Here is a 56,409-nt window from a genome sequence, read left to right as displayed (position 1 = left end):
CGCCGCTGCCGCTGTGAGCGCCCGGGAAAGGGTGACGGCGAGCCGCCAGGGCCGGTTCGCGAGGATCAGCCCAAGAAGTACCCGGGCGTTTCCGGCTACCACCCTTCCGGTGAACTGGATGGCGTTCTCGTCGGTGTGGTCGGGCAGGTCATCGGCCATTTCCCGGGCGCGGCGGGCGCGGTCCTCGGCGTCGTCGTCGTCATTCCACCCGACCAGGGGCCCGATCAACCGCACTATCGCGTCCGATAGTGTCTCGCGGCGGCCCACAGCCCGAAGCGCCGGGAGCGCCACCAGTCCCACCTTGTGGACCGGGCTGATCTGGGTGAGCACAGGCTTCCGCCCGCTGCGGAGCGCCAGCTCACTGACGACGATGGCGAGATCCCAATCCTCATCCAGCAGGCGGTCTCGGGCTGTCTCCAGCAGGTCCGACGGCGCCCGGCCGTCCAGCGTCTCGACCACGACGACCACGCGCCACGCGACGCCCGGGTGCGACTCGGCAAGCAGTCCCGGCAGGGCGTCGCCCAGCTCCTGCGAGGAGGCCGGCTCAAATGACGGAGGAACGACGACGCCGAGGGTCAGGAGGGGCGGGGAAGTATCGGACACGGCTCAATGATCGCTGTCCGCGGGGTCCATATGAAAATTCACACGGCCAACAGCATGGCGCGCTCCGCAGACGTAATCGGCAGGAGCGATCCGTGCCGTGCGCCTTCCGGGAGTCGGGCGTCGGCCACCGGCTCCCACGCACCGGTGCCCGGGGCTTCGGACTGGAACGCGACATACCCGCGCCCGCCGAACTCGTCGATGATGAGGTAGCTCTTTTGTCCATCCGGAGAGTTGACGGCGATCGGCCCCTCACCCTGGGCCAGATGCGTCGAGCCGACCCCTTCCGCGACCAACGTGAAATTCTCGGCCAGCATCCCGTCCCGGCTTGCCTCCTCGAAGATGTGCTTCCCCATCAAGGCGCCAGCCGATTGCGGCCGCTCGTCCTTGGTGAAGCGGTAAGTGACGCCGTCGCGTTCCAGGAACGTCGTGTCGATGACCGAGTGGCCAGGGTCGAGGTAGACCTCCGGATCGGAGAAGGAACGAAAGTCCTTCGTGAAGCAGCGCAGTACCCGGAGGTGGGCTGAGGCTCCCGTCCGCTCCTCGCCGTAGAGCGGTGATGACCAGAACACCACATAGGCACCCCGGTCCCGGTCGAGAAAGGCTTCCGGCGCCCAGGCGCATCCCGCGTTCGACGGCGCGATCTCAACCAGACGCGGCTCGCTCCAGGACACCAGATCAGGCGAGTCCCAAATGACCACAGATCGGCTGCCGTAGCGCGTGGCGCGCTCCCAGTCGCCGTCGTTATGGATGCTCAGGTCCGTTCCGATGAGGTGGAAGCCCGCAGCCAGCTCATTGCGCACCAGGAACGGGTCCCGCACTCCGCCGGTACCCAGCGTCGACTGAAGCACCGGTTTCCCGCCGGCCAGTGGCGTAAACGACAACGGGGCGTCTTCGCTGCTCACCGCGAAGTGAACTTGTTCGGCATCCGGAGAATCCTCGCCGGCAAAGTATGCGAACAGGTAGGCAGGGTACTTGGGCATTGTTGGTCCTAAGCGAAACTTTTCGTCCGGCGATATCGGTGGTGATGCGGCAGCAGTGCTGTCAGGCTCCCGAGAAAACCTCGCGCTGGAACCGGATGTGCTCCGCGGCCTGGGCGGCTCCGCCGTTCTCGTGACCGTTGTAGGGAAAGACGTTCATGGACTTTGGTCCCGCGTAGTGGTTGTAGGCGGCATAGACGCACGACGGCGGGCAGACGTCGTCGAGCAGGCCCACCGAGAACAGCGCCGGCATGGTGACCCGGGCGGCGAAGTTAACGCCGTCGAAATAGCCCAGCGTGTGGAAGATTTCATCCTCGCGGCCCCGCTGGATGCCGAGGTAACGCACCAGCTCGCCGTAAGGTGCGGTGTTCACAATTTCGGTTGCGCGGCGGACGTGCGAAAGGAACGGCACATCGACGATGGCGGCCAACGGCGCATGCTCAAGGACGGTGGGGGAGAGCGCCGCGGACGCCAGCGCAATGGCTCCGCCTTGACTGCCGCCGGAAAGAAGCACGCGAGAAGCATCCACGAATGGGTGAGCCTGCGCCGCCTCCACCGCGCGCACAGCATCGGTGAACAACCGCCGGTAATAGTAGGTCTCCGGCGAATCGATCCCCAGCGTCAGGTGACCGCCGAAGTGAGGCCCGCCCACGCCCGGGTCAGGAGTATCACCGCTGCGATGTCCTGCACCCTGCCCGCGCAGGTCCATCACAAAATGCGCGACGCCGGTACTTGGGATGGCGGTCCACTCGCCCAGGAGGCTGCGTCCTCCGCCGTAGCCGATGTAGGTGACGACGACGGGAAGCGGGCCCTTGGCAGAACGCGGACGAAGCATCCATCCCTTGATCGGGTGGCCACCATAGCCGGCGAACGTCACGTCTTCGGTAACGAGTTCGGTGTAACCGGCGTCGACCTCCTCGAAGCGGGCGTCCAGGCTGAAGGAAGCTGCCTCGGCCAGGGTCTTCTCCCAGAACGCATCGAAGTCCAGGGGCTCGGTGCGTTCCGGAACGTATTGCTGAAGCTGCTCAAGCGGGAGGTCGAACTGCGGCATCGGGGCAAAATCCTTTGCTCAAGTAGGTCTCGGAAGTATCACGGATCACAGTATTCTAGAACTAGGCCTTGCGTATTGAGACGATTCAATTTACAGTCTAGGGAGAGCGCTTTCCGTGAGGTACACCACAGTACCAGCGGAACCAAAGAGCTTCACCTCATATCTGAGCCGTTCCCAGGAGGACAAAGATGTTCAAGAAACTCTCACGACGCGCCGGCTCCGGCGTAGCGGTCACCGTCGCGGCAGCCCTGATGCTGACGGCGTGTGGCGGCAATGGTGGTGGCGATGCCGGAGGCACTCCGGATCCGAACGAGGAAGTAACCCTCAACTTCACCTGGTGGGGTAACGAGGACCGCGCGGAGCGCTACAACGAAGCGATCGCGCTGTTCGAAGACGCGAACCCCAACATTGACGTCAACGGCACCTTCATGGACTTCCCCGCCTACTGGGAGAAGCGCCAGACAGAGGCAGCAGGCGGCGGTCTTCCCGATGTCATGCAGTTCGACTACAGCTACCTGCGCCAGTATGGCCAGAACGGGCTGCTGCTGGATCTCACGGAGTACGTCGGCAACGGCCTGACCACCGACACCATTGACGAGACACTGCTGGCTACCGGCAAGCTCGAGGACCAGACCCTCGCCGTTCCCACCGGCTACAACGCGTGGTCGCTGTTCGAGAACCCTGCGGTTATCGAACAGGCTGGTGTTGAAGGCTATGAGGGCGGCACGTCGTGGGATGACTACGACGCCTACATGACCAGCGTCACCGAAGCTTCGGGCGGCGAAGTCTGGGGCGGGACCGATTACACCGGGCGTATCCAGAATTTCGAATTGCAGCTCCGCCAGCAGGGCCGTGAACTGTTCACTGAAGAGGGTGAGCTGAACTTCACGCAGGAAGAGCTCGCTGAATTCTGGAGCAGTGCACAGGACCTCCGCGAGAATGCGACCATCCCGGCGCGCAAGCTTGAAGAAGTCAATCCGAAGTCAGGCTTTGGCGCCAATCTCACCGCAAGCGAGATGACCTGGTCCAACTTCATGGGCGGTTACCTGGCTGACACGGGCGCTGAGGACCTGACCATTCTGGCTCCGCCCACCAGCGACCCCTCGGTCAAGGACCTGTATCAGAAGCCTTCAATGCTGCACGCGGTTGGCGCTCAAACCGAGCACCCTGAAGCAGCGGTAGCATTCATCGAATTCCTGATCAACAGCCCCGAGGTTGGCGAGATCTTCGGCGCGACGTTGGGTGTCCCTGCATCGGAGACCGCTCTTGAAGGTGCTGCGCTCGAAGGCCCGGAACTGGAAGTCAAGGAATACCTCGATTCCGTTGCTGACCGCATCGGCGATCCGCCGGCAGCACCGGTTGTTGGCTACGGCGCCTTGGAAAATACGTTCCTGACCCTGGGAACCTCGATTGGCCTGGATGCCATCTCTCCTGAGGATGCAGCACAGCAGTTCTTCGATGAGGCTGCCGTTACGCTCGGCCGCTGACCTGATCCAACCGCAGTTTAGGAGCAGTTCATGACAACGGGATCGGCGCACGCGCCAACAAAAACCCGCACTAACGCCGAACCCGGCACCCGTCCGGCGGGCAACCGCCGGACGGTTGGGCAGCCCAAACGCAAGCGCAACAGGGACAATCTCGCCGGCTACGTTTTCCTGTCTCCCTGGCTGCTGGGGCTCTTCGCCCTCACGCTCGGCCCGATGCTCTTCTCGCTGTATCTGGCCTTCACCGACTACAACCTCTTTACCGCACCGGAGTGGTCGGGCCTGGCGAACTTCGAACGCATGGCCACCGACGACGTTTTCTGGGGATCCGTTCAGATCACCCTGATCTATGTGCTCGTCGGCACGCCCATCAAACTGGCGGCCGCGCTCGGCGTAGCCATGCTGTTGAACTTCAAGTCGCGGGGCACCGGGTTTTTCCGGTCCGCGTTTTACGCGCCGAGCCTCATCGGTGCCTCGGTTTCCATCGCGATCGTGTGGCGGGCAATGTTCTCCGCTGACGGCCCTGTGGACAGCGGGCTGAGTCTCTTCGGGATCAACCTCGGCGGCTGGGTTGGTGTACCGGCGCTCATCATGCCGATGATGATTTTGCTGGCCGTCTGGCAGTTCGGCGCACCGATGGTCATCTTCCTCGCCGGCCTGAAGCAGGTCCCCACCGAGCTTTATGAGGCGGCCTCCGTTGACGGCGCAAAGGCCTGGCGGAAGTTCATCAGCGTCACACTGCCGATGCTCTCCCCGGTGATCTTCTTCAACCTGCTGCTTGAGATGATCGGCGCGTTCCAGATCTTCGCCTCGGCCTACATCATCGGTTCCGGTACGGGCGGCCCAGCCGGCGCCACCAACTTTTACACCGTCTACCTGTACACACGTGCCTTCACCAACAACCAGATGGGCTACGCATCCGCCATGGCCTGGGTGCTCCTGATAGCGGTGGGCATCCTCGCTTTCATCCTTTTCCGCACCTCCAAGAGCTGGGTGCACTACGGAGGTGACACGAAGTGACCACTATCGAAACAAATCCCACCGCGGTCCCGCCCGTTCAGCCCACGCACAAACGACGACGCAACCCACGCAGGACCGCCTCGACCGTCGCCTGGATTGTCGCGATCGTGGTGCTCACCGCCGTCGTACTCTATCCGCTGGTCTGGATGATCTCGGCGTCCTTCAAGCCGAGTGCGGAGTTCGGATCGAATCAGAGCCTCCTGCCCGAGAACCCGACGATCGACAACTTCATCAAAGTCCTTGAGGGCGTCGCGGGAATCCCCACCTGGAAGTTCTTCTGGAACTCGACCATCCTCGGAATCGGCGCGGTGATCGGTACGGTCATCTCGTCCTCGATGGCCGCCTACGCATTTGCCCGCCTGGACTTCAAGGGCCGGCCGCTGTTCTTCACCATGATGATCGGCACCCTGCTCCTGCCGTTCCACGTGCTGATCATCCCGCAGTACATGATCTTCCGTAACCTCGGCATGGTGGATACGTTCTTCCCTCTGCTGATCGGCAAGTTCCTGGCCACGGAGGCGTTCTTCGTCTTCCTGATGGTCCAGTTCATCCGCAACCTCCCCAAGGAACTGGACGAAGCAGCGCGCATCGACGGCTGCGGGCACTGGCGGATCTACTGGTCCATCACCGTCCCGCTGATCCGGCCCGCGCTGATCACCTCCTCGATCTTCGCGTTCATCTGGAGCTGGAACGACTTCCTCGGCCCCCTGCTCTACCTGAACTCGCCCGAGAACTACCCGCTGCCGCTCGCTCTGCGGGTTTTCAACGACCAGTCGAGTGCCTCTGACTACGGCGCCACCGTCGCGATCTCGGTCCTCGCACTGCTACCTGTCATGCTGTTCTTCGTGATCTTCCAGCGCTTCCTCGTGGCCGGCGTGGCCACCCAGGGCCTGAAGGGATGACAGCCCGCGGCGCCCGCAAGCGGCGCGAACAGCCCCAACCAGACGGCACCCAGCTCAAGTGGCCGGGTGCCCAGGGGAAGTTCGCGCTGTTCGCGGAGGTGCTGTGGATGGGAGTCCTCACCTTCGCCGGCGGGCTGCTGATCATTACGCTGCCCGCCGCGCTCGCCGCCTCCACCAGGCACCTCCACCGCTACCTCCTCGCCGAGCGCTCCACGCTCGGACAGTGGTGGGAAGACTTCATCTCCGCCCTCCGCACGGGCTGGGTGGTCGGATTGACGACGACGGCGCTTGCCGTCGTCCTGCTCTTCAACCTCCTGCTGGCAGGCACCCAGGTGTTGCCGGGCTGGCTGCTGGTGTTCGTCGTCTGCTTCCTGGCACTCACCGCACTGGTATTCGTGCTGCTGCAGTCTGCGGTGCGGTGGACCCCCTCCAAGGGTTGGAAGCGGGCCGTGCGGGAGGGCGTGAACAGTTTCGCCACGGACCCTGGGGCTATTGCGCCGCTGCTCGCCGCCGTCGTTCTTGCGGTTGTGGTGACCTGGCAGTTGCCGCCGCTGGTGGTTCCCGGGCTCGGCTGCCTTGTTTTTGCCGTGCTCGTGGTGAAGGAACGCGAGCGGCGTTAGGTCTCCAACACTTTTAGAAAGGAGCCACCGTGCACTACGGCGGCGATTACAACCCTGAGCAGTGGCCGGAGTCCGTCTGGCCGGAGGATGTCGAGCGGATGCGCGAGGCCGGGGTCACCATGGTGAGCCTCGGTATTTTCGCGTGGTCGCGTATCCAGCCGGCCGAGGACGTTTATGACTTCGACTGGCTTGACCGTGTGATCGAGCTGCTGCACGAGGCGGGCATCGCCGTCGATCTGGCGACGGCCACGGCGTCACCTCCGCCGTGGATGACCGTCGCCTACCCGGACATCCTCGCCGCGGACGAGAACGGTGCGCCGTACTGGCACGGGAGCCGGCAGCACTACGCGCCGTCGTCGCCGTCGTACCGCCGGCTGGCTGCCGCACTGGTGAAGCGCCTCGCGGAACGGTACGCCGACCACCCGGCCGTGGTGCTGTGGCGCGTGAACAACGAGTACGGGTGCCACTTGAACCTGGACTACTCGGACTCGGCGCGGGACGCGTTCCGCGGCTGGCTGCGCTCAAAATACGGAACACTGGACGCGCTGAACTCCGCGTGGGGGACGTGGTTCTGGGCGCAGCATTACGAGTCCTTCGACCATGTTTTCCCGCCACGCAAGGCTCCGTACAGCCACAACCCCGGTCAGCTGCTCGACTTCCGGCGGTTCACGTCCGACATGCTGCTGGAGTGCTACCGGATGGAGCGGGACATCATCCGGGCGGCCGGGGCTACACAGCCTGTGACCACCAACTTCATGGGCGCGTTCAAGCCCGCGAACTATTGGGAGTGGGCGGCGGAGATGGACGTCATTTCCGACGACTGCTACCCGGACCCGAATGACCCGGAGAGCTTCCGCGCCGGGGCGTTCCAGCGTGACCTGATGCGTTCGCTGAAGCCCGAGGTCCCGTGGCTGCTGATGGAGCAGTCCACCAATGCGCTGAACTGGCGGCCCTCGAATGCGCCCAAGGCTCCGGGCCAGATGCAGGCCCTTTCGATGCAGTCGGTTGGCCGGGGCGCCGACGGCATTCTGTTCTTCCAGTGGCGGCAGTCCCGCGCGGGGGCGGAGAAGTTCCACTCGGCGATGCTGCCGCACGCGGGCACGTCCACGCGGACGTGGCGGGAAGTTGTGCAGTTGGGCGAGGAGCTTTCTGCTCTGCCTTCGCTGCCGGCCGGGTCCCGTGATGCCCGCGTGGCGATTGTGTTCGACTGGGAGAACTGGTGGGCTATCGAGGCGCCCGATCACCCGGTGGTGCTGGACTACGTGGCGTGCGTGCAGCGCTGGTACTTCGCGATCCACCGCCAGCACGTGCAGGTGGACTTCGTGCGCCCCACCTCCGATCTTGGATCCTATTCCGTCGTGATTGCGCCGCAGCTGTATCTGCTGACTTCGTCGGGGGCTTCGAACCTCACGCGTTTCGTTGAGGGCGGCGGGTATCTCCTGGTGACGGCGTTCAGCGATGTTGTCGACGAACACGACCGCTTCCGCGACGGCGGCTACCTCACCCAGCTGGGGTCGGTGCTGGGCGTTACGGTTGAGGAGTTCGGGGCGCTGGCTGTCGATGGTCCGGGGCAGTCTTCGGCGCCGGTTTCGTTCGGGTCAACCTCCTTTGACGGCTTCTTCCTGGCCGAAGAAATCGCTGCAACCGACGCGCAGGTGCTCGCTTCCTTCAGCGGTGGGCGCACCTCGGGTTTGCCCGCGTTCACGGCGCGTTCCTTCGGTGCGGGCCGTGCCTACTATCTCGCGACAGTGCCCGACGACGACGGCGCCCGCCTGGTGAGTGCCCACGTGTTCGCGGGTGCCGGCGTCGTGCCGGTGGTCGAGGGATTGCCTGAGTTCGTGGAGGCTGCGCAGCGTGGCGACGTGCTGACGCTGATCAACCACGGGACCGATTCCGTTGCGCTGGAGGTTGCCGGGACGGACTTGCTAACGGGCGAGGACGTCGACAAGGTGCATCTGGAGCCGTACGGCTACGTGCTGCTGCGGAGGTAGGTTCCTCGGTGCGTTCGAACGTTACCCAATCTGCACCGGGGCAGCGGGTTCGCTGGGCGGACGCGGGACTACGCTTCTTGCATGCCGAGAAAGTCTCTCCGGGTCGGGTGCGTTGCACTCGTCTTGCTGACGGCGGGTTGCGGGTGGATACCGCAGCCGAAGCCCGGCACTGAGCCGGGGCCGAACGGGGAGTTGCTGGTGGTCTCGCGCACAGAACCGAGTGATGCTGTGATGCAGGCGCTCTTCGAGGGCGAACTGTTCCTCAATGACGCCTCCTGCGTCGCGGGACGCTCGGCGGAAGGGTACGAGGTGGGCCTGCTCTTCCCCCGTGGCAGTTCCTTCGCGGGCGGCGATGCGCTCGTGGTCCGATCCGGTGATTACGAATTTTCGTTCGGCGTGCAGGTGGCGTTCGGCGGGGGATTCGCTTCCGGTGAGCACAACGTCGAACTGCTCGAGGAGGTACCCAGCGGCTGCAGGTACGAGGAGACGTTCATCGTCCAGACGCTGGGGGAGCCAGGGCAGGCGCCGTCGTCGTCGCTCGACTGATCGGCGCTGTGGTCAAAGCGCAGTTGCTCGGCCCCGCCGTAGATAAGCTGCTGAACCGCTTTCATACTGCCGCTCCTTCAACAACGGGCGCGTCCGCGGGCTGCGCCTTTAGAACGCGGGGTGCAACTGCTACGGCAACCGCCGCGATGACCACGGTCAAGGCGAAGACGCCCGCGAAGGAGGCTCCCGCCGTCGTAAGCGCCGTGAACACAATCCCGGTGGTGGCGAGCGCGAGTGCTCCGCCGAGGGAATCGGAGATGGACAGCGCCGAGCTGTTGAATCCTTCGGTTTGCGGCGTGGACAGTGCGAGCATCATGACGCTGAGGCGTGGGTACATCAGGCCCATGCCGGCGCCGGCGAAGATCCACCCTGCGATTGCGACGGCGGCCGGCCAGTCCAGCACCACGGTCACCAGTGCGAGCAGCGTGGCCGCGAGCACCAGGGCAGAACCCGTTCGCACGGCGAATGCATTGTGCTGTCTGTCTCCCATGCGTCCCTGGATGGCGGACGCGGCGGCCCAGGCGAGTGCGCCGAGCGTCAGGGTGAGTCCGGCGAGTGCCGGTGGGAACTCGTACCGTTCGATGAACAGGTACGGCAGGTAGACCTCCGCACCGAAGAACGCGGCGGACGCGAGACCCCGGGCGAGGATGACGCTCGGCAGGCCCCGCCGCGCGCTGAGCGTGCCGCGCGGTACCAGCGGCCGGACGGCGAAGAGGGCAACCGCGAGTGCGACGACGGCGAGTACCCCGGTGGCGGCGGGAACCTCGGCCGAGAGGTTCAGACCGAGGACTGCGATGGCGGCCAGCGCGGCCCACGCCAGCCTGCCGAGGTTCCACGGGACGGGTGATTCGGGTGCGGAGCGTAGACCGCGCATGGCCGGGAGGAGCATCGCCAACGCCGGGACCACCAGGAAGACGACGCCGAGGAATACCCAGTGCCAGCTGACGAGTTCGGCCACCAGCCCGGCGATGAACGGGCCGACCAGTGACGGCAGCACCCACGCAGCGGCGAAGCCGGCGAAGATTTTCGCGTGCAGGGCGCCCGGGTAGACGCGGGCCACAACAACGTAGAGCGCTACGGTCATTGCGCCGCCGCCGAGGCCCTGGATCAGCCTGCCCGCGACGAGGGCGGGCATGCTGTCGGCGGTTCCCGCGATCAGGAGCCCGGCCACGAATGCGGCGACGGACGCGTAGAGCGGCGCATTGGGTCCTCGCCTGTCGGACCAGTTGCCTGCCGCGACCATGCCGATCACGCCGGTTGCGAGTGGGCCGGCGAACGCCAGGGCGTAGAGGGCCGCGCCGTCGAGTTCGCGGCTCACCAGCGGCATGACGGTTGTGACGGCGAGGGATTCGAACGCACCGAGGACGACGAGCGCGAAGGTCCCGATGGTGACCCACCGGTAGGTCGGGTGGAGGATGCCGGCGGTTCCGGGCGGGCCGGCGGCGGGGCTTGTTGTCATGGACGTAACCGTAGAACCTCAACTATGGTTGAGGTCAATCAGTTCCAACCGAAGGTGATCGATGCCTCATTCTGTGTTGAGTATCGGCGAGTTGTCGGCGCGGAGCGGGGTGTCGCCGTCGGCCCTTCATTTCTACGAGCGCAGCGGATTGATCTCTTCGGAGCGGACGTCGGGGAACCAGCGGCGGTACCGCAGGGATGTGCTGCGGCGGGTGGCTTTCATCCGGGTGTCGCAGCGGGTTGGAATTCCGTTGCGGGACATTCGTGGGGCGCTGGACTCGCTGCCGGAGGGGCGGACACCAACCAAGCGGGATTGGTCGCGGCTGTCGAGTCTGTGGCGTTCTGAGCTCGACGCGCGGATTACCGCGCTGGAGCATCTGCGTCGGGATCTGGACGGCTGCATCGGGTGCGGTTGTCTGAGCCTGAAGTCGTGCACGTTGCAGAACCCTGCTGACGAGCTGGGGTGCGAAGGGGCGGGTGCGCGCCGCTGGGAGTGACCGTTCTGTTGGCTCCGGCTTCGCTCGCCCAAGGGACCGGGGTGCTTCCCAGGAAATGCCTGCACTGCACTCATCGCCTGCAAAATGCTCTCTGCATGCGCTTTCGAGAAGGGTTCATACCCACTGAAGCCACGGCAGGAACCTATTTGCCCCAGCGGTATCCGAACCGCGCCACACAGTGCCAGACGCGTTTGAGCGTCTGCCCGTCATAGCGCTGCTGCTTCGCTGCCTCTCCCACGATGCGAGGGTCCAGCCAGCCGTCGACGGCGATGCTCAGCCCGGCCGCAACCACTTCGGCCCCGCGGTACTCGACGTGCTGCTGCAGTTCATCCACGTGCAACCGGAATCCCTCGTGCCAGGCCAGCTGAATGGGTAAAGTACGGGCCGCGTCTTCCACAAGCGTGCCCCGATATGACGGATCGAGCACGAGCGATTCGAGGTGCTCACCCAATCTGAGCGGGCCGTGAACGTGAGCCTCGATGTGATCATCCAGCACGTCGAACGTTCCCTTTTCCGCCATTTGAATAAGTGGTATGTGCTCGGCCGTTCCGAAATGGGAGGGGAGCGTGCTGCTGTCCGGGTAACAGAACGTTGTTCGTCCCAGCTCACTCTGCGCCAGCCGGAAGTGCGACGATCCGAACCGCGCTGAACCGCCAATCGAACGATGCCGATAGTTCAGCGACCCGTACTTCGGCCGTTCCGCAGCGGGAGCCGAGTTATACGCGCCGCCGAACATCCGGTCCTCCCAGTGCCACCTGTCACCGCCGGGATAGCCGGTCAGGCCGCCGTTGCTGGTACCCGTTTCGAACTGCGAGCGGTACACCGGATCCGATGCCAGCCGGCCAAGGAGGGGCGTGTCACCGACCATACGGTCCGGGTGGAAGTGCAGCGTCACCGCGAGTGAAGGATCGAGGGGAGGACCCGAGACCGTGCCGCGCACAAAGTCGAGCGCATCCTCCCACGCGCTACTCATTGATCGCGGCGTGCAGGTGCATGTCGTGCCAGCCGTCGTCGTGCCTCATCGCACTCCGTTTGGTCCCTTCCAGTGCGAATCCCGTCTTCTCAGCAACACGGCAGGACGCGGAATTCCGCGTCGAGTGGGTCAGCTGAAGACGCTTCAAACCAATGACGTCGAACGCCCACCTCTTCAGCGCCGCAACCGCAAGCGGCGCCACACCCTGCCCCCGTGCGGCGGGCAGGACCCAATAACCCACCTCACCGTCGCCTTCGAAGAGGTTGAGCAGGCTCAGGGCAACCCGCCCGACAACGATGCCTTCGCCGTCGCACACTGCCCAACTGGCGCCGTTCTCCCGCTGCCATCGTCGCGGCCAGCCCCTTATCCACTCAAGCGCCTCCGCTTCCGTGGTGATGCTCCGCCGGTTGAAGAGAGCGATGTCGGGGTCGGTATAGGCACTTACGACGACGCCGGCGTCGTCCTCTGCCCATGGCCGCAACGTCAGGCCGCCGACGGTGAGAACCGGCTGCCGCCCGCGATTCAAGGATCCGGGCGGCAGGAAGGGGTCAATGAGCGGCACGCGGAATCACGTCTCGTACTGCCACGTCGCGTCGGATGGAAGCTCGGGGATGGGCCAGGACGGGTCGGGTTCGAAATGTTCGAACCCTGCGTTGAACGGATAGTCCCAGCGTTCGACGGCGGCAACAGCGTCGTCGCCCGCGCGCCGGATGCGGGCGTGGGCGGCGTCGTCGAACACTCCCGCTTCCTGGGCGAAGGCGAGTTCGTCCTCGTCCTTGAACTTCCACTGCCGGTCCGGGGAAACGACGACGTCGAGGACCAGGTCCGTGCTCACAATTCCCTCCGGGGTTCGGACGAAGGGCTCCTCGATGTTGACGTAGTAGATGTCCCGCACGCCGGGCTGCGATTCGAAGCACCAGACCGAGTACATGGTGTCCGGCTGGAAGATGATTAGGATTCCGCCTCCGCCCCACGTACGCACGGCCTGGGCTCGCGGGAGCGTGAACCGGTCGGAACCCTCAGCGGACCTGGTGTCCGAGCCGTTGGCCAGCACCTGGTGCAGCATTTGCGTGCCCGGGGCGAGCCAAAGGACCAGCCCCTTGTCGCCGTCGTCGACCACCGTGACCGGACGGCAATCAATCAGGTCCGGGAAACCAGGATTGCGGTAGGACCAGGTCACGGTGTCGCCGTGCGCCCACCGCGGCGCACTTGCTTCGTTGAGGAGCTGGCTGAGGCGGTCCAGGTGCATCCTTCCAACCTAGTCCAGCCGCTAGGGCCGGTTCTGCTTCCCATCGAGCCACAGCTCAGCGGACTCGTCACGGTGGACACCATCGGAGCCGACATGCTTTTCGCTGATCGTAGGGCCCTTTTTGATGACATGGACGAGTGCCATCGCATGCCCGCGCCCCAACCCGTAGTCCTCCTTGAGCCATTCCACGATCACGCCGGCCTTCACCGCTGGATCATCGAAACCGCGTTCCTTCGCCTGCACAACGAGCTCCCGAGGTGTCCGGCCCGTCTTGTCCTCGATTGCGTCGAGATACGCCTGAAATGACATGGTGTTCTCCTTACTGGTTGAACCATTCCTGAATCATCGTCGGGGATGCGTGGATGCATATGATCTTCAGCCGGGACGCGCCGCTGTTCTTGAACCCGTGCCAGACGTCAGCGGGCACCACCGCGGTGTCACCCGCGACCGCGGTGAACGTGGTTCTGCCGACGTCGAAGGTTGCCTGACCCTCCAGTACAACCCAGGTTTCGCTGTAGGGGTGGCGATGCAGATCCGGCCCCTTCCCGGGCTCGGCGTCCACCAGGAAGAAGGAGATGCCCGAGCCGTAGTCGGATCCCTCGAACCGAAGCGTTGCACTCCCTGGGATTCGGAGCGCTTCTGCCGGAATGGTCTGTGTTGTTTCCATAACCTGACTACCCTTCGTCGGTGGCGCCGTCGTCGTTGTGATGAATAGTCTCGGACGCTCTAAACGGGACCCGCTACTCTTTCGATGTGGATCGAAACATCGTGACCTTCAGCCTCGGGGCGGACGACATTGGACTGCTGCGCTTCGGACTCTCGCCGGGCCATGAACTCGCGCACGCCGTCCGTACGTTGCAGTCGGCGGGCAGCCGACCACTCCAGTGGGGATGGCTGAGAACAGTCAGGGACGCCGTGCCCGCGGGCGCGTTCAACCTGATGAGGCTGCTCGTCGCGCCCTCTGGCTACTTCCCCGACTTCCTGACCGGCCCAATCTCCGGCGACACCACGCCCGAAGAAGAAATCGCGCACATGCGCTCCACGCCGCCGGATACCGTGCAGACCCACCTGACGAAGGTGCTGCGACTCGCCACGGGCGAACGGCACCAACGCGTGACCGCCCTGATCCGGGAACCGGTCCGGTCACTGAGCCGCATCTGTGACGCCTGGGAAGAACTGTGGGCCGCGCTCATCGCTCCGCACTGGGAACAACTTCGACGCATCCTCCTCGCGGACATCGCCCAGCGCTCGCGGAGCATTGCCCAACAGGGCACGACGGCGATGATCGCTTCCCTGCACGAACGCGTGAGCTGGCACGGCGACAGCGTCCGAGTGCGCATGCACAGTTGGACGGAGTTCGTGCCCTGTGAAGGCAGCGGGCTCCTCCTTGTTCCCAGCGTGTTCGCCAGCCCCTGGTGCTCGGTCCTCACCGAAAAACCGGTACAGCCAACACTCTTCTATCCGGTGCATGCGTTGGCCAACACCTGGCATCAAACGAATACGTCGGCCGAGGGAGCGTTGTCTGCGCTCATGGGAGAGGGCAGAGCGCGCGTTCTGTTGTGTCTGACCGGTCCGCGCTCGACATCGGAGACCGCCAGCCTCTGCTTCCTCGCCGTTTCAACCGCTTCACATCATCTCGCGGCGCTCCGGGAAGCCGGGCTGATCAGCAGCACGCGCGACGGCGCACGCATCCTTCACGCGCGAACCCTCCTGGGCGACTCCCTGGCGGGCTAGCTTTCTTCGGGCGCCGTTCCCTTTTCTTCAGTACGACGGCGGAGGTAGCGCCGGGCAGGCCCAATCCAGGACAGGACCAGCAGGATGGTGAAGAAATTGTTCGCCAGTCCGCCGAGCAGCTGGAACGGCACAATCTGAATCACTGCGGTGATCACGAGCCCGCCGAGGAGTAGGACCTTGATGGCTTTGAGGGCCTGGGCGCTCAGAGGCCGCGGCCACTCAATCGTGGCGGTTAGTCTGTCGTTCCTGTTGCTCGCCTGCTGCATCGTTCCCCTCTCGCGTTAAGGCTATCGCGCCGATGAGTCTTCCGTCCTCCAGTGCAGTTCGGCAACGGAACCGTTGACTGCCCACATAAGCCGTTGTCTAGAAGCTGCGGCTTCGGCGGCAAGGAAACGGAACAGTTGATTCAGCGCGAGGCGACTCACGTAAGGCGGTTGACGTAACTCCCGAGAAACCCCTACCATTTCATTAGACAGAATTTTACTTCCACAATACGAAATCAAAGGGACCTAGCGATGACGTACACCGTGAACTGCTCCATCCTCCTGACCGAGTTGCCGTTGCTCGAGCGTCCGGCCGCTGCGAAGAAGGCCGGCTTCGACGCCGTCGAGTTCTGGTGGCCGTTCAGCACCTCCACCCCCAGCGAGCAGGAACTCAACGAATTCGAGAACGCCATCAACGACGCCGGCGTCCAGCTCACCGGCCTCAACTTCAACGCCGGCGACATGCCCGGCGGCGATCGCGGCCTGGTCTCCTGGCCGGAACGCCAGCAGGAGTTCCGCGCGAACGTCCCCGTCGTCGTCGGAATCGGTGAGCGTCTGGGCTGCAAGGCATTCAATGCCCTCTACGGCAACCGCGTGGATAACGCGACGCCGGAGGAGCAGGACGCCGTCGCCGTCGAGAATCTGGCCTTCGCCGCTGACGCAGTAGCGAAGATCGGCGGCATTGTTCTCCTCGAGCCCGTCAGCGGTGCGGACCGTTACCCACTGAAGAGTGCACAGGATGCGCTCGATGTCATTGCGAAGACGGGTAAGGGCAATATCAAGCTCCTCGCCGATTTCTACCACCTCGCGGTGAACGGCGACGACGTCGGCCAGGTCATCGAAAACCATGCCAAGGACTTCGGCCACATCCAGATCGCAGACGCACCGGGCCGCGGAGCACCCGGAAGCGCGGAGCTACCGCTCGGCGAATGGATTGCCCGCAGCCGCGAACTCGGTTACGAGGGCCACATCGGTCTCGAGTACAAGGAGCCCGCGGAAACGGCCTTCAACTGGGCCATCCGCCAGCACGCAACCCGCTAACCCATCAAATCTCCATCGAGTCAGCAGAAATGACTATAAAAACCGGAAACAACTAGCCGTTTCTGCTGATTCGATGACACACACCCAAAGGACAAGCACAATGAGCAAGCAGAATATTGCAGTTATCGGACTCGGAATCATGGGCCTGCCCATGGCCAAGAACCTCGTCAACGCCGGCCACCACGTCACCGGCTTCAACCTCAGCCAGGACGCGATCGACAAGCTCATCGCCGAAGGCGGCCACGGCGCAACCAGCATCGCGGACGCAGTGAAGGAAGCTGACGTCGTCATCACCATGGTGCCGGACTCCCCGGACGTTCGTGGTGCGGTAACGGGCGACGACGGCGTGTTCGCCAACGCCAAGAAGGGCACCTTGTGGATCGACGCGAGCAGCATCCGCCCCGACGTCGCCGCTGAACTGGCCGGGGAGGCCAGGGAAGCCGGCCTACGCGCACTGGATGCGCCCGTCTCCGGTGGCGAGCAGGGTGCCATCGACGGCGTTCTATCCATCATGGTCGGCGGTGAGGCAGCCGACTTCGCCGCGGCGGAGGAAATCCTCAACGTCGTCGGCAAGACCGTGGTCCATGTTGGACCTGCCGGCTCCGGCCAGACCGTGAAGGCCGCCAACCAGCTGATCGTCGCCGTCAACATCGGTGTACTTGCCGAAGCAATCGCCTTCCTTGAGGCCTACGGTGTGGACACCGACGCCGCACTGAAGGTCCTCGGCGGAGGACTTGCCGGGTCCAAGGTGCTCGACCAGAAGGGCCAGAAGATGCTCGACCGCAACTTCGACCCCGGCTTCCGCCTCGCCCTGCACCACAAGGACATGGGCATTGTCACCTCAGCCGCCCGCGAAGCCGGCGTTGCCACCCCACTGGGTGCCGTCGTCGCGCAGTTGGTTGCCTCGCTCGTCAACACGGGCGACGGCGGCCTGGACCACTCCGGCCTCTTCAAGCTGATCAACCAGCTGTCCGGCAAGAAATAACACCCAAACTTTCGTGCAGCTCAGGTGAGCCGACGACGTCGAAACTCGTCTGAGCTGCACAAACTTCCCTTCAGTAGGAGCACACCATGCCTAAGATGCGCGCTGTTGACGCAGCCGTTGCGATCCTGGAAAAGGAGGGCGCCACGACGGCGTTCGGCCTGCCGGGTGCCGCAATCAACCCCTTCTATTCCGCGATGCGCGCCCACGGCGGCATCCACCACGTCCTCGCCCGCCACGTTGAAGGCGCTTCGCACATGGCGGAGGGCTTCACCCGGGCCAAGGCCGGCAACATCGGTATCTGCATCGGCACATCCGGGCCCGCCGGCACCGACATGATCACCGGTCTCTACTCGGCGTGGGCTGACTCGATCCCGATCCTCTGCATCACAGGCCAGGCGCCGGTGGCGAAGCTGCAGAAGGAAGACTTCCAGGCGGTGGATATCGCCTCGATCGCCAAGCCGGTCACCAAGATGGCCGTGACCGTGATGGAAGCCGGGCAGGTTCCGGGCACCTTCCAGAAGGCGTTCTACGAGATGCGCACCGGTCGCCCCGGGCCGGTCCTGATCGACCTGCCCATCGACGTCCAGCAGACGGAGATCGAGTTCGACCCGGACGCCTATGAGCCACTTCAGGTCCACAAGCCCGCAGCCACGCGCAAGCAGCTGGAGAAGGCGCTGGACATGCTGACGGCGGCCGAGAAGCCGCTGATCGTGGCCGGCGGCGGCATCATCAACGCCAACGCTTCCGAGCAGTTGGTGGAACTCGCCGAACTGTTGAACATCCCCGTCATCCCGACCCTCATGGGCTGGGGCACCATCCCCGATGACCACGAGCTGATGGCCGGAATGGTCGGCCTGCAGACCTCCCACCGCTACGGCAACGCGACCATGCTGGAGTCCGACTTCGTGATCGGCATCGGCAACCGCTGGGCCAACCGCCACACCGGCGCCCTCGATGTCTACACCAAGGGCCGCAAGTTCGTGCACATCGACATCGAGCCTACGCAGATCGGCCGCGTATTCGCGCCGGACTTCGGCATAGTGTCCGACGCCGGTGCCGCCCTGAGCGGTCTGGTCGAGGTCGCGCGCGAACGCAAGGAACAGCAGGGCCTGCCGGACTGGAACGCCTGGGTGAAGGACTGTGCGCAGCGGAAGTCGCTGCTGCAGCGCAAGACCAACTTCACCAACGTTCCCGTGAAGCCGCAGCGTGTGTACCAGGAGATGAATCAGGCATTCGGCCGGGACACCCGCTACGTGTCGACGATCGGCCTCTCGCAGATCGCCGGCGCCCAATTCCTTCACGTTTACGAGGCCCGCAACTGGATCAACTGCGGCCAGGCCGGACCACTGGGGTGGACCGGACCCGCAGCGCTCGGTGTGGCGCAGGCAAGCCCGGGGGAGACCGTCGTCGCACTTTCCGGTGACTACGACTTCCAGTTCATGATCGAGGAACTGGCCGTCGGCGCGCAGTTCCAGTTGCCGTACATTCACGTGGTGGTGAACAACTCGTACCTCGGCCTGATCCGTCAGGCACAGCGCGGTTTCGAGATGGATTACCACGTGTCGCTCGCCTTCGAGAACGTGAACGCTCCCGAGCTGGACGGCTACGGCGTAGACCACGTCAAGGTTGCCGAAGGCCTGGGCTGCAAGGCGATCCGCGTCCGCGAGGCCGACGATCTGCAGGCCGCCTTCGAGAAGGCGCGTGCGCTCATGCTCGAGTACCGCGTACCGGTGATCGTTGAGGTCATCCTGGAGCGCGTCACCAACATCTCGATGGGTGCTGCCGGAATCGACGCGATCAACGAGTTCGAGGATCTCGCCGAATCCGCCGACGACGCCCCGACCGCGATCTCACTGCTGGTCTGAGCGGGTTGGTGTAATACGGGAATGCGAATCGTCATCGCACCGGACAAGTTCAAGGGATCGTTGTCCGCGCCAGAGGTCGCCTCAGCTTTGGCGAAGGGCCTCCTCAGCGCGGATCCGGACCTTGACGTGGATCTGGTTCCGGTTGCCGACGGCGGCGAGGGCACGCTTGATGCTGCTATCGCCGCCGGGTTCAGCCGTCACGTCACCACGGTTTCGGGGCCAACCGGCGAGCCGGTCGAGGCGCCGATCGCCATCCGCGGCTCGAAGGCAGTGATCGAGATGGCGCTCGCGTCCGGGCTGGCAGTGCTTCCCGGCGGTGTGCGCAAGGCGCGGATTGCATCCAGCATAGGCACCGGCGAGCTGATTCGGTTCGCGCTTGATCGTGGCTGCACCAGCATTGTGCTGGGCGTCGGCGGCAGTGCGAACACCGACGGCGGCGCGGGCATGCTCGTTGGACTGGGCGCTGCCCTGCTCGACGACGCCGGCACCCCGCTTCCCGGCGGCGGCGCGGCTCTGGCTGACCTCGCCTGGATTGACCTCTCGGGCCTGGATCCGCGCCTTGCGACGACGGAGATCACCCTGGCGTCCGACGTCGACAATCCGCTCCTTGGCACCAACGGTGCCGCTGCGGTCTTCGGGCCGCAAAAGGGAGCAACGCCCGACGACGTCGCGCACCTTGACGGCGCCCTCGCCCGGTTCGTTGAGGTGCTTGAGCAGGAACTGGGCCCCCGTGCCCGTGCGCAGGCGGACGCACCCGGCGCAGGGGCGGCGGGCGGCGTAGGTTACGCGGCGCTCGCGGTGCTGAACGCACAACGCAGGCCGGGTATCGACGTCGTACTCGAACTGACCGGACTGGCAGAAAAGCTGGACGGCGCTGACCTGGTGATCACCGGTGAAGGCAGCCTGGATGAGCAAAGCCTGGGCGGAAAGACGCCGCTGGGTGTGGCGAAGGCCGCCGCCGGGATGCAGGCGATTGCGGTGTGCGGGCGGACCACTCTCACGCCTGAACAGACTGCCGCTGCGGGCTTCTCGCGTGTGTACGCGCTGACGGACCTGGAGCTGGATGTTGGAAAATGCATTGCAAACGCCGGTCCGCTGCTGGAACGTGTTGGACAGGACATCGCCGCCCGCCTCGGTGTGGGTGCTGGCGTTCGAGTTGGAGGAACTGAATGACCAATTCTTATGTCCTCGTGATCCGGGGCGAGAGGATCTTGACGACCGCAGGCATCGCGCCGAGGGAAGTCGGCGTGCGGGACGGCGTGATCGTTGCCCTGGAACCGCTGGGCAACGGGCTCGACGGCGCCACCGTCGTCGAGCTCGCACCGGACGAGACGCTGATCCCCGGCCTGGTGGACTCCCATGTGCACGTCAACGAGCCCGGGCGCACCGAGTGGGAGGGCTTCGCGTCCGCCACGAAGGCTGCGGCTGCCGGGGGAGTGACCACCATCATCGACATGCCGCTGAACAGCATCCCGCCCACCGTGAACGTGGACGCGCTCGAGCAGAAGCGGACAGCCGCTGAGACTCAGGCCTTTGTCGACGTCGGGTTCTGGGGCGGCGCGATTCCCGGCAACAAGGCCGACCTGCGGCCGCTCCACGACGAGGGTGTGTTCGGGTTCAAGTGCTTCCTGCTGCACTCGGGTGTGGACGAGTTCCCCCATCTCGAAGCGGACGAGATGGAAGAGGACATGGCGGAGCTCGCAACGTTCGATTCGCTGATGATCGTCCACGCGGAGGACTCGCGCTCCATCGATCGGGCGCCGCACGCAGAGGGGGATCAGTACTCCAGGTTCCTCGCTTCCCGGCCGCGCGGGGCGGAGAACGTTGCCATCGCGGAGGTCATCGAGCGGGCGCGGTGGACGGGGGCACGTGCGCACATCCTGCACCTGTCGTCGTCGGATGCGCTGCCGATGATTGCTACGGCCAAGCGCGACGGCGTTTCCCTCACGGTCGAAACCTGTCCGCACTACCTCACGCTCCTGTCAGAGGAAATCCCGAACGGCGCGACAGCGTTCAAGTGCTGCCCGCCGATTCGTGAAGCGTCCAATCGTGAGCTGCTGTGGGAAGGGCTGATCGACGGGACAATCGACTGCATCGTGTCGGACCACTCGCCGTCGACCCTCGACCTGAAGGACTTGGAGAACGGCGACTTCGGAGTGGCCTGGGGCGGAGTCTCCTCGCTGCAGCTCGGCCTTTCGCTGATCTGGTCGGAGGCGCGCCAGCGGGGAATCGCGCTGGAGCAGGTTGTGGAGTGGATGTCTGCGCGTCCGGCCGCTCTCGCCCGGCTGCAGCGCAAGGGGCAGCTGGCGCTGGGGTACGATGCGGACTTCTCCGTCTTCGCCGCCGATGAGACCTTCGTGGTGGACGTGAATAAACTCCACCACAAGAATCCCATCTCGCCGTACGCCGGAAAGGCGCTCTCCGGCGTCGTACGTTCGACCTACCTCCGCGGAGAGGTTCTGGACCTGGAGAAGCCGACCGGGCGCCTGCTGCGTCGCGGCGCTTCGTAACCCCCCCGCATCGACTCAGTAGAAATAGCTAGTAAATCCCCACGAACGTCGTTATTTCTGCTGACTCGATGCCTGTAAAGACTCCGGAAGGGTGCTAGCACGTCCGTCCGGGAACATGGAAGGCCCTCCCTTTTGAGTCGGGGAGGGCCTTCTTGCTTGCATCGACTCTCCAATAGGTGACTCTTTGGAAGCCGAAACGGTCACCTATTGGAGAGTCGATTCGAGAAAAGCTACGCGACGCCGAGCTGCTCGCGGAGCCGGGATACGTGCCCCTTGGCATCGACGCCGTATTCGGCCTGCTGCACGTTGCCGTCCGGGTCCACCACCACGGTGGAACGGATGATTCCGACGACGGTTGAGCCGTTCACCTGCTTCTCGCCGTACGCGCCCCATGCCTTCGCGACGGCGTTGTCCGCATCCGACAGCAGGGGATACGGGAGCCCGTGATTGCTGCTGAAGGAGGCCAGCTCGCCCGGAGTGTCGGGCGAGATTCCGATCACGCTGAACCCGGCACCCTGCAGGGACGCCAGGTTGTCCCGGAAGTCACAGGCCTCAGTGGTGCAGCCGGGGGTCTCCGCCTTCGGATAGAAGTAGACAACGACGCTACGGCCGCGAAATTCGCTCAGGCTCATGGGCTGGCCATAGGCGTCGGGCAGGGTGAAGGATGGTGCTGTATCTCCGGTTGCAAGGGACATCAGGTCCTCTTTCGTTTGGTGGAAGTTGATTACCGCCTTATGGAAAGCTTAGGGAAGCGCTATGTAGGGGTCAAACGGGCATTGTGGTCGTAGTGTTCACCGTGCTGGTGGGTCACGCGGTGGATTACGACGACGGCGGTTGCGTAAGGTTCTAGGTATGGCCTCCCTTCGAAACAGTCGCGCTGCTGCGCTTCCCGCCAAGCTGTCCCGTTCATGGTTGCTCGCGTCCGCCGCATCGGAGGCCAACTTCGCGCCGGCGCTTGCCTCGGAGGCTGACTCAGTGGTGTTCGATATGGAAGATGCAGTGCCCGCAGAGCACAAGAAAGAGGCTCGCGAGCGGGTCGTCGAAGCACTCTCCACCGGAATGACGGCCTGGGTTCGCGTGAACGGGATTGAGACCGATTACTGGGCGGAGGATCTCGCTGCCCTCTCCAAGGCACCGGGCCTGCGCGGGGTGATGCTCGCTATGACCGAAAAGCCCGAGCAGGTTACGCATACCGCGATGCGCCTGCAGGCTGGAACACCGGTGCTCGCACTCGTCGAATCGGCTCTCGGGATCGAGAACGCGACGGCAATCGCCAGCGCCCCCGGGACATTCCGGCTTGCCTTCGGCGTCGGGGACTTCCGCCGCGACACGGGTGCCTCCGATGATCCGATGGCGCTCGCCTATGCAAGGGCAAAGCTCGTTGTGGCTTCGCGGGTGGGTCAGCTGCCGGGCCCCATCGACGGCCCGACCGTGGGCGCGCTCGGAGATGATCTGCTGGCCGCGTGCAAGGTCACCGCTTCCATGGGCATGACCGGCAAGCTGTGCCTTATGCCGGATGCTGCGGACACCATCAACAAGGGCCTTTCGCCGAGCGAGTCCGAAATTCTGTGGGCACATGAACTGCTCGAAGCCCACGCTTCCGGTGCGGTGGTGGGCGATGGTTCCTACCTGCCGCGTCTAGCGCGTGCGCAGAAAATCTCCTCGCTGGCGGATTCCTACGGGCTGTGGAACGCCTGATTCTCCGCCGGTAGGTTGGGCCGCGCATTCTCGACTGCAGCGATCAGCGCCCCAGGGTCCCGCACTAACGCGCGATCTTCCGGTGTTTTCCAAAGGTGCACCAGCAGGGCGTACATGAGTTCGGGATCGAATGCGTGCCGCTCCGGATGAATGATGCACTCGCTCGCTTCACTGGTCTGGGCAGCAGTCTCGATCCGGATCAAGGGGGTACTCCGAACGACGCCATCCAGTAACGGAAGGTTCTTCGCCAGTGGAGTTATGGCTCTCAGGTCCTCCCAACGATAGAAGGCCTGCGGGATGGGCGGGGTGTTTTTTGGCGTAACCAGTTTCGGCGGGCTTTTCAGCTTTGCAGCGTCCGGGATGGCAAGTCCGGAATCGAATACGGTGAATCCGGTTTCGCCCGGCTTCGGTCTGAACAACAGTGCCATGAGTGACACGAGCGTCCCCAGAAACAGGAGAATGGACAGCCCCGTAACCCACAGTAAGGTCCAGCGAAAATCGCTGTTCCAGCGGGTAGGTTCCATGCCGAGATACGTGAAATGCGATGTCGCTGCAAGACAGAAGTACGCCACGGCTATGAGCGCGACCCGCACAATTCCCCTGACCGGGACGGCTTTCTCCGGGACATGCAACCCAACACCATGCGGCCATTCGACGCTGCTCAATTCCCGCTTGCTCGAAGGAGGGTTTCGAAGGAACGGCAGGAAAGCCAGGATGACTGCAGCCAGCGTTATTCCGAGGAACGTCCAGCTCAGAGACGCCAGATACATCAACAGCAGCGCTGCTCCCGCCAACGCACAAAGAACCGCGGAACGGGCAATCACGCCGCGTAGGGTCAGAGGCGGTTCCCATATCCGACCGTCTGTGCGGCGAACCGCGATCTGTGTAGGCATGATTTCGACTCTGCCAGAACCTGTCGGACCGCGGAACTGATTCGAGGATCTGTGGATAACTGCGCGCGGTAGGGTTCACGCCCATGGGGGAGATTAAAGCGCCAAGCACAAAGACGCCTGCATTCATTGAAGCGGCGTGGGTGGTGGCCGGTGCTTTCGCCGTGGCGACAGCGCTGTGCCTGATTGCCGCCGGCGTTGGGCTGGGCTTGACAATCGTGTGGTGGCGCACGGGTTCATCATCTTCGCGGCGATCCTGCTTTTGGGCGCAATCGCCGCTTCCGTACTGTTTGCGGTCACCCCGCGCTCTTACCTGGATCCCGCTGAACCTGTGCAGCCGAGTGAGACTTATCGCTACAAGCCCTGCTACAGCGGTGGCACCAACGACTGCATGGGCGGCTGATCCACCCTCGAACGACGACGGCGGCCCCCACTGGAAGGTGAGGGCCGCCGTCGTCGTCGGTTCAGTAAGAGCTACCGGCGCCGGTAGCGGTTGACCATGGGGCAATCGAAGGGGTCGCGTGCCGAGAGGCCAACGCGGTTCAGGTACGAAACCACCGCGCCGTAGGACGCCGCAACGCCGACCTCGGTGTAGGGGACCTTCAGACGCTCACAGTGCTCGCGAACGATTACTGCGGCCCGGCGGAGGTGCGGGCGCGGCATGTCGGGGAAAAGGTGGTGCTCGATCTGGAAATTCAGCCCACCGAAGGCGTTGTTGATGAAGTTTCCGCCGCGGATGTTGCGGGAGGTGAGCACCTGCTTCTGGAAGAAGTCGAGTTTGCTGTCCTTCGGGATGACCGGCATGCCCTTGTGGTTGGGGGCGAAGGAAGCGCCCATGTAGATGCCGAAAACCGCGAGCTGCACACCAAGGAATGCAAATGCCATGCCGATGGGGAGGAACCAGAACAGAATGCCGAGGTAGAGGCCAAACCGTACCGCGAGGAGCGCCAGTTCAACGTAGCGGCCCTTCATAGCGCCGGGCCGGAACAGAGTCGCGATGGACCGGGCGTGCAGGTTGATGCCCTCGAAGGTTAGGAGCGGGAAGAAGAGGTAGCCCTGGCGCCGGGTAATCCACGCCTGGATTCCCTTGGCTTTCGCGGCGTCTTCCTCGAGGAACGAGATGGTGTCCACCTCTATATCCGGGTCCTTGCCGACCACGTTGGGATCGTTGTGGTGGCGGGAGTGCTTGTTCATCCACCACTGGTAGCTGATTCCGACGACGCCGGCGGCAAGGATGCGGCCGGACCAATCATTGGCGCCGCGCGAGGCGAAGATCTGGCGGTGGGAGGCTTCGTGAGCGAGGAACGCGATCTGGGTCAGAACCACACCGAGGACCCCGGCGATGAGCAACTGGAACCAGGTGTCGCCAAGGAGCGCGAAGCCGGTCCACGCTGCAGCCATGGCTAGTGCGAGGAGGGCGAAGACCGAGATGTAGAACCGGCGACGACGGGTCAGCAGGCCTTCCTTGCGCACTTCCTTGAGGAGAGTGGCGTAGGAGGCGACGACGTCGTTCGGTTTCGCCACGCGAACGGTGCGGGCGGGTGCGGCAATGCTCATAAAAGTCCCTGAAGTCGGTAATCGACTTCCCAGCCGCGGAGGGTCCCCAAATTCCCGAAGATTCTTCAATGTTACAGGCGCCACCTGAACAGAGGCTGGAAATATGCAGCCTGCTGACTATATTCGCACTGGCGACGAAACGTCACGCCGTCAGTTTGGCCAGTTCGCGCCGAATTCCATCGAAATGGCGCTTCAGCCGTTCCGCAGCCATCGCTTTGTCTCCGGATTGAACCGCGGACAGAATGTCCCGATGGATTGCCGCGGTCTCGATCAGATCGACCGGGTCTCCTCCCACCTCGGAGTGGATCTTGCGGTAAACCTTCCAGAAGACTGACATCAGGTTGGAAAGGAGCTCATTGCTCAAAGGCTCGAACAGCTGACGATGAAACTCCTCGTCGATATCAGCGAAACCCTCGCCCCGTTCGGCGGCACCCTCCATTCGCTGTACCGTCGCGTCGATGGCGGTCAGATGATCCTCTGACATCAATTCCATCGCATCGCCGATCAGCCCCGATTCAAGTGCCTGACGCACGTCAACGAGCTGAATGGCCTCCTTGCCCTGATGGCGGAGCGAGAGCCGACCGCGGAAGGTCAGGCCGTCGGTCAGCGCATCGAAATTGCTGGGGGCCACGAACATGCCGAACCCATGGCGGATTTCCACAACCCCGAGCGCCTGGAGGACTTTGAGTGATTCACGCAGCGTGTTGCGTCCGATGCCAAGCTCAGCTGCCAGCTCGCTTTCGGTCGGGAGCGGATCTCCTGCCTCGAGTCCTCGTTCAAGGATGAGGTCCATGATCTCTGCCTGCAGGGCGCGCAAACGAGCCTGCGCGCTGAAGCGGGCCTGGCGAAGCGGGGCATCTATGCTCATGTTTCTCTCCTCGGGGATCAATGAGTCTTAAACATAGGTTATCGGATGTCGGACGACATGGGGAGACTTTCGCAATCCGCTTGACCGTCCACTGTGATCAGTCTTACAGTTAGGTCATAGCATCGGACATCCTACATCCGATAACCAATCTTGAATGGTGAGGCGCATTGATGAGCAACACTTTTGAATCCAGGGGCCTTCTGAAGGAACCCAACCGACGCAATTTCCTGAAACTGGCGGGTGTCATGGGCGCGGCCGCGGCTTTCGCTGGTTCAATCTCGGCCTGCAGTCCCGGCGGCAGCCCGGAGCCCGCGGGAGAAAACGGCGAACAAGGGGCCGGATCGATTGAAGCCGGCATCTCCTATCAGCTCTCCACAGGCTTTGACCCGATGCTTGCCACCGGTGCCACCCCGCTCGCGGCGAACCTCCACATTTTCGAGGGGTTGATCGAACTCCACCCCGCAACCCGCCAGCCGTACCTGGCGCTTGCTGCGGCCGAACCGGAGATGATCGATGAAACCACCTACCGGGTCACGCTGCGCGACGGTGCGAAGTTCCACAACGGTGAAGATGTAACCACTGACGACGTCGTCTTTTCCTTCGAGCGAGTGCTTGATCCCGAGAACGCATCGCTGTTTGCCGGTTTCATCCCGTTCATTGACTCCGTCACGGCTGTGGATGAAAAGACCGTCGAATTCAAGCTCAAGTATGCGTTCCCCGGCTTCGGTCCACGCATCTCCGTTGTGAAGGTCGTTCCGCAGGCCGCCGTCGAGGCTGATCCCGACGGCTTCGACCTGGCGCCCATCGGCACCGGCCCGTTCAGCCTTGTCTCCGCCGTGAAGGAAGACAAGATCGTCTTCAAGAAGTTCGCGGACTACAACGGCAAGTACCCCGCCCGGGTCGAGGACATGACCTGGCTCCTCATCGCAGATCCTGCTGCCCGCGTCGCCTCGATCCCGTCCCGGGCGCAGGCCATCGAGGACGTGCCCTACCTCGACGTTGATCAGCTGAAGAGCAAGGTCGACGTCGAGTCAGTGCAGTCCTTCGGGCTCCTGTTCCTGATGTTCAACTGCGCATCCGAGAAGTTCGCGGACAAGCGCGTCCGTCAGGCATTGCACTACGCCATGAACACTGAGGACATCATCACCAAGGCTCTCCTCGGGAATGCGGCCCCGGCAACCTCCTACTTCCAGGAGGGCCACCCCTCATACTCTGAGGCGTCAACCGTGTACGGCTTCGACGCGGAGAAGGCCAAGTCACTGCTGCAGGAAGCCGGCGCGGAGAACCTGACGGTAACCCTGACCTCCACCGACACCGGCTGGGTCACCAAGGTGGTGCCCCTGATCAAGGAGAACTGGGACGCTATCGGCGTGAGCACCACCCTTGAGATCCTGCAGTCCGCAGCCGTCTACGCACCGGAGAAGGTCAACGGAGGCAACTTCGACGTCCTGTGCGCCCCGGGCGATCCCTCGGTGTTCGGCAACGACGGCGACATCCTCCTGAGCTGGTTCTACCGCGGTGACGCGTGGATGACGGACCGGGCAGCCTGGAGCGAGACAGCCGAGTATGCAGAGGTGCAGGCCAAGCTCGATGAGGCGGTCAGGCTTGAGCCCGAGGCAGCGAAGGCAGTTCACGCTGACATCATCAACATCGTGGCAGAGGAAGCACCTCTCTACCCGATCTTCCACCGTCAGCTGCCCACTGCCTGGGACAGCAGCGCGCTGGACGGCTTCCAGCCACTTCCCACCACCGGTGTTGCCTTCATCGGAGTTGGCCGAAAGTAGAACCGCGTAGTCCGGTGGGGACGTCTTCGGGCGGCCCCACCGGAATCCGCGAAACGTACGGAGACTTAGAGTGACCACGTTATTCCGCCTCTTGGGGCGAAGGCTTGCAGCCCTGCCGTTCATGCTCCTGGGCGTCACCATCATGGTGTTCATCGTCTTGTCCGTGGTGCCCGCCGACCGCGCCACCGCAGTTCTCGGCCCCGAGGCGACCGAGGAGATGAAGCACGCGTGGCGCGAGGAGCGCGGGCTCAACGACCCCCTCATTGTGCAGTTCTTCCGGTACCTGGGCGGTCTGCTGCGCCTTGACTTCGGCGTGACCAACCCACCCGAGGAGTCAGTGGCCACAAAGATCGCAGCCGCCTTCCCTGTCACCCTTCAGTTGACTTTGCTCGGCGTGCTTCTCGCGGTGGTCCTCTCGCTCATCCTCGGTGTCCTCGGCGCCCTCTATCGCGACAAGTGGCCGGACCAGGTCATCCGGATCTTCTCTATCGCCGCGATTGCCACGCCCTCGTTCTGGCTCGCGATCCTGCTGATCCAGTGGTTCGCCCTGCCGGAGGGCTCGCTCTTTCCTACAGGCGGGCTCGCCTGGGCGGACCAGTACGGATTTGTCGGGTGGCTCTACGCGATGGCTCTACCTGCGCTTGCCCTTGGGATTCCAGTCTCGGCGTCCCTGATCCGGGTTGTACGTACATCCATGGTTGAAGAACTCGACCGCGACTACGTACGAACCGCCATCGGTAACGGCGTCCCTTACCGCACGGTCGTGGCTCGGAACGTGCTGCGCAACGCTCTCGTCACGCCCGTCACGGTGCTCGGTCTGCGCGTGGGCTACCTGCTTGGCGGCGCCGTCGTCATCGAGAAGATCTTCAGCCTCAACGGCATGGGCGACCTCATCGTGACGGGCTTGACGACGTCGGACACCAACCTCGTGCAGGGAGCGGTCCTGGCGATCGCCGTTGCCTTTGTGCTCGTCAACATCCTGGTTGACGTTCTTTACCTGCTCATCAACCCGCGGATTCGGACGGTATAACCATGCGAAACGGACTGGCTACCCGCCTGAGCAATTCCGGGGCACGCTTCCAGGCGCTTCCCCTCAGCTCCAAGATTGCCCTCGGCTTCCTGATCTTTATCACCCTCGTGGCCATAATCGGCCCCGTACTGGCGCCCTTTGAGGAGAACGAGTCAATAGCGCCCGTCCTCCCACCCGGTGGTCCGCACCTTTTCGGTACCGACGGTTCCAGCTATGACGTCTTCTCGCGCATCCTGTACGGCGCACGTGTATCCATAGCCATCGGGCTCGGAGCTGTGCTCCTGGCGATCATTCTGGGAGCGCTGCTGGGTGCACTGGCCGCCACTTCGCGGAAGTGGGTGAACGAGGGCATCATGCGGGTACTCGACGTCATGATGGCGTTCCCCGGCATCGCGCTGGCCGCTGCCTTGCTCTTTGCGCTCAAGGACCACTCCAACAACCTGTTCGGCTCCACGGTGCCGGTGATCATTCTGGCGATTGCGATCGTCTACACGCCGCAGCTTGCCCGCGTTGTACGGGCGAACGTGCTTGCTCAGTACGGCGAAGACTATGTTCGTGCTGAACGCGTCCTCGGTGCCGGGCGCTTCTACATCCTCATTAAGCACATCACCCGTAATTGCGCCGCGCCGGTGCTGGTCTTCGCCACCGTGATGGTCGCCGACGCCATCATCCTTGAGGCGTCACTGTCCTTCCTCGGCGCCGGCGTGCAGCAGCCTGCAGCCTCCTGGGGCAACGTGATGTCCGACGGCCGCAATGTCGTGTTCAGCGGCGCATGGTGGCCCACCACCTTTGGCGGCATCACCATCCTGCTCACGGTGCTTGCGCTGAACATCCTCGCCGAAGGCCTGACCGACGCCATGGTCAACCCGAAGCTCCGTAAAGCCGCTCCGGTCAAGGAGGAGCCGCTCAGGAGCGGCCAGATCGCCGAGACGGCCCCCGCAACCCCCGCACAGCCATCGGTTCTGGACGGCGACGAGGTGCGAACCGGCGAGGGACACGAACTGCACGACGACGACGCACAGAACATTCAGCACGCGGCAGCGCTTGGTGCCAGCATCCACAAGCCCGGATCACTCGAAGCGCTGGCTGTGGAATTGAAGATGCTCTCCGAAATCGAAAGCACGCGCACCGATCGCCTCCCGCAGGTCAGTCCCGACGCTCCCGTCATCCTGGAAGTGAAAGACCTCTCGATCCGGTTCCCCGCCCGCTACGGCGACACGGCGATAGTGGACCGCGTGAACTTCACAGTCCGTGAAGGCGAAACCATGGGCCTGGTAGGCGAATCGGGCTGCGGCAAGTCCATCACCTCGCTGGCGATTATGGGCCTGTTGCCTCCATCGGCCCAGCTCAGTGGATCCATCAGGTTCAACGGCAAGGAACTGCTGACCAATGACCCGAAGGAACGCACCAGGCTCTACCGGGGCCTGCGCGGCGAACAGATCGCCATGGTGTACCAGGACGCGCTGAGCTCCCTCAACCCGTCCATGCTCATCAAGGACCAGCTCACCCAGCTGACCAAGCGAAACGGACGCAAGACCCCGCGTGAGCTGCTGGAACTGGTCAAGCTTGACCCGGACCGCACGCTCAAAAGCTACCCGCATGAGCTCTCCGGCGGACAGCGTCAACGAGTTCTGATCGCAATGGCCCTTTCCCGCTCGCCCAGGATCGTGGTGGCGGATGAGCCGACAACCGCACTGGACGTGACAGTTCAGAAGCAGGTAGTTGACCTTCTCAATGAGCTTCGCGAACAGCTCGGATTCGCCATGGTCTTCGTCAGCCATGATCTGGCCCTGGTGGCCTCCCTCGCCCACCGGGTCACCGTCATGTACGCCGGCCAGGTGGTTGAATCCGCTGGGACCACAGAGCTCCTGCGTAACCCCCAGCACGAGTACACCCGCGGCCTGCTCGGTGCCGTCCTCTCCATCGAAGCCGACGCCGAACGGCTGCACCAGATCCAGGGAACGGTGCCATCACCGCGCGAGTTCGCTGCGGGCGACCGGTTCGCGGAGCGCTCGCTGCGCCCCGACGCCGATCCCAACCAGGTGCTTCAGTTCACCCGTGTGGGGACAGGCGAGCACTACTGGGCAAGTCACCATGAACCCACTGCCCCAACCGCCAACGACGACGACGCTCTTGTGAACGCCGCCCCAACCTCCGAAGGTGCACGATGAGCAGCAACAACACAGCGCCGGTCCTCGAGCTGAAGGACGTTAAGGTCTATCACCGGGCCCGTACGGGCACCCTCTTCCGGCCCAACATCGTCAAGGCGGTGGACGGCGTGGACTTCTCGGTTCACCGTGGCGAAACCGTGGGCATTGTCGGTGAATCCGGGTGCGGGAAATCAACCCTCGCGTCGGTGCTGGTGGGCCTGCAGGAACCCACGGCCGGGCGGATGCTCTTCCACGGCAAAGAGGTCAAGGCACGGAAAGCGGCGGTCCGCAAGCAATTTGGCCGAGACGTCTCCGTGGTTTTCCAGGACCCGTCCACCGCACTGAATTCGCGCATGACCATTCAGGACATCCTCGTTGATCCGCTGCAGATTCACGGCATCGGCAATGAACGCACCCGGATCGCGAAAGTCCGGGAACTGCTGAGCCTCGTGGGTCTTCCGCAGTCCGCTGCCGAGGTCATCCCGAGCCAGGTCTCGGGTGGTCAACGACAGCGCGTCGCGATCGCGCGGGCGCTGGCCCTGGGCCCCTCAGTGATCGTCGCGGACGAACCGACGTCGGCCCTCGACGTGTCAGTTCGCGCCCAGGTACTCAACCTCCTCTCCGACCTGAAGCGGGAGCTGAACCTGGGCATGGTGTTCATCTCGCATGACATACAGACTGTCCGCTACGTTTCCGACCGAATCTGCGTCATGTACTTCGGCCGGATCGTCGAGGAAGGTCCCGCAGCACAGGTCTTCGACCACCCCACAAACGAGTACACCAAGAAGCTGTTGGGCGCAGCGCCCAGCCTGCTTCACGTCTGACCACCAAGCACCAACTGCCTAAAACCTGGAGAACTATCGTGGCAATCGCGCCTACTTCCCGTTTCCACGGCGTCATCCCACCCGTGGTGACACCCCGCACCTCTGATGGCGCTGTTGACGTTTCCTCCCTGGAGCGCGTGACCAAGCACCTGCTCGACGGCGGTGTGAACGGACTCTTCGTCCTTGGCTCCTCCGCGGAGGTGCCTTACCTGACAAACGACGAGCGCGCCGTCGTCGTACGCACGATCGCCGGCGTGAACGCAGGGCAGGTGCCCCTCATTGTGGGCGCCAATGAACAGACCACCAACCGTGTCATCGAGGAAGGCCGGCGCATGGTGGACCTCGGCGCCGACGCGCTGGTCGTGACCTCGCAGTACTACGCAATTTCGGATGTGAACGAAACCGAAACCCATTTCCGTTCCGTCCACGCCGCGCTGAACGTGCCCATCTTCGCCTATGACGTCCCGGTACGCACTCACTACAAGCTCCCGCTAAACCTGCTGGTGCAACTCGGCCGCGACGGGGTGATCGCGGGCGTCAAGGACTCCTCCGGTGATGACGTTGCGTTCCGCCAGTTGCTCATCGCATCCAGGGACATCCCCAACTTCGACATTTTCACCGGGCACGAGGTCGTAGTGGACGGTGCGCTGCTCGGCCGGGCGCAGGGTGTGGTTCCCGGGCTCGGGAACGTTGATCCCGCCGGGTACGCCAGGCTGTACAGCTCCGCCGTCGCGGGTGACTTCGCGTCGGCGGCACGCGAGCAGGATCGGATTACCGACGTGTTCAACATCGTCTATGCCGCCACGCCGGGGCGGGTCTCGGCCGGCGCTGCCGGCCTGGGCGCATTCAAGACGGCGCTCATGCTCATGGGCGTGATCGATACCAACGTGATGTCAGCTCCTTTGCTCGCCTTGAATTCGAGCGAGACTGCCGCGATCAAGGTCATCCTCGAACGCAACGGTCTGCTGTAGGGCATGCGGTACGCGCTTGGCATCGACCTTGGCGGGACCAAGACCGCCGCGGGGCTGGTCGATGAGGAAGGTCGGGTGCTGTTCGTCGACCAGACACCGACGCTCGCCCGGGACGGCGCTGAGGCAATTCTGGATTCCACGGCACGGTTGGTTCTCGGGCTGCTTCGGAAAGCGGACGCGGAGGGCATGACGCTCGAATCGGTCGGCATTGGATCAGCAGGCGTGATTGACTCAACCCGCGGCGTCGTGGTGTCCGCCACCGATTCGATTGCCGGGTGGGCCGGAACACGCTTAACTGAGGGTATCGCGGCGCGGATCGGGCTTCCCTGCACGGCCATCAACGACGTCCACGCGCATGCGCTCGGCGAATCCTGGATCGGCGCCGCCGCAGGCAGCCGGAGCGCGCTGCTCGTGGCAGTGGGCACGGGTGTGGGCGGAAGCTTCATTGTCGACGGCGTCGCCCAGCAGGGCGCGCATTTCGCTGCCGGTCACGTGGGCCACTTCGCCTCTCCCTACGCGTACGACGGCGGCGCCCCCCTGCCGTGCACGTGCGGCCGGTCCGGCCATGTGGAGGCAATCGCGTCCGGGCCGGCTATTCTCCAGGCCTACCTTCGTCTCGCGCCGGTGGGAGCTTCCGCCCGGAACACACGCGAAGTCGGTGCGCTCGCCGTCGCCGGTGACCCGATCGCCGGTCAAGCGATCAGCACGGGCGCCGCTGCAGCCGGGCAGGCAATTGGAGGTCTGGTCAACATCCTTGACCCCGAGGTGGTTGTGGTCGGGGGCGGAATGGCGGGCGCCGGGCAGCTCTGGTGGGACGCCATGTCACAGGCTGCGTCCCCTGAATTGCTGTCTCCGCTGGCAGAGGTGCCAATCGTCCCGGCAACCCTGGGTGCTCACGCCGCCGTCGTCGGCGCTGCCCGCCTGGCACTCACCAACCAACCCGCGAAGGTGGCTTCATGATGGACCTCGAAAGCCTGCGCGGCCGACTGATCGTTTCCTGTCAGGCCTACCCGGGAGAGCCGATGCGGGATCCACGCACGATGGCTCAGCTGGCCCAGTCCGCCGTGATTGGCGGCGCCGCGGCAGTCCGTGTGCAGGGGATCGCCGATATCCAGCAGACCCGCTCGGCTGTTGAGGTTCCGGTGATCGGGCTGTGGAAGGACGGGCACGACGGCGTCTTCATCACCCCAACTCTCCGGCATGCGCTGGCGTGTGCCAACGCAGGGGCCCACGTCGTCGCCATTGACGGTACCCGGCGCGCACGGCCGGACGGACTGTCCCTCGAGGAGACCATCCACGGTATTCACTCCGCGTCCCACGCTCTGGTGATGGCCGACTGCGGTTCACTCGACGACGCGCTGGCTGCCGTCGGCGCGGGCGCGGATCTCATCGGCACAACACTCGCCGGGTATACCGGCGAACGTGAGAAGACAGCCGGCCCGGACCTGCAGCTGCTCGAACAGTTGTCGGCCGCCGGGATGGGTTGTCCGATCGTCGCGGAAGGGCGCATCTCCACCCCCGAGCAAGCGAGACATGCCCTGGATGCGGGCGCGTTCGCCGTCGTCGTGGGCACCGCGATTACCCATCCCGCCTCCATTACCAGCTGGTTCGTTGGAGCGCTGGGGGCAGAATGACGGACGCGTTTCTTGCCCGGGTTGCTCCGGAACTTCTCGACGGACTCGCTTACTCCGGGGCCTTGCCGCCGCCGTCAACGGTTGAGGAGCTAGCGACCTTTCGCGCACGCGCAGCGGCATTGATCCCGCCGTTCAACGAAACGGCGTCTCGCGTAAGGCGCCGCGAACACGACGGGCCCGGTATCGCGCTGTGGAGCTACACGCCGCCCGGGGACGGTCCCTTTCCCGCGGTCTACTGGATTCACGGCGGTGGCATGATCAGCGGCAGCCTTCGCGCCGATCAGCCGTACTGCACAGCGCTGGCTGAAGACACGAAGTGCGTAGTGATCGCGGTGGACTACCGGCTCGCACCCGAAAATCCGCATCCGACGCCCGTTGAGGACGCTTACGCAGGGCTGGAGTGGGTTATCTCCCACCAGGCTGAGCTGCGCATCGACGCCGAGCGGCTCGCGATCGGCGGCTCCAGCGCCGGAGGCGGAATCGCCGCGGCCGTAACGCTGATGGCACGGGACCGGGGCGGCCCGCAGCTCGCATTCCAGTACCTGATGTACCCGATGCTCGATGACGTTCAGGACCCGCGTGCCGGCATCGAGTTCGCGGAAATTCCAACGTGGAGCACGGAGCGGAACCGGTTTGCGTGGCGTTGCCTGCTTGGTTCCTCGTTGGGGTCCGCCGAGGTGAGTTCCTATGCGGCTCCAGCGCGGGCGACAGACCTGCGGGGGCTTCCCCGGGCCCTGATCCAGGTGGGCGAGCTCGACCTGTTCCGGGATGAAGACATCAGCTATGCGGCCAGGTTGCTGCAGGCGGGAGTCCCAACCGAACTGCACGTCTATCCCGGCGCGTACCACGGGTTCGAACTGGTTGCTCCGCACGCGCACCTCAGCAGGCAGGCTCTTGAAGACCGCAATCGGGCATTCACCCGGGCGTTGCACTAGGAAAAGAGAAAGAGGGGTGAACCTCACACAGAAGACATAGGACGTGGTACGTCACTATCGAAGCTCCACCGACAAAGAAGTCAGGAAAAGGACATCCATGAAGCAACGACAAAGCGGGTCCCCCAGCCGAAACAGGCTCGGACTCGCCACTCTGATCGCTGCGGTGCTTGTGGCAACCGCAGCACCCGCCCACGCCGCACCGGTGCCTGCGCTCGCACCGGCCGACCCACCGGGTTCGTTCACTGAAACAAACCTCGGCGCTGAACTTATCAGTCCCTTCGCCTCCTATCGCATCCCCGCCCTGGCCTACCTTGGCGATGGCGTGGTGCTGGCTTCCTGGGACGGCCGTCCGTTCAACGCGGCCGACGCACCCAACCCCAACTCGATCGTCCAGCGCCGAAGCACGGACGGCGGGAAAACCTGGGGTCCCATCGAGGTGATCGCGGCCGGATCCGTCACCGCATCCGGCCAGGAGTCGCCCAAGTTCGGCTATAGCGACCCCAGCTACGTCGTGGATGAAGAGACCGGCAAGGTATTCAACTTCTTCGTCTACTCCAAGGACCAGGGCTTCCACGGCAGCACCTTCGGCAATGACGACGCCAACAGGAACGTGATCAGCTCGGCCGTCATTGAGTCCGACGACGGCGGCATCACCTGGTCTGAACCTCGCCTCATCACGGAAACCACCAAGCCCGACAGCAATCCCGCGAACCCGGCGCCCGGAGACGTGCGCAGCAACTTCGCCTCCTCCGGCCAGGGCATCCAGCTCAAGTACGGCGAGTACGCGGGACGCTTGATTCAGCAGTACGCCGGCGACGTTCTGCAGCCTGACGGTACGCGCGCTATCCAGGCCTACAGCGTCTACTCCGACGATCACGGCCTCACGTGGCAGAAGGGCGAGAACGTTGGCGTCCGGATGGATGAGAACAAGACGGTGGAACTCTCCGACGGCCGTGTGATGCTGAACTCGCGGGACAGCGGCAATGGCGGGTACCGCAAGGTGGCGATCTCCACCGACGGCGGACACAGCTACGGACCGGTCACGCAGGACTTCGAATTGCCGGACCCGACCAACAACGGCTCAATCACGCGGCTTTTCCCGGATGCCGCGCAGGGCACGCCGGATGCGAAGAAGCTGATCTTCTCCAACTCCAACAGCCAGAGTTCCCGCAGCAACGTCTCCGTTCGCGTCTCCTGCGATGACGGTGAGACGTGGCCATCCGTCCGGTCCGTCCGGTCCGGGTTCTCCGCATACTCGACGCTGGAGCGGCTGGAGGACGGCCAGATCGGTCTCCTGTACGAGTCCAGCTACACCAACGGAATCACCTTCTCCAAGTTCGACGACGCCTGGTTGAACTACGTCTGCGCCCCACTTGAGGTCGACGACGTCAAGCTCGCCCCCGGTGAAGCAGTGGACGTTCCGGTGACCATCACCAACCAGGAACAAACCGCTGTTTCGGGTGAGCTCACCATCGACACTCCGGGTGGGTGGACCGCTCCCGTCGTCGACGTACCTGCGATCGCGCCGGGAGAGTCGGCGACCATCACGGTGTCGCTCACAGCCGGCGACAACGCCGCCGCTGCTCCCAAACTCGACGCCGTATTCACGGCAGCGCAGGGCGGTCAATCCCGGCATTCCTTCCAGGCCGCGGCAGACGCCGTCGGGCTGAAAGTTACCGGAACGCCGGCCGATACCAACCGCAATGTCGACACGAACCCGTATGCGGTGGGTGATCGAGTTGCCTACAACTTCCGCGTTACGAGCACGGCTACGGTGACCACCAGCGCCGTACCGACAGCCGGCAACTTCGATATTGGATTCCTGCCGCCGACCGCCCCGAACTGCCGGTTCCGCGTTCTTCCCGCCGGCGATGCCTACAACTGCACCACGGCGAAGCACACCGTGACGCAGGAGGACGTCGACCGGGGTTACTTCATCCCGACGGCAACCTTTGAATCGACCTCGACCACCGATCCGGCGTTGACCAAGACGGTCAACTTCACCGGACAGGCAGTGTTCCTGAACTCTGCAGGCAAGGCGAACGCCCTCGCCGCGGAAATTGTTGGGTCCCGGACCGACACCAACCGCGATCTGGCGGCCAACCCGTACACAGCGGGTGAGCAGGTGCCGTATTCCTTCCGTGTGACCAACACAGGGCTGGTTACCGAGGCGACTGTCCCGACGTCGGGCAATTTCGCTCCGTTTGTACCGCCGGGTCCGGGCAACTGCCGGTTCCTCGTGCTGCCCGCTGGGAATGACTACACCTGCGGCACCCCTCGCCACACCGTCACCGAACAGGAAGCAGCAGACGGGTTCTTTGTTCCGCTGACCACCTGGACGCTCAGTGCCTCGGGCTTCCCGTCGAAGGAACTGACGGTTAACGGCGGCGAGACGGACCTGACCGAACGCAATCCCGGGCTGGCAGCCACAGCTGTCACCACGGAGATCACCGATACAAACGGTGACGGCGTGGACAGTGCAGGTGATGACGTGTCCCAAAGCGCGACGGTCACCAACAGTGGCAATGTCCGGCTGACCGATGTCGCGCTTGAAGGCTGGAACGGTGCGGTAGCTGAGTTGGGTGTCGATGGTGCCACCACCTTCACCCGGACGTTCACTCTGTCCGGGGTGCAGGTGCAGGCCGGTGTGATCGAGGCGGTTGACGCCGTCGTCGTCGGTGCCAATGGCAGCCGAAGCGCGGAGGCTCCGGTCGCCGCGGAGGCGTACCAACTGGACGTCGAGCCCGGCTTCACACCTGAGGCGCCAACCAGCGATCAGTTGAAGCACGACAACGAGGCCGACTTCGCCGCACCCCGTACCCCTGTGGTTCGCGGCGAGGACGTGACGCTTACGCTCCCGGAGGCGGGCTCCTGGTACTTCCTCCACGAGGACACCGAGCCCTTGGGCTGGTTCCAGGCCAACGACGCCGGGCAGGTGACCTTCAGCTTCGACGCCGATGCCGGCCCGGGTGCCCGGAGGGTTTCGGTCACTGACGGTGAGGGCCAGTACGTGGGCTGGGACCGCGTGGTGCTCTCGGGCCGGTGACGCGGGTTACCTAACCGCCAGCAACGTTTGAGTGGCCAGTTATGACCGGTTCCAACGCGAAACCACGTCATAACTGGCCGCTCGATGCGTGCAACGGACTTACCCGGCCACTACTGCGGCTCCGGCCTTATGCGGCGATGAGTCGGGGAACGGTAAGACTGCCGTCACGCATGGTGGCAACGGCATCAGAGAGGGGGACGAATTCGGTGTCATGGGTGACCATGACGGTGGCTACGTCGAATTCCCGGGTGATGCTGCACAACAGGCGCACGACCGACTCGGAGCGCTCATGGTCCAGGGCTGCGGTGGGCTCATCCACGAGCAGGACCGCCGGGTGGCCCATCAGGGCCCGGGCGATATTGACCCGCTGGCGTTGCCCTCCTGACAGTTGATGCGGGCGGCGGCGCGCGGATTCGGCGAGCCCGACGACATCAAGCATCTCCATCGCACGGGACCTGGCGTCTTTGGAGGAGTTACCGCGGAGATGCTCGGCGATGACCAGTTGTTCAACGGCTGTCAGTGAAGGAAGCAGATTCGGTTGCTGGAAGATGATCCCAATCTTCTCGCTGCGCAGTTTGGTTCGATCCCTGTCATGCAACGTTGTGACGTCAATCCCGCCGATGCTGACCCGGCCGCTGGTGGAGTGTATCAGGGTCGCCGCGACGGCCAGGAGGCTGGACTTTCCAGAGCCGGAGGGGCCAACCAGCGCGGTGACGGTACCGGCAGCGGCGGAGAGATTGACATTGTCGAGTGCCTTGAGAGTTCCGTTCTCCCCGTCGGGATATTCGAGCGTGACACCCTCAAGGTTGAGGGCCGGGTTATAGGTGGTGTTCATGGCCTGTCCTTCACTGAACGAGTAGGTGGTTTGTGCCCGTGCTGGTTGCCTAGTTGCCGCCGAGCGCGATCAGCGGGTCGACCTTCGTGACGCGACGGACAGCGATGGCGGAGCCTGCGAGGCCGAGCAGGATAATGCCGGTGATGGGCAGCAGCGTGGTTGCTGCTGTGGTGAGAAAGGGTGCGGCCTGTGCGGCGAATATTCCACCGATGACGCCGAGCCCGCCGCCGAGCGTTGCACCGGCAAGCAGCACGATGGCGGCTTGGGTAATGGCGTCCTTCAATACGTATCCGTTGGAACCGCCGAGTGCCTTGAGCACGGCAATGTCCCTGGTGCGCTGGACAGTCCAGACCGTGAGGAAGGCAACGATCACCAGCGCGGAGATCCCGTAGAGGAAGCCCTGCATCATTGTCAGCGAGCCGTTCTCCGAAGAAAAGGAACCCAGCGCGGAGAAACTGCCGGTCTTCGTTGTGCTGACCGTTTCTGCCGCTGCATCAATGTCCTCGACGGCTACCGCACCAGCGGCATCGCCGTCGTAGTTGGCTGCGATGACGGTACCGGTGACATCCGGATCCGACACATGGGCGAAGTCCCGCCAGTCAGACAACGCGGCCCACACCACCGGGGTGTGGCTGTACCACTGGTTATCGATGATCCCGGCGACGTGCAGCTCAGTGCCGCTGATCAGTACGGTGTCACCGACGGCGATATCCAGGTCTTCGGCAATCTGGGCACTAACGGCTACTTCACCCTTCTCCAGTGCTGCCGGTGCGAGTTCGCCGTCGGGGTCGGCAGCGAAGACTGCCACGTTGGTGGTTCCCCCGGACTGCAAACGGGTCTGCGTGATGCCCAGCGGTTCCGCACGGCTCACTCCAGCGGCCTGCTCCCATAGGTTCACTTGCTTCGCGGTGACTTGCGATTCAGTGTAGGAAGCCTTGGGTTCGTTGCCGGCTGGGGCGCCGAACGCAATGGTGGTTGCGTTGATCTGCTCGATTCCGGACGTCGATTGATTGGCCAGGCCGGCCGTGAGCCCGGAGAGCATGACCAAGAGCAGACTGATCAACGCGACCACCGATCCCATCAGCGCGAACCGGCCCTTAGCGAAGCGGATATCCCGCAGAGCTAGATACATTCCTTGATCACTTCTTTCAGAACTCCCAATTGGAAAGTTGCAGTTTCTCCTGCCTTCTTCCACTTTCCGGGCTTTCAATGAGCGCCACATGGGCAGTCCGGTTGATCACGAATCAACAGACGGTTGATTGCCCGGTCAACCATTCGGTTGATGCCCGCCGCTGGGATCGCAATTAGTCTGGGGAGATGCCTGTCCAAAGTTCGACCGGTGCTGCCGTCACCGGCGAGTTGGTGCTGCGCATTTTGCGCATTGGGCTGCATATCGGTTTTGCAGTGCTGCTCACCGTGGGCACAGTCCGGATGCTTGTGAGTGAACAGGGATCGGCAGGCAAGTATGGCGGTTTAGTGCTGGCCGGGACGCTGGCTGCGGTCTATTTGGTCGGCACACTGGCCGAGAAGCGGGCGGCCGAGGGTCGTCCAATCTGGGGAAACGTTGATGCGGGTCGATACGGTCCCGCATGGCTGGCCGTCATCACTGGCTTGTGGGCGTTCGTGCTTGTCATCCATCCTGACTTTTCCTGGCTGGCGTTCCCGCTGTTCTTCCTGCATCTTCACTTACTGAAAACAGGTCATGCCATCGCCGCGGTCGCTGCGATCACCGTCGTCGTGATGGCCGCACAGTGGTACCACAACGGTGAACTGCACATTGCCATGGTTCTTGGTCCGGTCCTCGGAGCCGGTTTCGCGGTCATCATGGGCCTTGCCTACCAGGCGCTCCATGCCGAAAGCGTCAACCAGCGTCGGGCTTTGGAGGACCTGCACCGCACCCGGACCGAGCTCGCACACAGCCAACACGAAGCCGGCGCCCTGGCCGAACGCGAACGGTTGGCCCGCGAAATCCACGACACCCTTGCTCAGGGACTGTCCAGCATTGTGCTGATTTCCCGGGCGGCCGACGCGGCGCTCGAAGCTGATCAAGTCGACCTGGCGCAGGAGCGGGTCAGGATCATCCATGCGACAGCCGCAGAGAACCTGACCGAGGCTCGCCGCTTTGTCCGTGGTTTGAGCACCGGGCAGATAGAGGAAGGTTCGCTGGTTCAAAGCCTTCGCCGCACCTGTGATAGCACTGAACGGCAGGCGGCGGCCCGGGGGCAAAATTTGCGGTGCCGTTTCAAGGTTGATGGTGAACCCACCCTGTTGCCGGCGCCCTATGAGGTGGCCCTGCTGCGCGCGGCTCAATCGGCGATGTCCAATGTGGCTATCCATGCCCAGGCATCCACTTCCGTACTTTCCTTGAGTTTCGTTGGATCGGACGTGACGCTGGACGTTTTCGACGACGGCATCGGGTTCAACGCCGCTGAAACCCTGAGTACGCCCACACAACGCGCGGACGGTTCCGGGTTCGGCCTGATATCCATCCGCGAACGGGTGGCCGCGCTGAACGGCAGCCTGGATATTGAGTCAACGCCTGGCGAAGGGACTGTCATAGCCATCCGCCTGCCCCTGGCTGAGCACCTCGGTGATGCTGAAACGGACACCGGCAAGGAAAGCCATGAGTGAGATCCGGATCCTGCTGGTCGATGATCATCCAGTGGTGAGGGCAGGGTTACGTGCCATGCTCGGCGAACTCGACGGCGTGATCATCGCAGCAGAAGCAGCCGACGGCGCCGAGGCCATAGTGGCGCTCAAACGCGCCCAGACCCTCGGTGAGCGGATCGACGTCGTGCTGATGGATTTGCAGATGGGTGCCGGCATGGACGGGGTAACTGCCACCCGCGAGATCCAAAAGCTACCCGCCGGTCCACCCGTGCTCATTCTGACCACCTACGATACCGACGCAGACATTCTCGCCGCTGTCGAAGCAGGGGCGAGTGGTTACATGCTCAAGGACGCACCACCCGAGCAGATCCATCAAGCAGTCCAACGCGCGGCCGCGGGTCAAACCGCGCTCGCCCCCGAAGTGGCTGCCCGGTTGATGGGACGCCTTCAGAACCCGGTGACAGCCTTGAGCAGCCGCGAGCTGCAACTCGTCGAACTGCTCGCGACCGGTGCATCCAACCGCGAAATCTCCAGACAACTCTTCATCAGTGAAGCCACGGTCAAAACCCACCTCGTCCACATCTACGAGAAGCTGGGCGTGGATAACCGGACGGCAGCGATCGCCGTCGCACGAGAGCGCCGCATCATCCGGGATTGACGCTCGCCGGACGCGCTACCCGCCAGCGTGAGAGCTCTGCGTCGCTGCAGCCGTCATCAAGATTGCGCAACACTCGCGGGCAGGTCCGTTCCCCGGGCGCCGCTGCTGTGTGATGCTAAGTCTGAGCGGCCCAGGCAAGGATGCCGGCCGCCCGAAAGGGGACATACTGTGCTGGTTGGAGTGAAACGGGAAACCAGACCCGGCGAGCGGCGCGTTGCGGCCACACCCGCGACGGTCCGCCAACTCGCCAAACTGGGGCTGGAAGTCGTCATCGAGTCCGAGGCCGGAACCCATGCCGGGCACGACGACGCCGCCTACCGCGAGGCCGGTGCCGACGTCGTACCCCGCCTCGGTCAGGTCGACGTCCTCTGCCATGTGGCGCCGCTGACTCCGGACGAAGCTGGCGCGCTCAAGCCGGGCACCATCACCGTTGGTCTCGCCTCGCCGTCGGCTGAGCTGCAAACCGTGAACGCTCTTGCGAACGCCGGCGCCACAGCATTTGCCCTCGAACTGATTCCGCGGATCTCCCGCGCACAGTCCATGGACGCGCTGTCCTCCCAGTCCCTCGTGGCCGGCTACCGGGCCGTCCTCGAAGCCGCGATCCGCTTCCCCCGCTTCTTCCCCCTCTACATGACCGCAGCCGGGACCGTGCCGCCGGCGCGCGTGGTGGTGCTCGGCGCGGGCGTCGCGGGGTTGCAGGCGATCGGCACAGCCAAGCGGTTGGGCGCGCGGGTTTCCGCGTACGATGTCCGCCCCGCCTCCGCCGATGAAGTCACCTCACTCGGCGGCACCTTCATCCACCTCGACCTCGACACCATCGAGGGCGCCGGCGGGTACGCCCGCGAAATGAGCGAGGACCGCGCCGAACGTCAACGCGAACTCCTTGCCCCGCACATTGCCGCCGCGGACGTCCTCATTACGACGGCGGCCATCCCCGGCCGGCCCGCACCCCTGCTGGTGACTACCAAGATGGTGGCCGGGATGCGTGCCGGGGCTGTCGTGGTCGACCTGGCCGCCGAGACCGGGGGCAACGTGGAAGGCACAAAGGCGGGGCACGACGTCGTCGTACCGGGGATCGGCGGGAATGTCACCCTGGTGGGGATGAAGGACGCTGCCTCAGCGATGGCTGCGGACGCCTCGCGCCTGTTTGCCGCGAACGTTGCCAACCTCGTGGAGCTCATGACGGTGGAGGGCCGCGTGGTGCCTGACTTCGAGGACGACGTCGTTGCCGGCGCCTGCCTCACGCACGAGGGCAAGGTGCGCCACCAACCCACCGAAGCCGCACTGAGAGGAGTCTGACGATGGACCTACCCACCCTGCTCACCGTGGTGGTGCTCGCCGTCTTTGTCGGGTTCGAGGTGGTCTCGAAAGTGACGAGCACCCTCCACACGCCGCTGATGTCCGGTGCCAACGCAATCCACGGGATCATCCTGATCGGCGCAATCCTCGTGGCCGGTCAGACCACCGAGCCGCTGCCGCTGGTGCTCGCGCTCCTCGCCGTGCTCCTCGCAACGGCCAACCTGGTGGGCGGGTTCGTGGTCACCGACCGCATGCTGCACATGTTCCGGGGTCGAAATCCCGCCAAAGACAATGCAGCGAAGCCCGGAACGTCGCCGAAGGAGCCCAGCGCATGAACCTCCTTACCGCCGAGGCAACTGCCCTGCTCTACCTCGTTGTGGCCGTGTGCTTCATCCTCGCCCTGAAGGGCCTGAGCTCCCCGCGCACAGCCCGCCGCGGCAACCTGATCGGCGCTGCGGGAGCTGCGCTCGCCGTCGTGACGGTCTTCTTCTCGGTCCGGCTCGAGAACCTGCCGGCAATCCTCGTGGCCATCGTCATCGGTGCAGGTATTGCCGCGCCGATAGCCCGACGCGTCCAGATGACCCAGATGCCCCAGCTCGTGGCCCTGTTCAACGGCGTCGGCGGCGGTGCTGCGGCCCTGGTGGCGATCCTCGAACTGGCCGAGCACGACGACGGCTGGGTGCGCGCCGCCGTCGTCTTCACCCTCGTGGTGGGTGCGGTCTCGTTCTCCGGTTCTGCCGTCACGGTCGCGAAATTACAGGAGCTGATGACCACCCGGCCCGTGGTGTTCGGGGGGATGCGCTGGGTGATGACGGCCGTCGTCGTCGTTCTGTTGGTGGCGGCGGTGTTGGTCATTGCGACCGGGAGCGTGGTGTGGGCTACGGTCCTGCTGCTGCTCGGGCTGGTGGGTGGCGTGCTGCTCGTGCTGCCGGTGGGCGGCGCGGACGTTCCCATTGTCATCTCGCTGCTGAATGCGTTCACCGGGCTGGCGGTCGCGGCGTCGGGCGTGGTGCTGAACAACGTGCTGCTGCTGGTCGCCGGAACACTGGTCGGGGCGAGCGGCACCATCCTCACCCGTGCCATGGCGTCCGCGATGGGACGGGGGGTGGCGGGCATCCTGTTCGGTGCTTTCCGGGGAGGTTCGACGGCGGGAGGCGGCGCCGTGAGCGAGCGGCCGGTGCGTTCGTCCGGGCCGGAGGATGTCGCCGTCATGCTTGGGTACGCGCAGCGGGTGGTGATCGTGCCGGGCTACGGGCTCGCAGTATCCCAGGGGCAGCACACCATCGCGGAGCTGGCGGATGCGCTGGAGGCCCGGGGCGTGGAGGTGTCCTTCGCGATCCACCCGGTGGCCGGCCGCATGCCAGGTCACATGAACGTTCTGCTGGCGGAGGCGAATGTGCCGTACGAGTCGCTGAAGGAGATGTCCGAAGTCAACCCTGAGTTCCGGAACATGGACGTGGCGCTGGTGGTGGGAGCGAACGACGTCGTCAATCCGGCTGCCAAGACCTCGCCGGGTTCGCCGATCTACGGGATGCCGATCCTCGAGGTGGGTGACGCCGGGCAGGTGGTGTTTCTGAAGCGGTCCATGCGTCCGGGATTCGCGGGAATCGAGAACGAGTTACTGTACTCGCCGAAGACCACGCTGCTGTTCGGTGACGCGAAGGATTCGCTGACGAAGGTGCTGGGGGCGGCGAAGGCGCTGTAGGTTTCGGGAAATTTTGTGCAGCTCCGGTGGGTTCAGGACGCGCGAAGCCACCAGAGCTGCACGAAACTTCCGGTTACCGGCGGACGCTGCGGTTCTTGCGGCCGGACATCGACTCTGCGACGCCGATCAGCAGCACGGACGCTACGACGGCGACGATGAAGCCGATGATGTTGAGTTCGAAGATGCCGCCGGTGCCAAGCAGGTTCGCGATGATGCCGCCGATCAGCGAACCGACAACGCCGAGCAGAAGCGTGGCGATCCAACCCAGGTTCTGCTTGCCCGGTTTAATGAGCCGCGCGATAGCGCCGATGATGAGTCCCGCAATGAGGAATCCGATAATAGCCATGCTGTTTGCCTCCAGTTGTAGATGTTCCTCCGAAACAATAAGTCTGCTTTGTAGTAAGTGCAATATGGCGCAGTGGGCTGGGGGGTCAGCGGGGTGCGGGCCCGGTGCTCCCACGTTGTATCAGCTCCGGTTGGAACGTGGTGTGGGAGGGCTCGGTTCCGCCGTCGCCGAGGAGTCGGCGCATCTCGTGCCAGGCCTGCTCGCCGATGTCGTTGATCGGCACGGCAGCAGTGGTGAGCGGAGGAGTGGTGTAGTTGGCGAACGGAATGTCGTCGAACCCGGTAATCGAAATCTGCCCTGGGACGCTGACGCCGCGCTCGTGGAGGCCGCTGAGCAGCCCCATGGCCACGAGGTCGTTGAACGCCAGTACCCCTGTTGCTCCGGTTTCAAGCACGCTTTCCGCCGAGCCGTGGCCGGACTCGAAGCTGGAGCCGGCGGGAAGGACAGCCAGCTCAATCCCCGGATGGTCCACGCTGAACTTCTCCAGTCCCTGTAGGCGGGCCTGGTTGGAAACGCTTCGTTCGGGCCCCGAAAGGAACGCGAGTTTGGTGTGGCCGAGGCTCACCAGGTGCGCCGCCAGATCCTGGACGCCCTGCCCGTAATCGACCACGAGGCTGGGGGTCTGCGTGTCCGCCGTCGAGCGATTGATGAGCACCAGCGGGCGCAGCGAGGGAAGCAGCGCCTCAAGCTCCGCCTCATTCATGCGCGGGGCGCAGAGCACGACGCCGTCACACCGCCGTCGTGCTTCGCCCGCCAGGATGGACTCTTCGCTGGACACCTCGGACGAGTCGGCGATGAGTACGCGGTAGCCATCCTGCGCGGCCGCGCGGCTTACCCCACGGAGCATGCCCTGGAAGGTTGGGTTGGCGAGGTCCGGTACAACGACGCCGATGGTGTCCGTCTTCCCGAGCGCCAGGCTGCGGCCCACCGCGTTGGGCTGGTAGTTCAGCTCTGCCGCTGCGGCCCGCACGCGGGCGGCGATGTCCGGGTCCACCGAGAAGTTCCCGTTCATGACGCGCGAGACCGAGGCCAGCGACACCCCGGCCCGCTGCGCGACGTCGGTGATGCCCACCCTGCGGTTAGCTGTTTTCCTGGCCATAGGTTCCTTCCCCCGGATGGAGATCGGCGCCCCGGCAACAAATGGTTGACGGGCATACCGGTGTGTTGATAGAAAGCATATAACCTTTTCCAGAAAACGTTTTCTCGAGCATAGACGTCACAGGCGCGATGTTGCAGCATCGCTGAAGCCGGCGACCGAAGGAGCCCCATGAGTACCGCCCCGCATACGTTTGCTGCTGAACAGCAGGAACCGAGACATGAACGCACCCGCGTGGTGCTGATCGGCACCGGATCGCGCGCCGAGATGTACGTCCGTGCCGCGCTCGGCGACCAGGCGTCCTCAACCGAACTTGTGGCCGTCAGCGACACAAACCCGGGGCGGGCCCAGTACTACCTGGACCTCGCAGCGGAGCTGTGGCCGGAATCGAAGGTCGCGCAGTTCCCGCCGGGGGAACTCACGCAGTTCATCCGGGACAACGGGATCGGCCGCGTCATTGTCACCACACCCGACTACACCCACGCGGACTACATCGTCGAGGCGCTGCAGGCGGGGGCCGACGTCGTCGTCGAAAAGCCGCTCACCATCGACGCCGAAAGCTGCCGCCGGGTCTGCCGCGCGATCGAGGAGACGGGGCGCGACGTCGTCGTGACCTTCAACTACCGGTACTCACCGCGCAACAGTGCGCTGAAGGAGATCATCCAGAGCGGCGCCATCGGTAAGGTGACGTCGATCGATTTCAGTTGGATGCTGGACACCGTCCACGGTGCTGACTACTTCCGGCGCTGGCACCGGCAGAAGGAGAACTCGGGCGGTCTGCTGATCCATAAGGCGTCGCACCACTTCGACCTCGTGAACTGGTGGATCGACGACGTTCCCGAGCGGGTATTCGCCAGCGGCGGTTTGCGTTTCTACGGCGAGACGAACGCTGCCGGACGCGGCCTCACTGATCGCCCGAAGCGCGGCACCATCGACGAAGCTGCGGACGACCCGTTCGCCCTCGACCTCCGCGACGATGAGCGTCTCAACGCCCTCTACTACGCCAACGAACACCACGACGGCTACCAGCGGGACCAGGATGTCTTCGCCCCCGGCATCACGATCGAGGACAATCTGGCGCTAGTGGTGGACTACGCCTCCGGGCCCACGCTCAGCTACTCGCTGAACGCCCACAGCCCCTGGGAAGGCTACCGGGTGGCGGTGAACGGAACCCACGGGCGGGCCGAACTCGAAGTGGTCGAGCGGGCAGCGGTGTCCAGCAGTACCGACCAGAAGAACGTGGTCGACCCCAGTGCCACCCCGGTGGAGGAGGACGACGCCGTCCGGGTCAATGGCGAGCGCCTCACCCTCCAGCGCCACTGGGAGCGCGCCGTCGACGTGCCGATCGTCAACGGGGAAGGCGGCCACGGCGGCGGAGATGCGCTCCTGCTTGCGGACCTGTTCGAGGGACCAGGAGAGGATCCACTGGGCAGACCGTCTGGCTATCTGGACGGATTGCGCGCCGTCGCCGTCGGTATTGCCGGCAACGCCTCGCTCGAATCGTCCCTGCCGGTGCACATCAGCGAACTGGATTTGGGCGCCGACCTCGCCGCGGACCGTTCCGACAAGAGCCAGGTGCGCCGTGGCTGAGCGGGCACAGACTACGGTCCTCGTCACGGGCGGATCCGGCAGGCTGGGCCGCAGCGTGGTGACCGGCCTTGCGGAGGCAGGGTACGACGTCGTCTCCGTAGACCGCGCGCCGGTCCCGGACGGCGCGTTCCCGGCCCAAATTCGGCAGGAGTCCGTGGATCTGCTGGCCCCCGGCGTTGCCCGTCGGGTCATCGAGAAGCACCGGCCCGACGCCGTCGTGCACCTTGCCGCGATCGCCGTCCCGTTCAGCGCGCCCGAGGAGGTCATCCTCCAGACCAACAGCCAGCTCGCCTTCCAGGTTATGGGCGCGGCCACCGACCTCGGCGTCGGCAGGATCATCACCGCTTCCAGTCCCACCGTGCTGGGTTACGGGTCGCCGGCCGGTTGGACGCCGGAGGCCCTCCCTCTCGACGAGGAGACGACGCCTAAGCCGTGGAACGCGTACGCCCTCTCCAAACTGCTGGCCGAGCAGACCATGCGCATGTTCGCCGCCGCGCAGGGGGACCGGCTCCGTTACGCCGCGTTCCGGCCCTGCTATGTCATTTCGCCCGAGGAGTGGGCGGGCGCGCCGACCCAGCAGGGGCACACCGTCGTCGAACGCCTTGATGATCCGGCGCTGTCCGCGCCGGCCGTCTTCAACTATGTCGACGCGCGGGACGTGGCGGACTTCCTCGACGTACTGCTGCAGTCCATGGACCGGATCCCCAATGCTGAAACCTTCTTCGTGGGAGCTTCCGATGCCCTGGCACGCGGGCCGCTGTCCGAGCTCATCCCGCACTATCTGCCGGCCGTTGGTGCGCTCGCCGCTGGTCTCACGGGCACCAGCCCGGCGTTCTCGATCGATAAGGCGCGCAGGCTCCTCGGCTGGGAGCCCAAACGCAGTTGGCGGACCGAGCTGCCCGGTGAAAAAGACCAGCAGTTAGCCGCCGCGATTCAGGAAGTCAGGTAAGTCATGCAGTTCACTGGAGTGCTGTTCTTTCCCGTCACCCCGTTTTCCGCCTCCGGTTCGGTGGATACCGCCAGGCTGCGTGAGCACATCAGGTCGCGCCTGGATTATCAGCCGGGAGGGGTCTTTCCCGCGTGCGGCACCGGCGAGTTCCACGCCCTCGACATCGAGGAGATCCGCGCCGTCGTCATAACCGCCGTGAACGCCGTAAACGGGCAGGTTCCGGTGATTGCCGGCGCCGGCGGACCGCTCGGGCACGCACGCGCTGCGGCTCGTGTTGCCGAGGAGGCCGGGGCCGATGCGCTGCTCGTGCTACCCCCTTACCTCGTCAAGGGGCCAACCGACGGGCTGGTTGCCTACGTCGAGGACGTCGCTGCCGCCTCGAGCCTGCCGGTCATCATCTATCACAGGGCAAACGGTGCGTTTACAGCCAGTGCCGTTGCCCGTCTGGCCGCCAATCCGAAGGTGATCGGGTTCAAGGACGGTGTGGGCGACGTCGGCCTGGCGCAGGAGATCGTGTCCGCGGTCGCCGCCACGGGTCGCACGGACTTCCAGTTCTTCAACGGCCTGCTGACCGCTGAGCTCAGCCAGGGTGCCTACCGTGGACTCGGGATTCCGCTCTACTCCTCGGCTGCGTTCGCGATGGCGCCAGAAATTGCCACCGCGTACTACCGCGCGTACATCGACGGGGACGAACCGGCGCGGCACCGTCTGCTCGAGGGGTTCTACGCGCCGCTGGTGCGCCTGCGGGACCAGACTCCCGGCTTCGGCGTCTCGCTGATCAAGGCTGGGCTCCGGCTGGACGGGTTCGACGTCGGTTCCGTCCGCCCGCCGCTGGTCGACCCGACTGAGAGTCAGCTCGTGGAACTCAAGGGCATCCTTGCCGCCGGGCGTGAGCTTGTGGACGCATGAGCCCGAAAATCACGGGCTTCTCCGCCCGTCTCATCACGGTTCCGCTACCCCGCCCCTGGGGAGCGGATGTGCAGGAGAACTCCTTCCTGGCCACCACTGTGACAACCGACGACGACGGCGTGGGCCACGGTTTCTCGTGGACGCCGACCATCGGGCCGCACGCCGTGCTGGCGTTGCTGGAGCATGACATCGCGCCGTTTGTTGTGGGATTGCCAGCGCAGGCAGAGCCGGTCTGGGACGCACTGTGGGCCCGTCTCCATGAGGCAGGCGGGGGAGGGCTGACCACGATCGCCATGGCCGGCGTCGACCTCGCCCTCTGGGATCTGGCCGGGCGGCAGTCAGGCTGCTCCGTGCCTGACCTGCTGGGCCGGCGTCGTGAGACGGTACCGGTCTACGGATCGGGAGTGAACCTGCACTACAGCCTCGAGGAACTTCTTGAGCAAGTCCAGCGGTGGGTCGCCGAAGGCCGGCAGGCCGTCAAGGTCAAGGTAGGCAAACCGGACCTCCGAGAGGATGCCGAACGGATCGCCGCCGTCCGGGAGGTCCTTGGCCCTGACCGGGCGCTCATGATCGATGCCAACCAGCGGTGGGACCTGCCCAACACCCTGCGGGCGCTCGACCGCCTCGGCGAATACGGCCTGCACTGGCTTGAGGAACCCATTCGTGCCGATGACCTCTCTGCCTACCGGCGGCTGCGTCGCTCCTCACCCGTCCCGATCGCGCTCGGTGAAAACGTGCACACTATCTACCGGTTCCGTGACTTCATCGAGGCCGAAGCCGTGGACATCATCCAGCCCAACATTGTCCGGGTTGGCGGAATCACCCCGTTCCGGCGCATCGTGGAGCTGGCCAGGGCCAACAGCATTGCTGTCGCGCCGCACCTGCTTCCCGAGCTTTCGGGGCAGCTTGCGTCCACGCTCGCTGAAACGGCATGGGTGGAAGCGGTCGACGGTGCCACCCTGGCCGAGCTGGGCGTCCTCGCAGGTCCGTCGCCGGTCAGCATCACGGAGGCCGGACTTACGGTGAGCGGCCAGCCGGGTCTCGGGTTGGAGCTCAGGCGCTAAGGCTCCGCCCACAGCGTATCCCGGAACTTTCGTGCAGCTCTGGCGGGTTCCCACGCTTGTGAGTCGCCAGAGGTGCACGAAAGTTCCCTAAACCTCCAGCGTCACGGGACGCATCAAACCGTTCACCTCGACCGTGGGCCACCGCTCGTCCACGCTGAGCACACGAATGCCTTCGGGAGTCAGCAGTACCGTATCCTCGATCTTCACGCCGGGCCCGGAGGGGTTCCACGTGAACGCCTGGTTCAGGACCACAGGGTCGCCGGTCGAGGCCGTGACCCGCGGGTCCCTGCCCGCGTAACCGGCGGGTCCGCCCTGGTGATGCAGCCGCCACTGATCTGCGCCGAAGCCGTGCACCTCGTACGAGCTGCGGATCGTCTCGAAGATCCCGTCCAGCCGCGCACCCGGAACAGTGGCGGCGAGGATGTCCGCCTCCACGGCGGCGATCCTCGCTTCGGCGTCGCGCTCGGCGGCCGTCGATCCTTCGAAACGCACCCAGCGCGTCACGTTCGCGACCATGCCCTTGCGCCGCGCACACACCACGGCCATCGCCCGCCGTCCAAGCGGTGCCGCCGTCGGCAGCGGGTGCCGGAAAGCGGACCGCTCCCGGCCGTTACACAGCAGGACCAACGGTTCCGCCCCCATCGCGATCACCCGGGCTGCCAGCTGCGCGGCGACATCGCGTTCGGCGGTATGCGGCCGAACAGCCGAGAGCACGTCGGTCAGGGCCCCGGCTACCTCGCGGTTGAGTTCGGCATACTGCTCCGTCTCGACCGGCAGGAGAGACTGCCGCGCCTCGCGCAGCTCACGCCGGACGCTTGCTTCCTCAAGCGGTCGCGAGGGTGCCAGCCGGCCGGCGACGTCGTGCAGGGATCCGTGCCAGGGAACAGGATGAACGACGACGTCGGCCGGCAGTTCCTCGCGCATCAGCCGGTCCGCTTCGTTGTTGAAAGTCACGAGGTGGTCGCGCTCGCGGTCAACCAGCAGTATCGCGATCGGATCACCTGCGAGGCTGATATGGAGGCGGCTTCCACCGAGGTACCAGGTCATCGCCGTGTTGGTGGTCAGCAGCAGGGAGTCGTGCCCGGTGCGGTCCAGGATGGACATGACACGGCTGCGTTTGACTGCGCGCTCGTCGAGATCCGCTACGGGATCCGCAAAAGATTCAAGCCCGGGCTCGGAGGTGGTGGTCATGGGTGCCTTTCGTGGGCCGCGAGGATGCGGACGGCGTCGGGGTCCAGGGCGCCGTCGGCAATGAGAACGGTGACGGACCGGGTCAACGGGATACTGCGCGTGACGCTGACCGGCCGGTCCCACGCAAGCGCAAGCCCCACACCGGGATAGCCCTCGGAACGCACAAACCAGGGATCGGGTGCGTTGTCATTCGGCAGGAAGAGAAGCGTTGCCGGCCGGCCCGTGAAGCTGCCCTGCCAGCACAACCAGTCGGACACCGTTCCGTGGACACCGGCCTCACCGGAGGCGTCCGCCGTCGTTATTGAAGTGTTTTCGCAGGCGGGCAGGCGCCAGAAGAAGCCGCCGTAGCCACCGCCATCCCGGCCGTTCGATCCGGGGCTCCCCAGCGTTACCGTGCCTTCGCCGGCGGGTGTTAGTGCGAAATCGATCGTGAGGGCCCACGCGGCGTCGTTCACTGTGCGCCAGCTGATGTGGCGGGCTTCATGCAGCAGCGCGGTGCCGTCGGGGCCGCTCCAGCGCAGGGTCTCCTCAAGGGAATCGCCGTGGTGCGCAAGTGCCGTGCGGGAGATCCGGCCGTGGTCCGGGCGCCACACATAGCCCTGTTCCTCGCGGCGATAGGTACGTCCGCCCCAGAGGTTGGTTCCGTTGACGTCCTGTACCGCAATTCCGGCGCCGAGGTGCCACACGTGGTCTGCGGGGAAATGATCGCTGACAACTACGCCGGCGCGTGTGGTTACGGGATGGAGGTAAGGACGCGGTGAAAGGAACGGCGCGACGTCGGTCCCGTCCCGGTACGAGCCGACTTCACCGCCGTCAAGCACAAGCGGAACGGACGACGATGACGGCCGCGCCCAGCCCGGATCCAGTTCACGGAAGGTGGCCTGGGCCAGGCAGGTCCGCTGCAGGAGGTCCTCGATCCCATGCACTACGGGGTGAGCGTCAGCTCCCTCGCCGGTCCAGGTGACGTACGCAGAATCGATCGGATGTGGCGGTGGGGCCAGCCGGACGGCGTCAAGCACCCGCATGAACGCGCCGGAGGAAGCGAGCGGGCTGATTAAGGCCGTCCCATGGACACGTTGTTCGAGTAGATTCGTCAGGAGGTCCGCGCGGCCGAAACGCTCGGTGGCAGTGCCCTCGGACGTGGTGATGACCAGCTCATCCTCGGTGTAGTAGAGGACGGCGGTGCCCTGTGTGCCGTGGAGCGTGACGCTTGGGCGCGTCTGCTCCGCGGCACACAGGGTGAGTGCGAGCGTGACCACCGTGCCGGAGGCGGTACGCACCCGGATGGCGGACGTGTCATCGCACTCGATGTCGTGTGCCCGGTACAGGTCAGTCTCGACGGTAGCCACGTCGGACGCTTCCCTGGCACCGGCCACACGAAGGGCGGTCGCGACCGCATGGGCAAGCGGATTGGTGGCCACGCCGTCGACCACGTCCACTCCATCCAGCGTTCGCTTTCCCGCCCAGCGCGAGCGCGCAAAGTAGCCCCGGGTCCGCACCCAGGCTCCCTGCGCGCTCACGCCGCGGACCGAACCCAGCGTCCCCGTTGCCACGAGATCGTCGAGCCGGTCCAGCGCTGCCGAGCCCAGGCTCTGAAACCCGGTCTGCACGGCGACGCCGGCTTTCTCCGCCGCGGCGAGGAGGGAGTTGTACTGCTCCATCGACGCCACCGGAGGCTTCTCCACATAGACGTCGGCGCCCGCCTCGATTGCCATGAGCGCGAGCGGCGCGTGCGCCTGGATGGGGGCGGCGATGACGACGACGTCGGGCGCCGCCCCTGAGGCGAGCAGGTCTTCCAGGTTCGCGAACACGCCGACGTCGGCACCCAGCGTCCCGGCGGCAGGAGGGCGGGGGTCCGCCACGGCAACCAGGCGGGCGGCGCCGTCGTTCTCCAGCTTGCGGAGATTCTCCAGATGGCTGGCGCCGTATCCATGGACGCCCACCAGTGCCACCCGCGCAACGCGGGTACTTTCATCGACCGGGTACCCGGAGCCGTGCGTCAGCCGGGGTGCGGAGTCGAGCATGTTCGTGTTCCGTTCCTGGAATGATCAGCCTGCGCTGATCATTCCTTCTATTTCGGCGGTCATTTGTTCGGTGGCCTGTTCGGGTGTCAGCTTGTCGAAAAGGACCTCGGAGACGTAGCGCTTGACCATGTCCTGGACACCGCCGGCTCCCACGGGGGAGGGCAGCGGCGGTTCGGCCATGTCAGGGCGGATCTCGTCGAGGAAGTCCACTACCGCCTGATCGTTCTCATCCAGATCCGGAGCGATGGCGGCAGCCATGTCCGGGTTGGCGGGGACGCCGCGGTCAACGAGCATCTTCTTTGCGGCATCCGGGTTGTTCGCGAGGTAGTTCACGAACTCGGCGGCTGCTTCCTGATCATCCGACTGGCTTGAGATGGACCAGTACATGGAGGCCTTGTAGTACATGCCGTTATCCGCTGCGGTTCCGCTGTCCGATGGGACGCGCAGCATCGTGACGTCACTGCCGCTGGCCGTGCGGAGGGCGGAGAGCTGGTTGGACCAGTACCAGCCCATCGCTGCCCGGTTGGTCGCGAAGCCGCCGGCTTCGAAGGAGCCGGACATTTCCTCGGTGTACCGGGCGGCGCTCGGTCCGCCGCCGTCGCGTACTTCGAGGAGGTGCTCGAACCACGCCGTGACGTTCTCCGGCGAGTAGCCCACGGTGCCGGGTTCGGCGTCGTTATAGAGGTTTTCGCCGTGCTGGCGAAGCCAGATCCTCAGGTCCACGTCCTGCGCACCGTAGTCGGTGCCCACGATGTCGCCGCCAAGTTTCTCCTCCAGTTCGGCGGAGATGCGATAGTAGTCATCCCAAGTCCAGGTGGTGTCATCGGGCAGTTCCATGCCGGCCTGCGCGAACAGGTCCTCATTGGCCATGACCACATAGGCGTTCTGCCCGGTGGTCAGTCCGTAGAGGCCCTCCTCGTAGCGCCCGAGGTTGAGGGCGGCGTCGTCGAACTTGGACGTATCCAACCCTTCAAGGG

At 64.5% G+C, this 56,409-nt stretch carries 54 protein-coding genes (2 of these 54 only partly in view); 33 read left to right on the top strand and 21 right to left on the bottom strand.

All coding sequences use genetic code 11. The features are described 5' to 3' along the window. The 3 genes from BJ994_RS14985 to BJ994_RS14975 all read right to left on the bottom strand — a co-directional run. Window positions 1-603 carry the 5' portion of a hypothetical protein gene (locus BJ994_RS14985; RefSeq protein WP_167995233.1) on the bottom strand. It extends 441 nt beyond the left edge of the window, so the window shows 603 of its 1,044 coding nt (coding positions 1-603); its start codon is at window positions 601-603; its stop codon lies beyond the left edge, outside the window. 38 nt (window positions 604-641) lie between these two features. Beyond that, entirely contained in the window at window positions 642-1,583 is a 942-nt protein-coding gene (locus tag BJ994_RS14980; RefSeq protein ID WP_167995232.1) for a glycoside hydrolase family 43 protein, read from the bottom strand. A gap of 61 nt (window positions 1,584-1,644) precedes the next feature. Next, window positions 1,645-2,631 (bottom strand): acetylxylan esterase, encoded by a 987-nt coding sequence (locus BJ994_RS14975; protein ID WP_167995231.1) that lies wholly within the window; start codon window positions 2,629-2,631, stop codon window positions 1,645-1,647. 188 nt (window positions 2,632-2,819) lie between these two features. Here BJ994_RS14975 and BJ994_RS14970 point away from each other — a divergent pair, with 188 nt between their 5' ends. The 6 genes from BJ994_RS14970 to BJ994_RS14945 all read left to right on the top strand — a co-directional run bounded on the left by BJ994_RS14970 (window position 2,820) and on the right by BJ994_RS14945 (window position 9,194). After that, window positions 2,820-4,118 carry an ABC transporter substrate-binding protein gene (locus BJ994_RS14970; RefSeq protein WP_167995230.1) on the top strand — a complete coding sequence of 433 codons (1,299 nt, stop codon included), beginning with the start codon at window positions 2,820-2,822 and terminating at the stop codon, window positions 4,116-4,118. A 30-nt stretch (window positions 4,119-4,148) separates the two neighbouring features. Beyond that, window positions 4,149-5,135: a carbohydrate ABC transporter permease gene (locus BJ994_RS14965; RefSeq protein WP_167995229.1), complete on the top strand. Its 987-nt coding sequence runs from the start codon at window positions 4,149-4,151 to the stop codon at window positions 5,133-5,135. Continuing rightward, window positions 5,132-6,037: a carbohydrate ABC transporter permease gene (locus tag BJ994_RS14960; protein WP_425339390.1), complete on the top strand. Its 906-nt coding sequence runs from the start codon at window positions 5,132-5,134 to the stop codon at window positions 6,035-6,037. Before BJ994_RS14965 ends, BJ994_RS14960 begins: the two co-directional genes overlap by 4 nt. Then, entirely contained in the window at window positions 6,034-6,657 is a 624-nt protein-coding gene (locus BJ994_RS14955) for a hypothetical protein (protein ID WP_167995228.1), read from the top strand. Before BJ994_RS14960 ends, BJ994_RS14955 begins: the two co-directional genes overlap by 4 nt. A gap of 29 nt (window positions 6,658-6,686) precedes the next feature. Beyond that, window positions 6,687-8,648: a beta-galactosidase gene (locus tag BJ994_RS18465; protein ID WP_342450391.1), complete on the top strand. Its 1,962-nt coding sequence runs from the start codon at window positions 6,687-6,689 to the stop codon at window positions 8,646-8,648. Window positions 8,649-8,729: 81 nt separating this feature from the next. Continuing rightward, window positions 8,730-9,194 carry a ribose-phosphate pyrophosphokinase-like domain-containing protein gene (locus BJ994_RS14945; protein WP_167995227.1) on the top strand — a complete coding sequence of 155 codons (465 nt, stop codon included), beginning with the start codon at window positions 8,730-8,732 and terminating at the stop codon, window positions 9,192-9,194. Between the two features lie 61 nt (window positions 9,195-9,255). Here the strand turns inward: BJ994_RS14945 and BJ994_RS14940 are convergent, their stop codons facing one another. After that, entirely contained in the window at window positions 9,256-10,653 is a 1,398-nt protein-coding gene (locus BJ994_RS14940; protein ID WP_167995226.1) for an MFS transporter, read from the bottom strand. Window positions 10,654-10,714: 61 nt separating this feature from the next. On the opposite strand from BJ994_RS14940, the gene soxR reads away from it, so the two are divergent. Then, window positions 10,715-11,149: a redox-sensitive transcriptional activator SoxR gene (gene soxR / locus BJ994_RS14935; protein WP_167995225.1), complete on the top strand. Its 435-nt coding sequence runs from the start codon at window positions 10,715-10,717 to the stop codon at window positions 11,147-11,149. Between the two features lie 142 nt (window positions 11,150-11,291). Here soxR and BJ994_RS14930 read toward each other — a convergent pair whose 3' ends face one another. The 5 genes from BJ994_RS14930 to BJ994_RS14910 are packed head-to-tail and all read right to left on the bottom strand — an operon-like array spanning window position 11,292 to window position 14,038. Beyond that, window positions 11,292-12,122 carry a DUF3626 domain-containing protein gene (locus BJ994_RS14930; protein WP_167995224.1) on the bottom strand — a complete coding sequence of 277 codons (831 nt, stop codon included), beginning with the start codon at window positions 12,120-12,122 and terminating at the stop codon, window positions 11,292-11,294. Continuing rightward, on the bottom strand, window positions 12,115-12,684 hold the full coding sequence (locus BJ994_RS14925; protein WP_167995223.1) for a GNAT family N-acetyltransferase: 570 nt from the start codon (window positions 12,682-12,684) through the stop codon (window positions 12,115-12,117). The genes BJ994_RS14930 and BJ994_RS14925 overlap by 8 nt, the downstream gene beginning before the upstream one ends. A gap of 6 nt (window positions 12,685-12,690) precedes the next feature. Next, window positions 12,691-13,371 (bottom strand): ribonuclease FAU-1 family protein, encoded by a 681-nt coding sequence (locus tag BJ994_RS14920; RefSeq protein ID WP_167995222.1) that lies wholly within the window; start codon window positions 13,369-13,371, stop codon window positions 12,691-12,693. A gap of 21 nt (window positions 13,372-13,392) precedes the next feature. Beyond that, the gene (locus tag BJ994_RS14915) at window positions 13,393-13,680 is read right to left on the bottom strand and encodes a DUF4287 domain-containing protein (protein WP_167995221.1); all 288 of its coding nucleotides are present in this window, start codon (window positions 13,678-13,680) and stop codon (window positions 13,393-13,395) included. A gap of 10 nt (window positions 13,681-13,690) precedes the next feature. Further along, entirely contained in the window at window positions 13,691-14,038 is a 348-nt protein-coding gene (locus tag BJ994_RS14910; protein ID WP_167995220.1) for a cupin domain-containing protein, read from the bottom strand. A gap of 86 nt (window positions 14,039-14,124) precedes the next feature. Here BJ994_RS14910 and BJ994_RS14905 point away from each other — a divergent pair, with 86 nt between their 5' ends. After that, the gene (locus BJ994_RS14905; RefSeq protein WP_167995219.1) at window positions 14,125-15,105 is read left to right on the top strand and encodes a DUF5937 family protein; all 981 of its coding nucleotides are present in this window, start codon (window positions 14,125-14,127) and stop codon (window positions 15,103-15,105) included. On the opposite strand, the gene BJ994_RS14900 is transcribed toward BJ994_RS14905, so the two are convergent. Beyond that, window positions 15,102-15,371 carry a hypothetical protein gene (locus tag BJ994_RS14900; protein ID WP_167995218.1) on the bottom strand — a complete coding sequence of 90 codons (270 nt, stop codon included), beginning with the start codon at window positions 15,369-15,371 and terminating at the stop codon, window positions 15,102-15,104. The two genes, BJ994_RS14905 and BJ994_RS14900, sit on opposite strands and share 4 nt — an antisense overlap. A gap of 249 nt (window positions 15,372-15,620) precedes the next feature. On the opposite strand from BJ994_RS14900, the gene BJ994_RS14895 reads away from it, so the two are divergent. The 5 genes from BJ994_RS14895 to allB all read left to right on the top strand — a co-directional run bounded on the left by BJ994_RS14895 (window position 15,621) and on the right by allB (window position 21,769). After that, window positions 15,621-16,409 (top strand): hydroxypyruvate isomerase family protein, encoded by a 789-nt coding sequence (locus tag BJ994_RS14895; protein ID WP_167995217.1) that lies wholly within the window; start codon window positions 15,621-15,623, stop codon window positions 16,407-16,409. 73 nt (window positions 16,410-16,482) lie between these two features. Beyond that, on the top strand, window positions 16,483-17,394 hold the full coding sequence (locus BJ994_RS14890) for a 2-hydroxy-3-oxopropionate reductase (protein WP_167995216.1): 912 nt from the start codon (window positions 16,483-16,485) through the stop codon (window positions 17,392-17,394). Between the two features lie 86 nt (window positions 17,395-17,480). Further along, on the top strand, window positions 17,481-19,259 hold the full coding sequence (gcl, locus tag BJ994_RS14885) for a glyoxylate carboligase (RefSeq protein WP_167995215.1): 1,779 nt from the start codon (window positions 17,481-17,483) through the stop codon (window positions 19,257-19,259). 21 nt (window positions 19,260-19,280) lie between these two features. Further along, window positions 19,281-20,432, top strand: coding sequence for a glycerate kinase (locus tag BJ994_RS14880; protein WP_167995214.1), 1,152 nt, complete (start codon window positions 19,281-19,283; stop codon window positions 20,430-20,432). Then, window positions 20,429-21,769 carry an allantoinase AllB gene (allB, locus tag BJ994_RS14875; protein WP_167995213.1) on the top strand — a complete coding sequence of 447 codons (1,341 nt, stop codon included), beginning with the start codon at window positions 20,429-20,431 and terminating at the stop codon, window positions 21,767-21,769. Before BJ994_RS14880 ends, allB begins: the two co-directional genes overlap by 4 nt. 230 nt (window positions 21,770-21,999) lie before the next feature. Here the strand turns inward: allB and bcp are convergent, their stop codons facing one another. Beyond that, window positions 22,000-22,464, bottom strand: coding sequence for a thioredoxin-dependent thiol peroxidase (bcp, locus tag BJ994_RS14870; protein WP_167995212.1), 465 nt, complete (start codon window positions 22,462-22,464; stop codon window positions 22,000-22,002). 157 nt (window positions 22,465-22,621) lie between these two features. On the opposite strand from bcp, the gene BJ994_RS14865 reads away from it, so the two are divergent. Next, window positions 22,622-23,467: an HpcH/HpaI aldolase/citrate lyase family protein gene (locus BJ994_RS14865; RefSeq protein ID WP_167995211.1), complete on the top strand. Its 846-nt coding sequence runs from the start codon at window positions 22,622-22,624 to the stop codon at window positions 23,465-23,467. Here the strand turns inward: BJ994_RS14865 and BJ994_RS14860 are convergent. Further along, entirely contained in the window at window positions 23,446-24,360 is a 915-nt protein-coding gene (locus BJ994_RS14860; RefSeq protein WP_167995210.1) for a hypothetical protein, read from the bottom strand. The genes BJ994_RS14865 and BJ994_RS14860 overlap by 22 nt on opposite strands. Window positions 24,361-24,580: 220 nt before the next feature. Here BJ994_RS14860 and BJ994_RS14855 point away from each other — a divergent pair, with 220 nt between their 5' ends. Continuing rightward, window positions 24,581-24,760 (top strand): hypothetical protein, encoded by a 180-nt coding sequence (locus BJ994_RS14855; RefSeq protein WP_167995209.1) that lies wholly within the window; start codon window positions 24,581-24,583, stop codon window positions 24,758-24,760. A gap of 71 nt (window positions 24,761-24,831) precedes the next feature. Here the strand turns inward: BJ994_RS14855 and BJ994_RS14850 are convergent, their stop codons facing one another. Both BJ994_RS14850 and BJ994_RS14845 read right to left on the bottom strand, forming a co-directional pair. After that, window positions 24,832-25,914 (bottom strand): fatty acid desaturase family protein, encoded by a 1,083-nt coding sequence (locus BJ994_RS14850; RefSeq protein ID WP_167995208.1) that lies wholly within the window; start codon window positions 25,912-25,914, stop codon window positions 24,832-24,834. A 142-nt stretch (window positions 25,915-26,056) separates the two neighbouring features. After that, complete coding sequence (locus BJ994_RS14845) at window positions 26,057-26,782, bottom strand: FadR/GntR family transcriptional regulator (protein ID WP_167995207.1); 726 nt, start codon at window positions 26,780-26,782, stop codon at window positions 26,057-26,059. Window positions 26,783-26,952: 170 nt separating this feature from the next. On the opposite strand from BJ994_RS14845, the gene BJ994_RS14840 reads away from it, so the two are divergent. From BJ994_RS14840 to BJ994_RS14800, 9 genes are all read left to right on the top strand, one after another. After that, window positions 26,953-28,566 (top strand): ABC transporter substrate-binding protein, encoded by a 1,614-nt coding sequence (locus tag BJ994_RS14840; protein ID WP_167995206.1) that lies wholly within the window; start codon window positions 26,953-26,955, stop codon window positions 28,564-28,566. A gap of 70 nt (window positions 28,567-28,636) precedes the next feature. Further along, entirely contained in the window at window positions 28,637-29,596 is a 960-nt protein-coding gene (locus BJ994_RS14835; protein WP_167995205.1) for an ABC transporter permease subunit, read from the top strand. A 2-nt stretch (window positions 29,597-29,598) separates the two neighbouring features. Next, entirely contained in the window at window positions 29,599-31,767 is a 2,169-nt protein-coding gene (locus BJ994_RS14830) for a dipeptide/oligopeptide/nickel ABC transporter permease/ATP-binding protein (RefSeq protein WP_167995204.1), read from the top strand. After that, complete coding sequence (locus BJ994_RS14825) at window positions 31,764-32,570, top strand: ATP-binding cassette domain-containing protein (protein WP_167995203.1); 807 nt, start codon at window positions 31,764-31,766, stop codon at window positions 32,568-32,570. The genes BJ994_RS14830 and BJ994_RS14825 overlap by 4 nt, the downstream gene beginning before the upstream one ends. 44 nt (window positions 32,571-32,614) lie before the next feature. After that, complete coding sequence (locus BJ994_RS14820; protein ID WP_342450454.1) at window positions 32,615-33,541, top strand: dihydrodipicolinate synthase family protein; 927 nt, start codon at window positions 32,615-32,617, stop codon at window positions 33,539-33,541. A 3-nt stretch (window positions 33,542-33,544) separates the two neighbouring features. Further along, entirely contained in the window at window positions 33,545-34,501 is a 957-nt protein-coding gene (locus tag BJ994_RS14815) for an ROK family protein (RefSeq protein ID WP_167995202.1), read from the top strand. Further along, window positions 34,498-35,175, top strand: a complete 678-nt coding sequence (locus BJ994_RS14810) for an N-acetylmannosamine-6-phosphate 2-epimerase (protein WP_167995201.1) — start codon at window positions 34,498-34,500, stop codon at window positions 35,173-35,175. The genes BJ994_RS14815 and BJ994_RS14810 overlap by 4 nt, the downstream gene beginning before the upstream one ends. Further along, window positions 35,172-36,110: an alpha/beta hydrolase gene (locus BJ994_RS14805; RefSeq protein ID WP_167995200.1), complete on the top strand. Its 939-nt coding sequence runs from the start codon at window positions 35,172-35,174 to the stop codon at window positions 36,108-36,110. The genes BJ994_RS14810 and BJ994_RS14805 overlap by 4 nt, the downstream gene beginning before the upstream one ends. Before the next feature lie 97 nt (window positions 36,111-36,207). Beyond that, window positions 36,208-39,156, top strand: coding sequence for an exo-alpha-sialidase (locus BJ994_RS14800; RefSeq protein ID WP_167995199.1), 2,949 nt, complete (start codon window positions 36,208-36,210; stop codon window positions 39,154-39,156). 127 nt (window positions 39,157-39,283) lie between these two features. Here BJ994_RS14800 and BJ994_RS14795 read toward each other — a convergent pair whose 3' ends face one another. Then, window positions 39,284-39,991 carry an ABC transporter ATP-binding protein gene (locus tag BJ994_RS14795; protein ID WP_167995198.1) on the bottom strand — a complete coding sequence of 236 codons (708 nt, stop codon included), beginning with the start codon at window positions 39,989-39,991 and terminating at the stop codon, window positions 39,284-39,286. 49 nt (window positions 39,992-40,040) lie between these two features. Further along, window positions 40,041-41,123: an ABC transporter permease gene (locus BJ994_RS14790; RefSeq protein WP_167995197.1), complete on the bottom strand. Its 1,083-nt coding sequence runs from the start codon at window positions 41,121-41,123 to the stop codon at window positions 40,041-40,043. Window positions 41,124-41,308: 185 nt separating this feature from the next. On the opposite strand from BJ994_RS14790, the gene BJ994_RS14785 reads away from it, so the two are divergent. From BJ994_RS14785 to BJ994_RS14765, 5 genes are all read left to right on the top strand, one after another. Then, window positions 41,309-42,622 (top strand): sensor histidine kinase, encoded by a 1,314-nt coding sequence (locus BJ994_RS14785; RefSeq protein ID WP_167995196.1) that lies wholly within the window; start codon window positions 41,309-41,311, stop codon window positions 42,620-42,622. Further along, window positions 42,615-43,259 carry a response regulator gene (locus BJ994_RS14780; protein WP_167995195.1) on the top strand — a complete coding sequence of 215 codons (645 nt, stop codon included), beginning with the start codon at window positions 42,615-42,617 and terminating at the stop codon, window positions 43,257-43,259. Before BJ994_RS14785 ends, BJ994_RS14780 begins: the two co-directional genes overlap by 8 nt. A gap of 168 nt (window positions 43,260-43,427) precedes the next feature. Next, the gene (locus tag BJ994_RS14775; protein ID WP_167995194.1) at window positions 43,428-44,558 is read left to right on the top strand and encodes a Re/Si-specific NAD(P)(+) transhydrogenase subunit alpha; all 1,131 of its coding nucleotides are present in this window, start codon (window positions 43,428-43,430) and stop codon (window positions 44,556-44,558) included. A gap of 2 nt (window positions 44,559-44,560) precedes the next feature. Beyond that, the gene (locus BJ994_RS14770) at window positions 44,561-44,893 is read left to right on the top strand and encodes an NAD(P) transhydrogenase subunit alpha part 2 (RefSeq protein WP_167995193.1); all 333 of its coding nucleotides are present in this window, start codon (window positions 44,561-44,563) and stop codon (window positions 44,891-44,893) included. Next, window positions 44,890-46,263, top strand: a complete 1,374-nt coding sequence (locus BJ994_RS14765; protein WP_167995192.1) for an NAD(P)(+) transhydrogenase (Re/Si-specific) subunit beta — start codon at window positions 44,890-44,892, stop codon at window positions 46,261-46,263. Before BJ994_RS14770 ends, BJ994_RS14765 begins: the two co-directional genes overlap by 4 nt. A gap of 73 nt (window positions 46,264-46,336) precedes the next feature. Here BJ994_RS14765 and BJ994_RS14760 read toward each other — a convergent pair whose 3' ends face one another. Together BJ994_RS14760 and BJ994_RS14755 are read right to left on the bottom strand one after the other, a co-directional pair. After that, a complete protein-coding gene (locus BJ994_RS14760) occupies window positions 46,337-46,609 on the bottom strand; it encodes a GlsB/YeaQ/YmgE family stress response membrane protein (protein WP_209066907.1) in 273 nt (90 codons plus the stop codon). A gap of 85 nt (window positions 46,610-46,694) precedes the next feature. Beyond that, window positions 46,695-47,708 (bottom strand): LacI family DNA-binding transcriptional regulator, encoded by a 1,014-nt coding sequence (locus BJ994_RS14755; protein WP_167995191.1) that lies wholly within the window; start codon window positions 47,706-47,708, stop codon window positions 46,695-46,697. 168 nt (window positions 47,709-47,876) lie between these two features. Here BJ994_RS14755 and BJ994_RS14750 point away from each other — a divergent pair, with 168 nt between their 5' ends. The 4 genes from BJ994_RS14750 to BJ994_RS14735 are packed head-to-tail and all read left to right on the top strand — an operon-like array spanning window position 47,877 to window position 52,217. Beyond that, window positions 47,877-49,295, top strand: a complete 1,419-nt coding sequence (locus tag BJ994_RS14750; protein ID WP_167995190.1) for a Gfo/Idh/MocA family protein — start codon at window positions 47,877-47,879, stop codon at window positions 49,293-49,295. Further along, window positions 49,288-50,244 carry an NAD-dependent epimerase/dehydratase family protein gene (locus BJ994_RS14745; protein ID WP_167995189.1) on the top strand — a complete coding sequence of 319 codons (957 nt, stop codon included), beginning with the start codon at window positions 49,288-49,290 and terminating at the stop codon, window positions 50,242-50,244. The genes BJ994_RS14750 and BJ994_RS14745 overlap by 8 nt, the downstream gene beginning before the upstream one ends. Before the next feature lie 3 nt (window positions 50,245-50,247). After that, the gene (locus tag BJ994_RS14740; protein WP_167995188.1) at window positions 50,248-51,153 is read left to right on the top strand and encodes a 5-dehydro-4-deoxyglucarate dehydratase; all 906 of its coding nucleotides are present in this window, start codon (window positions 50,248-50,250) and stop codon (window positions 51,151-51,153) included. Beyond that, window positions 51,150-52,217 carry a mandelate racemase/muconate lactonizing enzyme family protein gene (locus BJ994_RS14735; protein WP_167995187.1) on the top strand — a complete coding sequence of 356 codons (1,068 nt, stop codon included), beginning with the start codon at window positions 51,150-51,152 and terminating at the stop codon, window positions 52,215-52,217. Before BJ994_RS14740 ends, BJ994_RS14735 begins: the two co-directional genes overlap by 4 nt. A gap of 87 nt (window positions 52,218-52,304) precedes the next feature. Here BJ994_RS14735 and BJ994_RS14730 read toward each other — a convergent pair whose 3' ends face one another. The 3 genes in view from BJ994_RS14730 to BJ994_RS14720 are tightly spaced (at most 24 nt apart) and all read right to left on the bottom strand, a layout consistent with a single transcriptional unit that may run on beyond the window. Continuing rightward, window positions 52,305-53,408, bottom strand: coding sequence for a M24 family metallopeptidase (locus BJ994_RS14730; RefSeq protein WP_167995186.1), 1,104 nt, complete (start codon window positions 53,406-53,408; stop codon window positions 52,305-52,307). Beyond that, complete coding sequence (locus BJ994_RS14725; protein WP_167995185.1) at window positions 53,405-55,432, bottom strand: DUF6807 family protein; 2,028 nt, start codon at window positions 55,430-55,432, stop codon at window positions 53,405-53,407. The genes BJ994_RS14730 and BJ994_RS14725 overlap by 4 nt, the downstream gene beginning before the upstream one ends. Window positions 55,433-55,456: 24 nt before the next feature. Beyond that, window positions 55,457-56,409, bottom strand: the 3' portion of a protein-coding gene (locus tag BJ994_RS14720; protein ID WP_167995184.1) for an ABC transporter substrate-binding protein. Its footprint extends 352 nt past the window's final position; only the last 953 of its 1,305 coding nucleotides appear in the window; its start codon lies beyond the right edge, outside the window; its stop codon occupies window positions 55,457-55,459.

The sequence above is a fragment of the Arthrobacter pigmenti genome, from assembly GCF_011927905.1.
Classification (GTDB): domain Bacteria; phylum Actinomycetota; class Actinomycetes; order Actinomycetales; family Micrococcaceae; genus Arthrobacter_D; species Arthrobacter_D pigmenti.
The sequence above is the reverse complement of the archived record's forward strand: the minus strand, read 5'-3'. Positions and strand labels throughout refer to the sequence as shown.

Bases quoted from the DNA above. Each gene is read 5' to 3' on its own strand.
- BJ994_RS14795 (WP_167995198.1), bottom strand. From the start codon at position 39,991: ATGAACACCACCTATAACCCGGCCCTCAACCTTGAGGGTGTCACGCTC.
- BJ994_RS14940 (WP_167995226.1), bottom strand. From the start codon at position 10,653: ATGACAACAAGCCCCGCCGCCGGCCCGCCCGGAACCGCCGGCATCCTC.
- BJ994_RS14730 (WP_167995186.1), bottom strand. From the start codon at position 53,408: ATGACCACCACCTCCGAGCCCGGGCTTGAATCTTTTGCGGATCCCGTA.
- BJ994_RS14785 (WP_167995196.1), top strand. From the start codon at position 41,309: ATGCCTGTCCAAAGTTCGACCGGTGCTGCCGTCACCGGCGAGTTGGTG.
- BJ994_RS14760 (WP_209066907.1), bottom strand. From the start codon at position 46,609: ATGGCTATTATCGGATTCCTCATTGCGGGACTCATCATCGGCGCTATC.
- soxR (WP_167995225.1), top strand. From the start codon at position 10,715: ATGCCTCATTCTGTGTTGAGTATCGGCGAGTTGTCGGCGCGGAGCGGG.
- BJ994_RS14825 (WP_167995203.1), top strand. From the start codon at position 31,764: ATGAGCAGCAACAACACAGCGCCGGTCCTCGAGCTGAAGGACGTTAAG.
- BJ994_RS14975 (WP_167995231.1), bottom strand. From the start codon at position 2,631: ATGCCGCAGTTCGACCTCCCGCTTGAGCAGCTTCAGCAATACGTTCCG.
- BJ994_RS14765 (WP_167995192.1), top strand. From the start codon at position 44,890: ATGAACCTCCTTACCGCCGAGGCAACTGCCCTGCTCTACCTCGTTGTG.
- BJ994_RS14800 (WP_167995199.1), top strand. From the start codon at position 36,208: ATGAAGCAACGACAAAGCGGGTCCCCCAGCCGAAACAGGCTCGGACTC.
- BJ994_RS14810 (WP_167995201.1), top strand. From the start codon at position 34,498: ATGATGGACCTCGAAAGCCTGCGCGGCCGACTGATCGTTTCCTGTCAG.
- BJ994_RS14890 (WP_167995216.1), top strand. From the start codon at position 16,483: ATGACACACACCCAAAGGACAAGCACAATGAGCAAGCAGAATATTGCA.
- BJ994_RS14860 (WP_167995210.1), bottom strand. From the start codon at position 24,360: ATGCCTACACAGATCGCGGTTCGCCGCACAGACGGTCGGATATGGGAA.
- BJ994_RS14965 (WP_167995229.1), top strand. From the start codon at position 4,149: ATGACAACGGGATCGGCGCACGCGCCAACAAAAACCCGCACTAACGCC.
- BJ994_RS14955 (WP_167995228.1), top strand. From the start codon at position 6,034: ATGACAGCCCGCGGCGCCCGCAAGCGGCGCGAACAGCCCCAACCAGAC.
- BJ994_RS14865 (WP_167995211.1), top strand. From the start codon at position 22,622: ATGGCCTCCCTTCGAAACAGTCGCGCTGCTGCGCTTCCCGCCAAGCTG.
- BJ994_RS14770 (WP_167995193.1), top strand. From the start codon at position 44,561: ATGGACCTACCCACCCTGCTCACCGTGGTGGTGCTCGCCGTCTTTGTC.
- BJ994_RS14815 (WP_167995202.1), top strand. From the start codon at position 33,545: ATGCGGTACGCGCTTGGCATCGACCTTGGCGGGACCAAGACCGCCGCG.
- BJ994_RS14725 (WP_167995185.1), bottom strand. From the start codon at position 55,432: ATGCTCGACTCCGCACCCCGGCTGACGCACGGCTCCGGGTACCCGGTC.
- BJ994_RS14845 (WP_167995207.1), bottom strand. From the start codon at position 26,782: ATGAGCATAGATGCCCCGCTTCGCCAGGCCCGCTTCAGCGCGCAGGCT.
- BJ994_RS14840 (WP_167995206.1), top strand. From the start codon at position 26,953: ATGAGCAACACTTTTGAATCCAGGGGCCTTCTGAAGGAACCCAACCGA.
- BJ994_RS14805 (WP_167995200.1), top strand. From the start codon at position 35,172: ATGACGGACGCGTTTCTTGCCCGGGTTGCTCCGGAACTTCTCGACGGA.
- BJ994_RS14755 (WP_167995191.1), bottom strand. From the start codon at position 47,708: ATGGCCAGGAAAACAGCTAACCGCAGGGTGGGCATCACCGACGTCGCG.
- BJ994_RS14895 (WP_167995217.1), top strand. From the start codon at position 15,621: ATGACGTACACCGTGAACTGCTCCATCCTCCTGACCGAGTTGCCGTTG.
- BJ994_RS14915 (WP_167995221.1), bottom strand. From the start codon at position 13,680: ATGTCATTTCAGGCGTATCTCGACGCAATCGAGGACAAGACGGGCCGG.
- BJ994_RS14740 (WP_167995188.1), top strand. From the start codon at position 50,248: ATGCAGTTCACTGGAGTGCTGTTCTTTCCCGTCACCCCGTTTTCCGCC.
- BJ994_RS14880 (WP_167995214.1), top strand. From the start codon at position 19,281: ATGCGAATCGTCATCGCACCGGACAAGTTCAAGGGATCGTTGTCCGCG.
- BJ994_RS14850 (WP_167995208.1), bottom strand. From the start codon at position 25,914: ATGAGCATTGCCGCACCCGCCCGCACCGTTCGCGTGGCGAAACCGAAC.
- gcl (WP_167995215.1), top strand. From the start codon at position 17,481: ATGCCTAAGATGCGCGCTGTTGACGCAGCCGTTGCGATCCTGGAAAAG.
- bcp (WP_167995212.1), bottom strand. From the start codon at position 22,464: ATGTCCCTTGCAACCGGAGATACAGCACCATCCTTCACCCTGCCCGAC.
- BJ994_RS14780 (WP_167995195.1), top strand. From the start codon at position 42,615: ATGAGTGAGATCCGGATCCTGCTGGTCGATGATCATCCAGTGGTGAGG.
- BJ994_RS14930 (WP_167995224.1), bottom strand. From the start codon at position 12,122: ATGAGTAGCGCGTGGGAGGATGCGCTCGACTTTGTGCGCGGCACGGTC.
- BJ994_RS14980 (WP_167995232.1), bottom strand. From the start codon at position 1,583: ATGCCCAAGTACCCTGCCTACCTGTTCGCATACTTTGCCGGCGAGGAT.
- BJ994_RS14920 (WP_167995222.1), bottom strand. From the start codon at position 13,371: ATGCACCTGGACCGCCTCAGCCAGCTCCTCAACGAAGCAAGTGCGCCG.
- BJ994_RS14735 (WP_167995187.1), top strand. From the start codon at position 51,150: ATGAGCCCGAAAATCACGGGCTTCTCCGCCCGTCTCATCACGGTTCCG.
- allB (WP_167995213.1), top strand. From the start codon at position 20,429: ATGACCAATTCTTATGTCCTCGTGATCCGGGGCGAGAGGATCTTGACG.
- BJ994_RS14790 (WP_167995197.1), bottom strand. From the start codon at position 41,123: ATGTATCTAGCTCTGCGGGATATCCGCTTCGCTAAGGGCCGGTTCGCG.
- BJ994_RS14750 (WP_167995190.1), top strand. From the start codon at position 47,877: ATGAGTACCGCCCCGCATACGTTTGCTGCTGAACAGCAGGAACCGAGA.
- BJ994_RS14945 (WP_167995227.1), top strand. From the start codon at position 8,730: ATGCCGAGAAAGTCTCTCCGGGTCGGGTGCGTTGCACTCGTCTTGCTG.
- BJ994_RS14910 (WP_167995220.1), bottom strand. From the start codon at position 14,038: ATGGAAACAACACAGACCATTCCGGCAGAAGCGCTCCGAATCCCAGGG.
- BJ994_RS14830 (WP_167995204.1), top strand. From the start codon at position 29,599: ATGCGAAACGGACTGGCTACCCGCCTGAGCAATTCCGGGGCACGCTTC.
- BJ994_RS14900 (WP_167995218.1), bottom strand. From the start codon at position 15,371: ATGCAGCAGGCGAGCAACAGGAACGACAGACTAACCGCCACGATTGAG.
- BJ994_RS14970 (WP_167995230.1), top strand. From the start codon at position 2,820: ATGTTCAAGAAACTCTCACGACGCGCCGGCTCCGGCGTAGCGGTCACC.